Source organism: Kitasatospora sp. NPDC058190, assembly GCF_042883685.1.
GTDB lineage: Bacteria > Actinomycetota > Actinomycetes > Streptomycetales > Streptomycetaceae > Kitasatospora.
In genome coordinates this window covers 1-56,526 of record NZ_JBHVVI010000019.1, presented here as the reverse complement: position 1 = coordinate 56,526, position 56,526 = coordinate 1, and the positions used below count along the sequence as shown (strand labels likewise).

The 56,526-nt window shown below is 71.1% G+C and carries 49 protein-coding genes, 1 tRNA gene and 1 pseudogene (1 of these 51 only partly in view); 25 read left to right on the top strand and 26 right to left on the bottom strand.

Annotation, left to right across the window (positions count from 1 at the left end):
• Together ACFVWU_RS11990 and ACFVWU_RS11985 are read left to right on the top strand one after the other, a co-directional pair.
• Positions 1–1,646 carry the 3' portion of an immune inhibitor A domain-containing protein gene (locus ACFVWU_RS11990; RefSeq protein WP_387618508.1) on the top strand. Its footprint begins 709 nt before the window's first position, so 1,646 of the gene's 2,355 nt are visible here — the last part of the coding sequence; its start codon lies beyond the left edge, outside the window; its stop codon occupies positions 1,644–1,646.
• Positions 1,647–2,024: 378 nt separating this feature from the next.
• Entirely contained in the window at positions 2,025–2,825 is an 801-nt protein-coding gene (locus ACFVWU_RS11985; RefSeq protein WP_387618505.1) for a M23 family metallopeptidase, read from the top strand.
• A gap of 7 nt (positions 2,826–2,832) precedes the next feature.
• Here the strand turns inward: ACFVWU_RS11985 and ACFVWU_RS11980 are convergent, their stop codons facing one another.
• Entirely contained in the window at positions 2,833–3,474 is a 642-nt protein-coding gene (locus ACFVWU_RS11980) for a TetR/AcrR family transcriptional regulator (protein ID WP_387618502.1), read from the bottom strand.
• Between the two features lie 222 nt (positions 3,475–3,696).
• Here ACFVWU_RS11980 and ACFVWU_RS11975 point away from each other — a divergent pair, with 222 nt between their 5' ends.
• Complete coding sequence (locus tag ACFVWU_RS11975; RefSeq protein WP_387618499.1) at positions 3,697–5,292, top strand: MDR family MFS transporter; 1,596 nt, start codon at positions 3,697–3,699, stop codon at positions 5,290–5,292.
• Positions 5,293–5,391: 99 nt separating this feature from the next.
• On the opposite strand, the gene ACFVWU_RS11970 is transcribed toward ACFVWU_RS11975, so the two are convergent.
• Positions 5,392–6,312, bottom strand: coding sequence for an A/G-specific adenine glycosylase (locus tag ACFVWU_RS11970; RefSeq protein WP_387618497.1), 921 nt, complete (start codon positions 6,310–6,312; stop codon positions 5,392–5,394).
• Positions 6,313–6,503: 191 nt separating this feature from the next.
• Between ACFVWU_RS11970 and ACFVWU_RS11965 the strand changes: the two genes are divergently transcribed.
• Positions 6,504–7,391 carry a hypothetical protein gene (locus ACFVWU_RS11965; protein ID WP_387618494.1) on the top strand — a complete coding sequence of 296 codons (888 nt, stop codon included), beginning with the start codon at positions 6,504–6,506 and terminating at the stop codon, positions 7,389–7,391.
• Positions 7,392–7,520: 129 nt separating this feature from the next.
• On the opposite strand, the gene disA is transcribed toward ACFVWU_RS11965, so the two are convergent.
• Complete coding sequence (disA, locus tag ACFVWU_RS11960) at positions 7,521–8,579, bottom strand: DNA integrity scanning diadenylate cyclase DisA (RefSeq protein ID WP_270151163.1); 1,059 nt, start codon at positions 8,577–8,579, stop codon at positions 7,521–7,523.
• Positions 8,580–8,781: 202 nt separating this feature from the next.
• Positions 8,782–10,293, bottom strand: a complete 1,512-nt coding sequence (gene radA, locus ACFVWU_RS11955; protein WP_387618492.1) for a DNA repair protein RadA — start codon at positions 10,291–10,293, stop codon at positions 8,782–8,784.
• Between the two features lie 141 nt (positions 10,294–10,434).
• On the opposite strand from radA, the gene ACFVWU_RS11950 reads away from it, so the two are divergent.
• Positions 10,435–12,345, top strand: a complete 1,911-nt coding sequence (locus ACFVWU_RS11950; RefSeq protein ID WP_387618489.1) for a sigma-70 family RNA polymerase sigma factor — start codon at positions 10,435–10,437, stop codon at positions 12,343–12,345.
• Between the two features lie 319 nt (positions 12,346–12,664).
• Here the strand turns inward: ACFVWU_RS11950 and ACFVWU_RS11945 are convergent, their stop codons facing one another.
• Both ACFVWU_RS11945 and ACFVWU_RS11940 read right to left on the bottom strand, forming a co-directional pair.
• A complete protein-coding gene (locus ACFVWU_RS11945; protein WP_387618487.1) occupies positions 12,665–13,999 on the bottom strand; it encodes a DUF1254 domain-containing protein in 1,335 nt (444 codons plus the stop codon).
• Positions 14,000–14,048: 49 nt separating this feature from the next.
• Complete coding sequence (locus ACFVWU_RS11940; RefSeq protein ID WP_387618484.1) at positions 14,049–15,404, bottom strand: DUF1254 domain-containing protein; 1,356 nt, start codon at positions 15,402–15,404, stop codon at positions 14,049–14,051.
• Positions 15,405–15,605: 201 nt separating this feature from the next.
• Here ACFVWU_RS11940 and ACFVWU_RS11935 point away from each other — a divergent pair, with 201 nt between their 5' ends.
• Positions 15,606–16,646 carry an NAD-dependent epimerase/dehydratase family protein gene (locus tag ACFVWU_RS11935; RefSeq protein ID WP_387618481.1) on the top strand — a complete coding sequence of 347 codons (1,041 nt, stop codon included), beginning with the start codon at positions 15,606–15,608 and terminating at the stop codon, positions 16,644–16,646.
• Positions 16,647–16,694: 48 nt separating this feature from the next.
• On the opposite strand, the gene ACFVWU_RS11930 is transcribed toward ACFVWU_RS11935, so the two are convergent.
• The 5 genes from ACFVWU_RS11930 to ACFVWU_RS11910 form a co-directional block, all read right to left on the bottom strand.
• Positions 16,695–17,744, bottom strand: a complete 1,050-nt coding sequence (locus ACFVWU_RS11930; RefSeq protein WP_387618478.1) for a family 2 encapsulin nanocompartment cargo protein polyprenyl transferase — start codon at positions 17,742–17,744, stop codon at positions 16,695–16,697.
• Between the two features lie 205 nt (positions 17,745–17,949).
• Entirely contained in the window at positions 17,950–19,371 is a 1,422-nt protein-coding gene (locus ACFVWU_RS11925) for a family 2B encapsulin nanocompartment shell protein (RefSeq protein WP_387618476.1), read from the bottom strand.
• Between the two features lie 273 nt (positions 19,372–19,644).
• Positions 19,645–20,190, bottom strand: coding sequence for a methylated-DNA--[protein]-cysteine S-methyltransferase (locus ACFVWU_RS11920; RefSeq protein WP_387618473.1), 546 nt, complete (start codon positions 20,188–20,190; stop codon positions 19,645–19,647).
• Positions 20,191–20,303: 113 nt separating this feature from the next.
• Complete coding sequence (locus ACFVWU_RS11915) at positions 20,304–20,537, bottom strand: hypothetical protein (RefSeq protein WP_387618471.1); 234 nt, start codon at positions 20,535–20,537, stop codon at positions 20,304–20,306.
• Positions 20,538–20,716: 179 nt separating this feature from the next.
• Positions 20,717–21,985: an MFS transporter gene (locus ACFVWU_RS11910; RefSeq protein ID WP_387618468.1), complete on the bottom strand. Its 1,269-nt coding sequence runs from the start codon at positions 21,983–21,985 to the stop codon at positions 20,717–20,719.
• A 202-nt stretch (positions 21,986–22,187) separates the two neighbouring features.
• On the opposite strand from ACFVWU_RS11910, the gene ACFVWU_RS11905 reads away from it, so the two are divergent.
• Complete coding sequence (locus ACFVWU_RS11905; protein WP_387618465.1) at positions 22,188–23,003, top strand: hypothetical protein; 816 nt, start codon at positions 22,188–22,190, stop codon at positions 23,001–23,003.
• A 23-nt stretch (positions 23,004–23,026) separates the two neighbouring features.
• On the opposite strand, the gene ACFVWU_RS11900 is transcribed toward ACFVWU_RS11905, so the two are convergent.
• The 3 genes from ACFVWU_RS11900 to ACFVWU_RS11890 are packed head-to-tail and all read right to left on the bottom strand — an operon-like array spanning position 23,027 to position 25,214.
• Complete coding sequence (locus tag ACFVWU_RS11900) at positions 23,027–23,194, bottom strand: hypothetical protein (RefSeq protein ID WP_387618462.1); 168 nt, start codon at positions 23,192–23,194, stop codon at positions 23,027–23,029.
• Positions 23,191–25,044 (bottom strand): ABC transporter ATP-binding protein, encoded by a 1,854-nt coding sequence (locus ACFVWU_RS11895; protein WP_387618459.1) that lies wholly within the window; start codon positions 25,042–25,044, stop codon positions 23,191–23,193. The genes ACFVWU_RS11900 and ACFVWU_RS11895 overlap by 4 nt, the downstream gene beginning before the upstream one ends.
• Positions 25,045–25,061: 17 nt before the next feature.
• Positions 25,062–25,214 carry a hypothetical protein gene (locus ACFVWU_RS11890; RefSeq protein WP_387618456.1) on the bottom strand — a complete coding sequence of 51 codons (153 nt, stop codon included), beginning with the start codon at positions 25,212–25,214 and terminating at the stop codon, positions 25,062–25,064.
• 365 nt (positions 25,215–25,579) lie between these two features.
• On the opposite strand from ACFVWU_RS11890, the gene ACFVWU_RS11885 reads away from it, so the two are divergent.
• From ACFVWU_RS11885 to ACFVWU_RS11855, 7 genes are all read left to right on the top strand, one after another.
• Complete coding sequence (locus tag ACFVWU_RS11885) at positions 25,580–26,107, top strand: hypothetical protein (protein WP_387618454.1); 528 nt, start codon at positions 25,580–25,582, stop codon at positions 26,105–26,107.
• The gene (locus tag ACFVWU_RS11880; RefSeq protein ID WP_387618451.1) at positions 26,094–26,888 is read left to right on the top strand and encodes a class F sortase; all 795 of its coding nucleotides are present in this window, start codon (positions 26,094–26,096) and stop codon (positions 26,886–26,888) included. The genes ACFVWU_RS11885 and ACFVWU_RS11880 overlap by 14 nt, the downstream gene beginning before the upstream one ends.
• Positions 26,889–27,070: 182 nt before the next feature.
• Positions 27,071–27,931: a hypothetical protein gene (locus ACFVWU_RS11875; RefSeq protein WP_387618448.1), complete on the top strand. Its 861-nt coding sequence runs from the start codon at positions 27,071–27,073 to the stop codon at positions 27,929–27,931.
• Positions 27,928–28,716 carry a response regulator gene (locus tag ACFVWU_RS11870; protein WP_387618445.1) on the top strand — a complete coding sequence of 263 codons (789 nt, stop codon included), beginning with the start codon at positions 27,928–27,930 and terminating at the stop codon, positions 28,714–28,716. The genes ACFVWU_RS11875 and ACFVWU_RS11870 overlap by 4 nt, the downstream gene beginning before the upstream one ends.
• On the top strand, positions 28,713–29,918 hold the full coding sequence (locus ACFVWU_RS11865) for a sensor histidine kinase (RefSeq protein ID WP_387618443.1): 1,206 nt from the start codon (positions 28,713–28,715) through the stop codon (positions 29,916–29,918). Before ACFVWU_RS11870 ends, ACFVWU_RS11865 begins: the two co-directional genes overlap by 4 nt.
• Before the next feature lie 573 nt (positions 29,919–30,491).
• Complete coding sequence (locus tag ACFVWU_RS11860) at positions 30,492–33,458, top strand: ATP-binding protein (protein ID WP_387618440.1); 2,967 nt, start codon at positions 30,492–30,494, stop codon at positions 33,456–33,458.
• A 26-nt stretch (positions 33,459–33,484) separates the two neighbouring features.
• Entirely contained in the window at positions 33,485–34,111 is a 627-nt protein-coding gene (locus ACFVWU_RS11855) for a DUF4231 domain-containing protein (RefSeq protein ID WP_387618436.1), read from the top strand.
• Positions 34,112–34,485: 374 nt separating this feature from the next.
• On the opposite strand, the gene ACFVWU_RS11850 is transcribed toward ACFVWU_RS11855, so the two are convergent.
• On the bottom strand, positions 34,486–35,304 hold the full coding sequence (locus ACFVWU_RS11850; RefSeq protein ID WP_387618434.1) for a class I SAM-dependent methyltransferase: 819 nt from the start codon (positions 35,302–35,304) through the stop codon (positions 34,486–34,488).
• Entirely contained in the window at positions 35,301–36,614 is a 1,314-nt protein-coding gene (locus tag ACFVWU_RS11845) for a helix-turn-helix domain-containing protein (RefSeq protein ID WP_387618432.1), read from the bottom strand. Before ACFVWU_RS11845 ends, ACFVWU_RS11850 begins: the two co-directional genes overlap by 4 nt.
• Positions 36,615–36,817: 203 nt before the next feature.
• Here ACFVWU_RS11845 and ACFVWU_RS11840 point away from each other — a divergent pair, with 203 nt between their 5' ends.
• From ACFVWU_RS11840 to ACFVWU_RS11820, 5 genes are all read left to right on the top strand, one after another.
• Positions 36,818–37,312 (top strand): ATP-binding protein, encoded by a 495-nt coding sequence (locus tag ACFVWU_RS11840; protein WP_387618429.1) that lies wholly within the window; start codon positions 36,818–36,820, stop codon positions 37,310–37,312.
• A gap of 180 nt (positions 37,313–37,492) precedes the next feature.
• The gene (locus ACFVWU_RS11835) at positions 37,493–37,633 is read left to right on the top strand and encodes a hypothetical protein (protein WP_387618427.1); all 141 of its coding nucleotides are present in this window, start codon (positions 37,493–37,495) and stop codon (positions 37,631–37,633) included.
• A 13-nt stretch (positions 37,634–37,646) separates the two neighbouring features.
• On the top strand, positions 37,647–38,834 hold the full coding sequence (locus ACFVWU_RS11830) for a cupin domain-containing protein (RefSeq protein ID WP_387618424.1): 1,188 nt from the start codon (positions 37,647–37,649) through the stop codon (positions 38,832–38,834).
• A complete protein-coding gene (locus tag ACFVWU_RS11825; protein WP_387618422.1) occupies positions 38,831–39,727 on the top strand; it encodes an aldo/keto reductase in 897 nt (298 codons plus the stop codon). The genes ACFVWU_RS11830 and ACFVWU_RS11825 overlap by 4 nt, the downstream gene beginning before the upstream one ends.
• Before the next feature lie 28 nt (positions 39,728–39,755).
• Positions 39,756–40,544, top strand: a complete 789-nt coding sequence (locus ACFVWU_RS11820) for a hypothetical protein (protein WP_387618419.1) — start codon at positions 39,756–39,758, stop codon at positions 40,542–40,544.
• Positions 40,545–40,937: 393 nt separating this feature from the next.
• Here the strand turns inward: ACFVWU_RS11820 and ACFVWU_RS11815 are convergent, their stop codons facing one another.
• Both ACFVWU_RS11815 and ACFVWU_RS11810 read right to left on the bottom strand, forming a co-directional pair.
• The gene (locus tag ACFVWU_RS11815) at positions 40,938–42,230 is read right to left on the bottom strand and encodes a DUF3631 domain-containing protein (protein WP_387618416.1); all 1,293 of its coding nucleotides are present in this window, start codon (positions 42,228–42,230) and stop codon (positions 40,938–40,940) included.
• 307 nt (positions 42,231–42,537) lie between these two features.
• Positions 42,538–42,753: a hypothetical protein gene (locus ACFVWU_RS11810; RefSeq protein ID WP_238863802.1), complete on the bottom strand. Its 216-nt coding sequence runs from the start codon at positions 42,751–42,753 to the stop codon at positions 42,538–42,540.
• Between the two features lie 127 nt (positions 42,754–42,880).
• On the opposite strand from ACFVWU_RS11810, the gene ACFVWU_RS11805 reads away from it, so the two are divergent.
• Together ACFVWU_RS11805 and xerC are read left to right on the top strand one after the other, a co-directional pair.
• The gene (locus ACFVWU_RS11805; protein ID WP_387618413.1) at positions 42,881–43,504 is read left to right on the top strand and encodes a helix-turn-helix domain-containing protein; all 624 of its coding nucleotides are present in this window, start codon (positions 42,881–42,883) and stop codon (positions 43,502–43,504) included.
• Positions 43,501–45,096: pseudogene (xerC, locus tag ACFVWU_RS11800) on the top strand (tyrosine recombinase XerC); the annotation flags it as partial. The gene ACFVWU_RS11805 and the pseudogene xerC, both read left to right, overlap by 4 nt.
• Positions 45,097–45,150: 54 nt before the next feature.
• Here the strand turns inward: xerC and ACFVWU_RS11795 are convergent.
• A tRNA-Thr gene (locus tag ACFVWU_RS11795) sits at positions 45,151–45,224 on the bottom strand.
• Positions 45,225–45,505: 281 nt separating this feature from the next.
• Here ACFVWU_RS11795 and ACFVWU_RS11790 point away from each other — a divergent pair.
• From ACFVWU_RS11790 to ACFVWU_RS11780, 3 genes are all read left to right on the top strand, one after another.
• A complete protein-coding gene (locus tag ACFVWU_RS11790) occupies positions 45,506–46,603 on the top strand; it encodes an ABC transporter ATP-binding protein (protein ID WP_387618409.1) in 1,098 nt (365 codons plus the stop codon).
• Between the two features lie 190 nt (positions 46,604–46,793).
• Positions 46,794–47,237, top strand: coding sequence for a hypothetical protein (locus ACFVWU_RS11785; RefSeq protein WP_387618406.1), 444 nt, complete (start codon positions 46,794–46,796; stop codon positions 47,235–47,237).
• Between the two features lie 54 nt (positions 47,238–47,291).
• Positions 47,292–48,092 carry an NDP-sugar synthase gene (locus ACFVWU_RS11780; RefSeq protein WP_387618404.1) on the top strand — a complete coding sequence of 267 codons (801 nt, stop codon included), beginning with the start codon at positions 47,292–47,294 and terminating at the stop codon, positions 48,090–48,092.
• A gap of 161 nt (positions 48,093–48,253) precedes the next feature.
• Here ACFVWU_RS11780 and ACFVWU_RS11775 read toward each other — a convergent pair whose 3' ends face one another.
• The 7 genes from ACFVWU_RS11775 to ACFVWU_RS11745 form a co-directional block, all read right to left on the bottom strand.
• On the bottom strand, positions 48,254–49,921 hold the full coding sequence (locus tag ACFVWU_RS11775; protein WP_387618402.1) for a DoxX family membrane protein: 1,668 nt from the start codon (positions 49,919–49,921) through the stop codon (positions 48,254–48,256).
• 168 nt (positions 49,922–50,089) lie between these two features.
• The gene (rlmB, locus tag ACFVWU_RS11770; RefSeq protein WP_387618400.1) at positions 50,090–51,082 is read right to left on the bottom strand and encodes a 23S rRNA (guanosine(2251)-2'-O)-methyltransferase RlmB; all 993 of its coding nucleotides are present in this window, start codon (positions 51,080–51,082) and stop codon (positions 50,090–50,092) included.
• Positions 51,083–51,218: 136 nt separating this feature from the next.
• Positions 51,219–52,613, bottom strand: a complete 1,395-nt coding sequence (gene cysS / locus ACFVWU_RS11765; RefSeq protein ID WP_387618397.1) for a cysteine--tRNA ligase — start codon at positions 52,611–52,613, stop codon at positions 51,219–51,221.
• A 94-nt stretch (positions 52,614–52,707) separates the two neighbouring features.
• Positions 52,708–53,103 (bottom strand): PPOX class F420-dependent oxidoreductase, encoded by a 396-nt coding sequence (locus ACFVWU_RS11760; protein ID WP_387618394.1) that lies wholly within the window; start codon positions 53,101–53,103, stop codon positions 52,708–52,710.
• Between the two features lie 147 nt (positions 53,104–53,250).
• Complete coding sequence (gene ispF / locus ACFVWU_RS11755) at positions 53,251–53,742, bottom strand: 2-C-methyl-D-erythritol 2,4-cyclodiphosphate synthase (protein WP_387618391.1); 492 nt, start codon at positions 53,740–53,742, stop codon at positions 53,251–53,253.
• The gene (ispD, locus tag ACFVWU_RS11750) at positions 53,732–54,487 is read right to left on the bottom strand and encodes a 2-C-methyl-D-erythritol 4-phosphate cytidylyltransferase (RefSeq protein WP_387618617.1); all 756 of its coding nucleotides are present in this window, start codon (positions 54,485–54,487) and stop codon (positions 53,732–53,734) included. The genes ispF and ispD overlap by 11 nt, the downstream gene beginning before the upstream one ends.
• A gap of 258 nt (positions 54,488–54,745) precedes the next feature.
• Complete coding sequence (locus ACFVWU_RS11745; RefSeq protein WP_030244332.1) at positions 54,746–55,228, bottom strand: CarD family transcriptional regulator; 483 nt, start codon at positions 55,226–55,228, stop codon at positions 54,746–54,748.
• Between the two features lie 438 nt (positions 55,229–55,666).
• Here ACFVWU_RS11745 and ACFVWU_RS11740 point away from each other — a divergent pair, with 438 nt between their 5' ends.
• A complete protein-coding gene (locus ACFVWU_RS11740) occupies positions 55,667–56,344 on the top strand; it encodes a DUF461 domain-containing protein (protein WP_387618388.1) in 678 nt (225 codons plus the stop codon).
• Positions 56,345–56,526: the final 182 nt, after the last annotated feature.

Sequence of the window (56,526 nt, the reverse complement as noted above, 5' to 3'; positions counted from 1 at the left end):
CGAAGGGTCAGACCAAGGAGCAGATCAAGGCGACGCTGGCCTCCTACGACCAGTGGGACCGCTACGGCTCGCACCACGACGGGAACTTCAACCAGCCCGACGGGTACATCGACCACTTCCAGATCGTGCACGCCGGTGAGGACAAGTCGGCCGGTGGCGGCAAGCAGGGCAACAAGGCCCTGTGGGCGCACCGTTCGTACGTCTACGGCAACCTCAACGGCCAGGCCGGCCCCGACGGCAACAAGCTCGGCGGCGTCCAGGTCGGTGACTCCGGCTTCTGGATCGGCGACTACACGATGCAGCCGGAGAACGGCGGCCTCGGCGTCTTCGCCCACGAGTACGGCCACGACCTCGGTCTGCCGGACCTCTACGACACCGCGGGCAAGGGCATCGACAACTCGGTCGGCTTCTGGTCGCTGATGTCCTCCGGCTCCTGGCTCGGCGAGGGCAAGGACAGCATCGGCGACATGCCGGACGACCTGGACGCCTGGAGCAAGTACAAGCTCGGCTGGCTGAAGGCGGACCACGCCAAGGCCGGCACCGAGTCGACCCACCACATCGGCCCGGTCGAGTACAACAGCAAGCTCCCGCAGGCGCTGATCGTCGACCTGCCGAAGAAGAGCATCACCACCGACATCAACAAGCCGTTCGGCGGCAACACCGAGTGGTGGAGCGGCAGCGCCGACAACCTCAACGTCACGCTGACCCGGGACATCGACCTGACCGGCAAGACCAAGGCCAGCATCAACGCCAAGGCCTGGTACGAGCTGGAGCCGGACTTCGACTACGCCTTCGGCGAGGTCTCCGCCGACGGCGGCAAGACCTGGACCGTGGTGGACGGCACCTGGAACGGCGCCGCGCTGCCCAAGGAGAACGGCCGCCCGGCCCTCAGCGGCCTGACCGCCGCCTGGGGCGACCTGTCCTTCCCGCTGGACGCCTACGCCGGCAAGCAGATCAAGTTCCGCTACCACAACACCACCGACGGCGGCCTGCACTACCGCGGTCTGGCGGTGGACGACATCTCGGTGACCGCCGACGGCGCCACCGTCTTCAGCGACGACGTCGAGAAGGGTGACAACGGCTGGACCGCCGCCGGCTTCACCCGCTTCGGCGGCTCGTACACCAAGGACTACGCGCAGTACTACATCGCGGAGAACCGGCAGTACGTGTCGTTCGACCAGACCCTGAAGACCGGCCCGTACAACTTCGGCTTCGGCACCGACAAGCCGAGCTGGGTCGAGCACTACGCGTACCAGCCCGGTCTGCTGATCTGGTACTGGGACGAGTCGCAGACCGACAACAACGTCAGCGCCCACCCGGGCCAGGGTCTGATCCTCCCGGTCGACTCGCACCCGGCCCCGCTGAAGTGGGCCGACGGCACCCTGATGCGTCCGCGCATGCAGGGCTTCGACTCCACCTTCGGCTCGCGTCGTGTCCCGGCGCTGACGCTGCACAAGAACGGCGTCGAGACGGTCATCCCGAAGTCCAAGGGCGTCGACGAGTTCAACGACCTGAAGTCCTGGTGGTCGAAGGACAACCAGTACAGCGGTGTCGACGTCCCGAAGACCGGCACCAGCATCGAGGTCGAGAACGAGTCCGCGAACTACCTGGAGACCTGGATCCGGGTCCGCCCGGTCGACAACTGATCGCCCTGACGGTCAGGCCGTGATCGCACGGCGCTGAAGTCTCCATGTCCGGCCCGTCCCCGCAAGCGCGCGGGGGCGGGCCGGATCTCCTTTGCGCCACCCTTCCGGCGCCTCCGGCGTTCCTTCGGACCCCGGGGCCGGGCGGCGCGGTCCGTCGGGGCGGATCCGGGTGGATCGGGCCGGCCGTCGACGATCCGATCTCATGATCGTTACTCCGTCGGCTTGAATCTCCGGCGCCGTACTGACTACACGCCGTAGTACATCACCGCGTTTGGGACTCCGCTCGGTGACGGTTGAAGCTGAGTGCTCCCCCGCTCAGCACGCGCCCGACCGGGCGCTTCGTGCTGCCCTCCGCACGACCGTGAGGTATGTCAGGCGATGTCCACCCTCCCGCCCGTGGGGCCGGCCCTGCCCCGGCACGTCACCCTGTCCGGCAGCCGGCAGCGGGCCGAGCGCGACCACGCGGTGCTCTCCACCACGACGGCCGCGGCCCTGCTGGCGAGCACGGTGCTGCTGGCCGCGCCGGGCAGCGCCTCGGCGCAGACCGTGCAGCCGACCACGCCGGGCAGTTCGGCCTTCACGGCTCGGCAGGCGGCGGTACCCAACCCGGGCCTGGTCCAGGTGGCCGGCCCCAGCCCGTACAAGCTGCCCGACGACGCCGCCTCCGCGCAGGCGTTCGTGGCGGTGGCGCCCAACCTGCTGCCGGCCGCGGCACCCGCCGCCACCCCGGAGCCGGAGCCGGAGCCCACACCGGCCCCCGCTGCCGCGCCCGGCTGGTCGGCCCCGGTGCCGGACGCGCCGACCAGCAATCCGTACGGGGTGGCCGATTCCGAGTACGCCGCCGGGTACCACACCGGGGTGGACTTCGCGGTCGACCCGGGCACCCCGGTGCTGGCGGTCGGCGACGCGACCGTGGTCTCGGCACGCTGGGACGGCGCGTACGGCAAGGAGGTCGTGCTGCGGCTCACCGACGGGCACTTCGCGCAGTACGCCCACCTGTCGGCGCTGTCGGTCTCACGGGGCGACCACGTGCCGGCGGGCGAGCGGGTCGGGCTGTCCGGGAACACCGGCAACTCGACCGGGCCGCACCTGCACTTCGAGATCCGCACCAGCAACCGCTACGGTGCGGTGATCAACCCGGTCGCCTATCTCTCCGAGCGCGGCGTCACGGCGTTCTGACCCGGGGTCAGCCGCCGGTCGGGGTGGGGTGGCTGATCCGGGAGCCGATCTCCAGCGCGACCGTGCGGGCGGCCTCCAGCGCCTCGTCCAGGTCGGCCACCGGCACCTTCTCGCCCCACACGTTCTCGGCGTGGCCGCAGTCCTTGCTGTCCCTGCTGTCCTGCTGGAGCAGGAACATCGACGAGTGGATGGTGAACAGCGTCATCGCGGCGCGCAGCCGGTCCTGGAAGTTCGCCTCCGGCCCATGCACCAGCTGCATCATGGTGATGATCCGCTCCCGGAAGGCCAGCCCGGCCGGGGACTCGCGCAGCGCGGGCTGGTTCTCGTGGAAGAAGCGCAGCAGCGGGGCCCGCTCGGCCATCCCGTCCGCGAAGCGGCGGATCAGCTCGTCGCGCATCTCCGGGCTCCAGGTCTGCTTCCGGCCCCACTCGATGGTCTCGTCGATCGGCGCGGCCATCCGCTCGACGATGCCCAGGACGATGTCGTCCTTGGTCTTGAAGTGGTAGTAGAGCGCGGCCTTGGTGACGCCCAGGCGGTCGGCGATCTCACGCAGTGAGGTCTGCTCGTAGCCCTGCTCGGAGAAGAGCTCCAGCGACACCTCGATGATGCGAGCCCGGGTGTCGCTGCGGGGGCTGTGCGGAGTGCCCATGGCCTGCCTCATGACTGCGTCGGTGACTGCTGCGGACCCCAGGATGGCGTCCGCCCCGGGCTCATTCTCCCTGCCCAGATGGCCGCTCGGAAAACTGGCTTGACGACCGGCTAGGAAACAACTTACCGTACCGACGATCGATAAACTAGCCGGGCGACAAGTAAGTGAGCCGCCGCACGGCGCGGCGAACGTCCGAAACACCCCTCCGGGAGACCCCACCCCATGTCACAGTCCAAGACCGCCGGCCCGGTACCGGAGGACAAGACGGCCGAGGAGGAGCAGCCGCGGTCACCCCGCGAGATCCGCCTCGTGATGGTCGGCTTGGTCGTCACGATGCTGCTGGCCATGCTCGACAACCTGATCGTCGGCACCGCGATGCCGACCATCGTCGGTGACCTCGGCGGCGCCGAGCACCTGTCCTGGGTGGTCACCGCCTACACCCTGGCCACCGCCGCCTCCACGCCGATCTGGGGCAAGCTCGGCGACCTCTACGGCCGCAAGGGCACCTTCCTCACCTCGATCGTGATCTTCCTGGTGGGCTCGGCACTGTCCGGCCTGTCGCAGAACATGAACGAGCTGATCGGCTTCCGCGCCCTGCAGGGCCTCGGCGCCGGCGGTCTGATGGTCGGCGTCATGTCGATCATGGGCGCGCTCGTCCCGCCGCGCGACCGCGGCAAGTACCAGGGCATGTTCGCCGCGGTGATGGCGCTGGCCACCATCGGCGGCCCGCTGGTCGGCGGCTTCATCACCGACCACCTGAGCTGGCACTGGACCTTCTACATCAACCTGCCGCTCGGCGTGATAGCCCTCGCCGTCGTCATCGTCACCCTGAAGCTGCCGAAGGTCCGCAACAACGCCCGGATCGACTACCTCGGCGCGATCCTGCTCACCGTCGGCATCACCTCGCTCGTGCTGATCACCACCTGGGGCGGCCAGCAGTACGCCTGGGGCTCCAAGGAGATCCTCGGCCTGGCCGCGCTCTCCGCCGCCTCGCTGATCGCCTTCTGCTACGTCGAGCAGCGGGTCGACGAGCCGATGCTGCCGCTGAGCCTGTTCAAGAACCTGAACTTCACCCTGGTCTCGATCATCGGCTTCATCGTCGGCTTCGTGATGTTCGGCTCGACCGTCTTCCTGCCGCTCTACCAGCAGATCGTCCAGGGCGCCTCGGCGACCAACTCCGGCCTGCTGCTGATGCCGATGATGTTCGGCATGCTGGTCGTCTCGCTGGTGGTCGGTCAGGCCGTCACCAAGACCGGCAAGTACCGGATCTTCCCGATCATCGGCACCATCGTGATGACCGGCGGCCTGATCCTGCTCTCCACCATGGGCACCGAGACCAGCAGCTTCACCTCGGCCTGCTGGATGATCGTGCTCGGCGCCGGCATGGGCTTCCTGATGCAGATCACCATGCTGGTCGCGCAGAACAGCGTCGAGCTCAAGGACATGGGCGTGGCCAGCTCCACCGCCACCCTGTTCCGCACCATCGGCGGTTCCTTCGGTGTCGCGCTGTTCGGCGCGCTGTTCAACAACCGGGTGACCGACACCATGAAGGAGCGGCTCGGCGAGCACGCCTCGGCGGGCGGCGGCGTGAAGGACCCGGGCCAGATGAGCCCGGCCGCGCTGCGCAAGCTGCCCGAGGCCGTCCAGGACGCCTACCACCACGCGGTGTCCAACGGCATGCACACCGTCTTCCTGTGGGGCGCCGGGGTGGCCGTGATCGCCATCGCCGCCGCGGTGTTCCTGCGCGAGGTGCCGCTGCGCGGTGCCGGCAAGGGCGAGAAGCCGGCCGAGTCCTCGCTGGAGGCGGCGGCCGTCTGACGGTCCCGCTTCGAACGGCGCCCCCGGGAGGTTCTCCTTCCGGGGGCGCCGTTCTGTTGCCTGCCGCTGTTCCCTGCTGCTGTCGCCTACCGCTGTTCGCTACTGCGGGAGCCGGTAGACGCCCTGTTCGACCGGCTCGACCAGGCCGTCCGCGACCAGGCCGTCCAGGGCCCGGGCCCGCTGCACGGCGTCCGGCCAGACGGCGTCCAGGCGGGCCTGGGGGACCGAGCCGTGCGCGTCGCGCAGCACCGCGAGCAGCTTGCCGCGCACCTGGCGGTCCGTCCCCTCGTAGGACTGGCCGCGCCGGGCCGGGCCCTCGTACGCGGGGCGGCCGGCCCGCTGCCAGGCGCAGCCGGTGAACAGCGGGCAGTCCCCGCACTCCGGGCCGCGGGCGGTGCAGACCAGCGCGCCCAGCTCCATCACGCCGACCGCCCAGGTGGCGGCGGTCTCGGCGTCGTCGGGCAACAGGGCGGTCGCGGTACGGCGCTCGGCGGCGGTGGTGGCCTGGGCCGGGTACTCGACGCCGGTCACCGCGCGGGCGAAGACCCGGCGGACGTTGGTGTCCAGCACCACGTGCCGCTGGCGGAAGGCGAAGGAGGCGACCGCGGCGGCGGTGTACTCCCCCACCCCGGGCAGCGAGAGCAGGGTGGCGTGGTCGTCCGGGACCTCGCCGCCGTGCTCCTCGGTGATCGCCACGGCGGCCGCGTGCAGCCGCAGCGCGCGGCGGGGGTAGCCCAGCCGGCCCCACATCCGGACCGCCTCGCCGGACGCCTCGGCGGCGAGGTCGGCCGGGGTGGGCCAGCGGGTCATCCAGGCCTGCCAGGCGGGCAGCACCCGCTTCACCGGGGTCTGCTGGAGCATGAACTCGCTCACCATGACCGCCCAGGGCGTCGCGTCCGGGGTCCGCCAGGGCAGGTCGCGCTTGCTGGCCTCGTACCAGTCGAGGACGGTCGAGTGCAGCAGCGGCAGGGGCATCGGCAGCCGGGGAGCGGGGACGGCGGCGGTGGTGTTGGCAGTCATGGCCCTTCGATCCTCCCATGCCGGGGGACACGACCGAAGTGGAGGATTAAGCTCCGGATGGGCCGGAAATCGCCGGGAAAGCCGGTCCGGGGGCTCCCTCGAACGGCTCAAACGGCGGATCATGTGAAGGAAGGGGCGACTGTGCGGTGTTGGTGGAGCACTAGCCACACACAGTCTCGTAGAGTTTGATCGTGCCCTCTCTGCGTCAACCCGTGGGACCGCTGCCGGCCTCGATCTACTGGCGTCGGCGCATCGTCGTGCTCGCCGCCGTCGCGGCGGTCATCGCCCTGATCGCCTGGCTGATGACCGATCAGGGCGGGGGCGGTGACGGCGGCTCACCGAGCAAGGCCGCACAGGCCGTACCGCCCCAGCCCCAGAGCCAGACCCCCGCACAGGCGATCACGCCCGGCGCCTCCCCGAGCGGCCCCGCGGCGCGCCCGGGCGGCAGCACCGGGGGAACCGGCGGCCCGGTCAGCGGCGGCGGCAGCGAGGTCGGCCTCAGCGGCGGCTCCGGCGGCGGCGCCAACCCGGCTCCGGCGGGCGGCTCCGGTGCCGCGGGTGGCTCCGGCGGGGCCAGTGGGTCCGGCGGTTCCGGAACCGCCGGGGCGTCCGGCGGGCAGGGCGGATCGGGCGGTGGGGCGCCGGCGGTGAACACGCCCGAGGTGGTGGCACTCCCGATCTGCACCTCTTCGCAGGTGGCCCTCGAACTGAGCCCCAGCCAGAACCCGTACCAGCCCAAGGACAAGCCGAAGCTGGCCCTGACGGTCAAGAACTCCGGCGCCAACTGCCGGGTGGACCTGGGCCGCACCACCTCCGTCATCACGGTCAGCGGCAACAACAACGACCGGGTCTGGTCATCCGGGGACTGCCCGCCCGACAAGGGCAGCATCTGGGTGCAGATCCCGGCGAACAGCAACCAGACCGAGACCTTCACCTGGGATCGCAGCCGCAGCAAGCCGCAGTGCGCGACCGCCGACCAGACGGCGCCGCCGAACGGGACCTACGTGGTGCTCGCGGAGCTCACCGGGCTCTCGGGGGACAAGGTGTCGGCGCGGACGTCGATCCGACTGGACGGCTGAGGACCAGTCACCTCGGTTCGGAGCCCCGGTCGCAGGCGCGACCGGGGCTCCGGCGTTCCCGGGCCCCGGAAACGCGGAACGGCCCCAGGGGAAGCGTTTCTCCGGGGCCGTTCGCCGATTGCGCGCCGGTCAGACGTAGCGCTCCAGGATGGACGATTCGGCAAGGCGGGACAGACCCTCGCGGACCGAGCGGGCGCGGGTCTCGCCGACGCCCTCGACCGTCTGCAGGTCGTCGATGCTGGCGGCGAGCAGCTTCTGCAGGCCGCCGAAGTGCTCGACCAGGCGCTCTATCACCGTGTTCGGCAGGCGCGGGATCTTCGCCAGCAGGCGGTAGCCGCGCGGGGAGACGGCGGCGTCCAGGGACTCCGGCGAGCCGGAGTAGCCGAGCGCCTTGGCGACCGTCTGCAGATCCAGCAGCTCGGCGTGGGTGAGCGCCTCCAGGTCGGCCAGCACCTCGGTGACCGTCCGGCCCTTCTTGGCGGCCCGCTCCGGGAAGTAGTCCCGGGCGACCAGTTCGCGCTCCGGCTCCACGCCCGCGATCAGCTCGTCCAGCTGGAGCGAGAGCAGCCGGCCGTCGATGCCGAGCTCCAGCACGTAGCCGGCGATCTCGGTGGCGATCAGCCGGACCATCTCCAGTCGCTGGGCCACGGCCGTGACGTCCCGGACCGTCACCAGGTCCTCGATCTCCAGCGCGGAGAGCGTGCCGGCCACCTCGTCCAGGCGCAGCTTGTAGCGCTCCAGGGTGGCCAGCGCCTGGTTGGCGCGGGACAGGACCGTGGTCGAGTCCTCCAGCACCCGGCGGGTGCCGTTGACGTACATCGCGATCAGCCGCATCGAGTGCGAGACCGCGACCACCGGGTAGCCGGTCTGCCGGTTGACCCGCTCGGCGGTGCGGTGGCGGGTGCCGGTCTCGTCGGTGGGGATGGTCGAGTCCGGCATCAGGTGCACGCCGGCCCGGACGATCTTGGTGATGTCCTTGTCGAGCACCACGGCGCCGTCGAGCTTGCACAGCTCGCGCAGCCGGGTGGCGCTGAACTCGACGTCCAGGACGAACCCGCCGGTGCACAGCGACTCGACGGTCTTGTCGAAACCCAGCACGATCAGGCCACCGGTGTTGGCCCGCAGGACCCGTTCCAGGCCGTCACGAAGCGCGGTACCGGGCGCGATGGCGGTGAGGGAGGCCCGCAGCAGGGCCTCCTCACGGGAGGCCTTGTCCGCCCCCCGGTCGCTGGCTGCCACGTGACTCCTCCGGTCGACCCCGTGCCGCGCGCCTCGCGCCGTGCGCCGGTCCGCGGTCTGTTGCTCTGTCGCTCAGTACCGCTCCGGTACTGCCTTCTGGCCAATGAGACTGGGGAGAGTCTAACTGCGTGCGGCTTCGGCAGGGCTTGGGTCAGCGCAGTTCGTCGGAGTCGAGCGGCTCCCAGCCGTCCATCAGCTCCTCCGGGTAGGCCGGGACCTTCGCCGCGCGGGGCGCCGGCGGCGCCGACGGGGCCTCACCGCGCCCCTCGCCGCGCGGCTTGGCGGCGGCCCGGCGGCGGCCCGGGATGGCCCGCAGCGCCTCACCGATGTCGGCCACCTCGACCACCTTCATGCCCGGCGGCACCTTGCCCGGGTCCGGCGGGACCAGGGCGTGGGTGAAGCCCAGCCGGTGCGCCTCGGCGAGCCGCCGCTGCACACCCGTCACCCGCCGCACCTCGCCCGCCAGGCCGACCTCGCCGATCGCCACCAGGTTGCTGGGCAGCGGGGTGTCCGTGGAGGAGCTGGCCACCGCGAGCGCGACCGCGAGGTCCGCGGACGGCTCGGTCAGCTTCACCCCGCCGACCGTCGCGGTGTAGATGTCCTGCTTGCCGAGCTTCACCCCGCCGTGCCGCTCGACCACGGCCAGGATCATCGCGATCCGGGGCGACTCCAGGCCCGAGGTCGTCCGGCGCGGGGAGGGGATCTGCGAATCCACCATCAGCGCCTGCACCTCGGCCACCAGCGGGCGCTTGCCCTCCAGGGTGACGGTGAGGCAGGTGCCGGGGACGGGCTTGTCACGCCTGGTCAGGAAGAGGCCGGAGGGGTCGGCCAGGCCGACGATGCCCTCGTCGTGCAGCTCGAAGCAGCCCACCTCGTCGGTGGCACCGTAGCGGTTCTTGATCCCGCGGATCAGTCGCAGCCGGGCGTGCCGGTCGCCCTCGAAGCTCAGCACCACGTCCACCAGGTGCTCCAGCAGGCGCGGGCCGGCGATCTGGCCGTCCTTGGTGACGTGGCCGACCAGCAGGGTCGCCATGCCGCGCTCCTTGGACGCCCGGATCAGCGCGTTCGCCACCTCACGGACCTGGGCCGGGCCGCCGGGGGCGCCGTCCAGCTCGGCCGAGGCGATGGTCTGCACCGAGTCCAGGATCAGCAGGCCGGGGTTGACCGCCTCGATGTGCCCGAGCACCGCGCCGAGGTCGGACTCGGCGGCGAGGTAGAGGTGCTCGGAGAGGGCGTTGATCCGGTCCGCCCGCAGCCGCACCTGGCCGGCCGACTCCTCGCCGGTGACGTAGAGCGTGCGGTGCTGGGCGGTGGCCGCCTTGGCCGCGACGTCCAGCAGCAGGGTGGACTTGCCGACGCCGGGCTCGCCGGCCAGCAGGACCACCGCACCGGGGACCAGGCCGCCGCCGAGCACCCGGTCCAGCTCCGGCACACCCGTCGAGCGGGCCGTCGCGACCTGGCCGTCCACCTGGGCGATCGGACGGGCGGGCGCGCTGACCGGGCCCGCCGCCGTGGTGCGGATCGGCACCGCGCCGTACTCCTCGACCGTGCCCCAGGCGTTGCACTCCGGGCAGCGGCCGACCCACTTGGGCAGCTGGTTGCCGCACTCGGTGCAGCGGTAGGCCGGGCGCGGCTTGGCGGTGGTCTTGGAACGCGGAGGCATGCGGCCCACCGTAGCGCCTGGGTACGACAACGCCGGTCCTCGCTGCGGGACCCACACAGATGGGCGATGCTGTTACCCGAAAGAAGTACATGCCCGGCGAATGGCGGGGCCGGGCGGTCCGGTGTCCCTACCGTCGGACGGGTGACAACGCGAACTGTTGGGGCCGGACCCGGGTCGCAGGCCGCCGCCGTCCTCGCGGCGTACGAGCGGCAGACGGACGGCCTGTTCACCTACTGCCTCTCGGTGCTGTGCGAGCACGACGCGGCCGCCGACGCCCTGCGCGAGGTCGGCGAACTGGCCCGGCGGCACGGCGGCCGGCTGGCCGAACCCGGGCTGGTCCGGGCCTGGCTGTTCTCGCTCGCCCGCTACTGCTGCCTGCGGCGGCTCGCCGACGGGGCCGCCCGGGAGCCCGAGGCGGAGCCCGGCGAGGCCGAGGCCGCCCGGCGGCGCCGCGAGCTGGCCTCGCTCGCCTGGCCGGAGGCGGCCGGAACGAACCCGGAGCAGCGCGAGGCGCTGGAACTGTCCGTCCGCCACCGGCTCACCCCGCTGGAGGTGGCGGCGGTGCTGGGCCTGCCGTTCGACCGGACCCGGGAGCTGCTCGCCGCCGCCGAGACCGAGGTCGCCCGGACCCGGGCGGCGCTGCTGGTGCTCGGGGTGGGCAGCTGCCCGGAACTGGACCGGCTCGGCGGGGCCGGGGCGGAGTCCTGGCGGGACTGGGTGCTCGGGCCGGCGCTGCGGCGGGAGCTGGTGCAGCACGTGGTGGACTGCCCGACCTGCCGGGGGACGGCGGAGCGGGTGGCGGCCGGGGAGGCGGCGGCGGGGGCGGCGGGGCTGTCGGGGCTGCCGCTGCTGAGTGCGCCTGCTCCGGGTTCGTCGGTGTCCTCGGGGTCCTCGGTGTCCTCGGTGTCCTCGGCGGACGGGGTGGGGTATCTGCCGTCGGCGGGTGCGGCCGGCGCGGCGGGGCGGCGGGGCCCGGCGGTCGCCGAGCCCGGGCTGCGGTTCGACCACGGCGGCTTCCCCCGGCACCGGGCGCCCGACGCGGGCCGCGGCCTGGCGGTCCGGCGGCGGGTGGTGACCACCGGGGTGCTGGCGGCGGTGCTGGCGGCGCCGGTGGTCGCGCTCTGGGCCGGGCACCGGGGCGGCGGGTCGGGGTCGGCGGCCTCGGTCTCGGCGGTACGGGTGGACGAGGCCGGACGGGAGGCCGGGCAGCGGCCGCAGCCGTGGTCGGCGGGGGCCGCCGGTGGGGCCGGGGGAGCGGGGATGCCGGGGCTGGAGCTCGCGGGCGCGGGGGTGGGGGCCGGTGGTTCGGCCGGTTCGGGTGGTGCAGGTTCGGGTGGTGCAGGTTCGGGTGGTGCAGAAACGTTGCTGCCGGGTTTTCCGCAGCTCAGCTTCCAGGGCCCGCTGGTCCCGGTCCCGGGCCGGGGCTCCACCCCCCTCAGCAACCCGGCCCTGGTCGCCGCCCCGGCCCCCTCGGTCGAACAGGCCGCCGCCCCGGGGACGGGCCCGGGCGGCCGGGCCCCCGCCGGACTGCTCACCGTCGAGGCCGGCGAGTACGGCAGTCGCACGGTGCTCACCCTCACCAACTCCGGTACCACGGAGATCCGTTGGCACGCCGTAACGGACGCCGCCTGGCTCCGGCTCAGCCGCGACGCGGGGACGCTGGCGCCGGGGCAGCGGATCACCGTGATCGTCACCGTGGACGAGGACCTCGCGCCCACCACCCACTGGACCGCCCGGATCGCCCTACCGCCCTCCCAGGCGGTGGTCACCCTGGAAGGCGGCCCGCAGAACCGGGGCGGGTCGGCGTCCCCCTCGGCGGAGCCGTCGTCGACACCGAGCGGTACGGCGTCGCCCACGGGCACCGCAACGGCCACGGCCACGGCGTCGCCGAGCCGGACGGGGGCACCCTCACCGTCGGGCTCCAGCTCTCCGACGACGCGGCCCTCGCCCTCGGGGCCGCCGACCGGCACGCCGACGCCCTCGGCGACCCCGACGGGCAGCGCCTCCCCGCACCCGACCGGCACGGCGACGGCTTCGCCGTCAGGGCGCTGACGGAGGCCGGCTCCGACGGTCGGCGAGGCGGTCGAGCGGGCTCGCGGGCGGAGGCGGGCCGGGCGCGAAGGCGGCCACCCCGCGCCCGGCCCGGCGAGGTCGGAGCTGTCCCCGTCCGAAGGCGCGGGGCCGGCTTGAGACGGGCCCGACACCACCCGACCGACTCCGTGGGCATGAGCACGAAGCAACCACCCGCCGGACCGGAAGACGGCCGGCCGGCCTCGCCGCACAGGCCGGAAGGCCCGGCGCGAACGGCGACCCGGGCCGGGCCCGGTGAATCCGGGAGAGGTCCCGTCCACCTGCGGCCGGGGGGCACGGGTCAGGTGCGGTGGATCGGGGGGACCTGGTAGGTGCCGTCCAGGACGGTCGGCTTGGGTTGGTAGAGGCGGATGATCGGGCGGAACTCGCCGTGGGGGGTGGGGAGCCAGTTGGCGGCGGTCGTGGGGTCCTCGGGCTGGTCGTGCTGGAGGGTGAGGGTGAGGGAGCCGTCGTCGCCGTAGACCAGGCCAGGGGTTCGGTCGCCGATGGAGTAGCGGTCGATGGGGTTCTCGACCAGGTAGTAGTCGGGGACGGAGTACATGGTGACGGACCAGAAGGCCTCGGCGGGCGGGGGCTGGTCGAAGCGGAGGGTGTAGCTGTTGGCGCCGGTGAGCGGGCGACCGTCGGAGTCGTCGTAGGTCGTCGCGTACGAGGCCTCGTAGGCGTGGTTGCCCCAGAGGCCGGCACGGGCGGCGGCCGCCCGGCTGAGGTAGGCGGCGCGGCGGTCGGGGATGCGCCACTCGGGGTCGTGGAGGGTGCCGGGGCCCAGGTGGTCGAGGTTGTAGTCGAAGAGGTGGAGCGCGGAGCGCCATTCGCCGGGCGGGTGGTCCTCGGGCGGGCGGGTGGCGTCCTCGACCCGTTCGCGGCCGGCGGCCAGGCCCTTGGCGAGTGCGAGGGTCCAATCGGCGGCGGCCGCGCGGTAGGGCGAGGCGCCGTCGTCCAGCAGGCCGAGCGGGGCGAAGCGGCGCTGGTACTCGATGTCGGGGGTGGCGGGCGGGAAGGCCTGCATCCACACCCGCAGGCGTTCGAAGAAGGCCAGCCGCTCGGGGACCTCCGGGTCGGGCTCGGGCAGTCCGGCGACCAGGCCGCCGGGCTCCAGCGGTTCCAGGACCAACCCGGCCTGCAGGGCCTTGACCCGGGGCAGGTCGCCCGGTCCGGCGCAGGCGAAGCGGCCGACGGCGGTGCCGACGGTGGTCGGCAGCTCGATCACCCGGCTCGGGTCGGGCGGGGTGCCGTGCCAGTCGGGCGGGACGATCAGCCAGGTCTGGGCGTCGGTGCCGGTGGCGCGGCGTCCGAGGTAGGCGACGTTGTCCGTCCAGGCGTCGATGAACTGGAGCACGTAGTAGGCGCCGGCGGTGTCCGGGACGTGCAGGACCAACGGGCCCTCGGAGAGGTCGAGTTGGGCGATCGAGTAGATCGTGTCGTTGTTGACCGAGACGAACTGGTCGCCCGGGCGGGCCAGCCGGGTCGCGTGGCTGAAGTGGTTGAACTGCTCCGCCGGGAGGGTGCCCAGCCCGCCCTTGGCGAAGCGCTCGACCATGGTGAGGGCGGCGACGAGCGGGTAGCCGTAGACGTAGGCGTCGGCGGCCAGGGCCTCCAGCTCGGGCTGGTTCATCGGTGGTCCTTCGTGCGGTCGGTCGGGGGCGGTCCGGGGAGCGGGGTGGTCAGCGCGGGTCGAGCGGCGGGAGCCGCCAGCGGCCGTCCAGGACGGACGGGTCGGGGCCGTAGAGCCGGATCACCACGGTGAACGGGCCGTCGGGGGCGGGCAGCCAGTTGGCGGAGTGCTGGGCGTCGGCGGGGCGCTTGTGCTGGACGTAGAGGGTGAGTCCGCCGTCCGGGTCACGGACCAGGTCCGGGGTGCGGTCGCCGATCGAGTAGCGGTCCAGGGTGTTGTCGACCAGGTGACGCCCGGGCAGGGCGTACATCGTGGCGGTCCAGAGGAAGCGGGCCGGGGGCAGGCCGTGCGGGCCGAAGTGGATCACGTGGTCGCGGTCGCTGGCGTTGGGCGGGCGGTGGCCGGCGGCGTCGGCGGTCCAGCTGCCGGACCAGACCTCTTCGGCGGGCAGTCCGTAGAGGCCGAGCTTCGCACCGAGCGCCTGGCGCAGGAAGTCGGCGCCGATCCGCTCGCGGGTGCCGAACAGAGCGGTCGTGTCGTGGAGTTCGGCGGCGGCACGCTCCAGCCGGGCCCTGCCGTCGGCGATGCCTCGTTCGATCTCGGCTCGGACGTCCAGGGGGAGGGTGGCGGGCTCGAACTCGCCTCGGCCGTCGACGCCGAGGTCGGCGAGGCGGCCGCGCAGGTCGACCTCGGCGGGCGGGAGCGGGACGGCGCCCGGCTGCGGGTCGGTCAGCGGGAAGAAGCCGAGCAGGAAGTCGAGGAAGCAGAGGAACTCGACGGTGTCCATCACCTCGTCGCGCCAGACCGGCCAGACCGGCTCCGGGGCGGGGGCGGGCGCGGGGGTGTCGGCGTAGCGGTGCAGCGGGCGCAGCCGGTACTGCTCCTGGACGGCCTTCAGTCCGGCGATGTCGGCGGGGGTGGTCCCGGCGAGGTGGGTGCGGCCGACGATGCCGACCAGTTGGGTCGCGGTGCGGATGACGCCCTTGATGCCGGGCGGGGGCTCGCCCTGCCAGTCGGGGCCGGCCACCAGGTAGTCGCCGGCCTGCCGGCCGGTGGTCCGGGCGCCGACGGACCCGGCGTGGACGGTGTCGAGTTCGTGCACCGGGAGGACGTAGTAGCGGTCCTCGGCCGGGACGGAGACCACCCAGGGTTCGGCGCGCAGGTCGAGCCAGGCCCAGGAGTGCGGGGTGTCGTTGTCGGGGGAGGCGACGTCGGTGTCGACGGGGGTGAAGGGCTGCGCGTGGTGGCGGAAGACGCCGAAGCCGCCGACGTACCCCGGGTCCGCCTCGTCCAGGGCCTGGGAGTAGAGGGTGCGGTAGTTCCGCAGGATCGGGTAGCCGCGGATCCAGGCCTCGGCGGCGGTGGCGCGGACGGTGGCCGGGTCCACGAGTGCCGGGTTGACCATGCTGTCGAGCTCCCAGTGCCGTATCCAGTGCCGAATCAGGACATATCGGCACACCTGGGATGCTAAGTGGGGTGGGGCGGGGCGGCATGTCGGCTGCTCCGCCGCTCCGGCGGGGCCTACGGGACCGACGGGATTCGCTCGGCGCTCTGCCCAGCGCGAATCCGGGCGTACGGGCGGGGCGGCCGGGAGAGGCTGGCCGGCATGAAGATCCTGCTACTCGGGGGCTCGTCCTTTCTCGGACGCGCCTATGCCGCCGAGGCCCTCGCCCGCGGCCACCAGGTCACCACCTTCAACCGCGGCCGCAGCGCCGCCGACCTGCCCGGGGTCGAGGCCGTCCGGGGCGACCGCGACAGCGCGGAGGACGTCGCCGGGCTGGTCGAGGGCCGCGGCTGGGACGCCGTCGTCGACACCTCGGCCCGGCAGCCCGCCCAGGCCGCGCTCACGGCGCGGCTGCTGCGCGAGCGGGCCGACCACTACACCGTCGTCTCCTCGGTGCACGCCTACGCCGACTGGGCCACCCGGGTGATCGACGAGGACTCCGCCCTCCTCCCCTGCCCCGCCGACGCCCCGCCCGACCAGCCCTTCGGCCGCGAGCTGAAGGCGGGCTGCGAGCGCGCGGTGCTGGAGGGCTTCGGCGCCGAGCGCTCGCTGGTCCTCAGCAGCGGCCTGCTGATCGGGCCGCACGAGCTCGGCGGCCGACTGCCCTGGTGGCTGGAGCGGATGGCGCGCGGCGGGCGGGTGCTCGCCCCGGGCGATCCCGGGCGGACCATGCAGGTGATCGACGTCCGGGACTTCGCCGCCTTCGGACTCGACCGGCTGGAGGCCGGGACGGCGGGCCGTTTCCTCACCACGGCGCCGCCCGGGCAGCTCACCTTCGGGCAGTGGCTGGAGACCTGCCGGGAGGTCGCGGGCGCGGCTGACACCGAGCTGGTCTGGGTCACGGACGAGCGGCTGCTCGCCGAGGGGCCGGACAAGGTCGAGCCCTGGCTCGAACTCCCCTTCTGGGCGCCGGATCTACCGGAGTGGAAGTACATCTGGCAGGTCGACAGCGGTCGCGCCCGGGCGGCCGGGCTGAACTGCCGCCCGTTCGCCGAGACCGCGCGGGACACCTGGGCGTGGCTGCGCGGGCGCGGGCCGGCGGCCGACACCGACGCCGAGGGGCGCAAGCGGGTGCCGGGGACGGCGTTCCGGCAGGGCATCGAACCGGCCAAGGAGCAGCGGCTGTTGGCCGCCTTCGGATGACGCGACGGAGTGGGAGGTCGGACCGGCCGACTTCCCACTCCGTGCCGGTCAATGGGTGCGGCGGGTCACCAGCTCGGCGAGCGCCAGCAGTTCGTCAGCCGCGGACGGCTCCGGTACGGCCACGGCCAGTTGCGCCATCGCCGCGGCCATCCGCTCGCAGGACTCGCCCTGCGCCCAACCACGCCCGCCGGCCTCGTCGACGGCGGCCGCGCACTGGGCCAACTCCTCGGGGGTCAGCGGGCGTTCGAGCGTGTACAGCTCGGCGAGCCGGGCGCCTTCGGGAGTTCCGGAGCCCAGTGCCCTGACCACCGGCAGCGACTTCTTGCGGGCGACCAGGTCCGCGCCGACCGGCTTGCCGGTGACCGCAGGGTCCCCCCAGATGCCGATCAGGTCGTCGATCAGCTGGAAGGCCAGACCGATCTCGCGGCCGAAGCCGTCCATCGCCTGCGCGGCCTCCTCGGACCCGCCGCCGTACAGCACGCCCATCGCGCAGGCGGCGCCGAGCAGGGCGCCGGTCTTGGCCTCGGCCATCGCCAGGCACTCGGTGAGCGAGACGTCGTTGCGCTGCTCGAAGGCGCAGTCGATCTGCTGGCCCTCGCAGAGCTCGACCACGCAGTCGGCGAGCCGGCGGATCGAGCCCCGGGCGGCCGGGTGGGCGTCCTCGGCGAGCAGGCGCAGCGCGAGGGAGTGCATGGCGTCGCCGGCCAGGATGGCCTCGGTGGTGCCGAACACTCGCCAGGCGGTGGGCCGGTGGCGGCGGGTGCCGTCACGGTCGATGACGTCGTCGTGGAGCAGGGTGAAGTTGTGGACCAGCTCCACCGCGGCGGCCGCGGCGACGGCCGTGCCGGGGGTGCCGCCGAGGGCCTGGGTGGCGGCGAGGACCAGGGCCGGGCGGATCGCCTTGCCGGAGGAGGCCTCGGCAGGCGTGCCGTCCGCCTCCCACCAGCCGAAGTGGTAGCCGGCGACCTTGCGCATCGTGCCGGGCAGCGAGTCGACGGCGGCCCGCAGGACCGGGTCGACCAGCCCACGGGCCCGGGCGAGGATGCCAGCCGCCTCGTGGCCCTCTTTGTGGTCCCGCTCCAGCGTGGAGCTCGTCATGGGTTTCTCTCCCTGTAGGGCGCCTGTCCTGGGATGGCCTGCTGTGCCGTACGCGCCGCGGCGCGCCGCCCGGCCGGGGTGGACATCCCTGGTCGGGCGGCGCGGTCGGCACGGATACCGGACTCGGATATCAGGCCCGGATATCCGACTCGGATGTCGGACTCGCATGTCGGACTCGTATGTCGGACTCGGGTGAGAGTCGGCGTCAGCGCTGGGCGATGTCCACGTTCTCCAGCACGCCGATCGCGTCCGGCACCAGGATCGCGGCCGAATAGTAGGCGCTCACCAGGTAGGAAATGATGGCCTTCTCGTCGATTCCCATGAACCGCACCGAAAGGCTCGGCTGGTATTCGTCCGGAATTCCGGTCTGGTGCAGGCCGATGACACCCTGGTTGTCCTCACCGACACGCATCGCGATGATCGAGCTGGTGCTACCGCCGACGATCGGGATCTTGTTGCACGGGAAGATCGGCACCCCGCGCCAGGCGTTGACGTGCTTGCCCTCGACCTCGACGGTGCCCGGGTTGAGGCCGCGCTTGCTGCACTCCCGGCCGAAGGCGGCGATGGCCTTGGGGTGGGCCAGGAACATCTTGGTGCTGCGGCGGCGGCTGAGCAGCTCGTCCATGTCGTCCGGGGTGGGCGGGCCGGAGTGGGTCTGGATCCGCTGGTCGTACTCGGCGTTCTCCAGCAGGCCGAACTCGGGGTTGTTGATGAGCTCGTGCTCCTGGCGCTCACGCAGGGCCTCGATGGTCAGCCGGAGCTGGTGCTCGGTCTGGTTCATCGGCTGGTTGTAGAGGTCGGCGACGCGGCTGTGCACCTTGAGGATGGTCTGCGCGACGCTGAGCTCGTACTCGCGGGGCTTGAGCTCGTAGTCCACGAAGGCGTCGGGCAGGTCGTACTCGCCCTGGCGGCCGGCCGCGAGGTCGATCGCGGCCTCACCGTGCTTGTTCTGCGCCTGCTGGAAGCCGTTCAGGTACTCCATGATCTGCAGCTGGAGCGACTCGGAGCGGTCGTGCAGCTCCTGGAAGGACGGCCAGGAGAGCACCATCACCGTGCCGGAGGTCGCGGCGCGGACGGTGTACGGCCAGGTGCCGTCCTCCTCCTGGAGCGCTTCGTCACCCAGGTGGTCACCGTCGGCGAGGGTGCCGACCACCGTCTCCTCGCCGTACTTGCCGGTGCCGAGCCGGTCCAGCTTGCCGTGCGCGATCAGGAAGACCTCGCTGATCGGCGAACCGGCGGCGACCAGGACGTCGCCCGCGTCGAACCGGCGCTGGGTGAAGCGCCCGGCCAGCTCCTCCAGCACGGCCTCGTCCTGGTAACCGCGCAGCACCGGCACCTCGGCCAGGCTCTGCGGGATGACCCGGACCTCGGAACCGGTCTTGGCGAAACTCACCCGGCCGCGGCCGACCTTGTAGCGCAGGCGGCGGTTGACCCGGTAGGTACCGCCGGACACCTGCACCCAGGGCAGCGTCCTGAGCAGCCAGCGCGGGCTGATGCCCTGCATCTGCGGCGCGGACTTGGTGGTGGTGGCGAGGTTCCGCGCGCCCGCCGTGCTCAGTGACTGCTGCTGCCGGATCTCCGGCTGCGCGCCGGGCGCAGGAATACCGGCATTGGTTTCGGTCGACATATGGGGAGCCCTTCACGAACCCGATGAAGTGTCGCCTTGCACATGCATGTTGCAACTTCATGGTGGGCCCGTTCGGAGGCATACCGCAATCACTCATTCGAGTGGTTCGGAATAACCGAACAAATAGTACGACTCGATCACCTGATCGATATACGTTCGACTGTCTATTCGAACCGTCGACCGGCCGCGCCCCATCTTCCCCCATCGACCGCCCCGCCCGCGCCGGAATGCGACACCTCCCGCACACGGCTGCCCAGGGCGCCGATCGGCGGGCTACAGCGGGCCGTTCCAGTCCAACGTCGGCTCCAGCACCCCCTCCAGGGTGAGCAGCCAGCGCTTCACCTCGATCCCGACCCGGCCGCCGCCGAAGCCCCCGATCCCGTCCGCCGCCACCACCCGGTGGCAGGGCACCAGCAGGGCGACGGGGTTGGCGGCCATCATCTGCCCGACCGTCCGGGCGGCCAGGCCCGGCTCGGCGACGTCCTCGAACACCCCGCTGCGGGCGGCCAGTTCGCCGTAGGTGATGGTCCGGCCGTACGGCACCTCGCGCCAGAGCGTCCGGAGCACCGCACGGTGCGGCCCGGAGCTGAGGCTCCAGTCGATCGGCAGGCCCAACTCGCGGGTGCGGCCGGCCAGGTAGGCGCCGATCCGCTCGGTGACGGCGGCGGTCTTCGCCGGGTCGGTGCAGGGCGGCGTCCCGCCGTCCCGCCCGCCGTAGCCGGCCGCCGCCACGCCGTGCGGCGTCACCGCGATGTGCATCGGGCCGCTGGGCAGCGGAGTCGGCACGGTCAGCCAGGACAACGACCGGGACTGCGGCACGCTCGGGCCCCCACCCTCCACCGGGCCGGCGGCCGGCCGTCCCGGCAACCGGAGGGCGGGCTCGCCCCGTTCGCCATCGTACGACGGGCGGGGCGGGCCTTCGGCGAGTCCGGTCAGCTCTGCCCCCGCAGTCCGGTGGACAGCGTCCGCGCCCAGTGCGACAGTTCGGCGCGGTCCGGGGCACGGCCCTCGCACAGCACGGTGAGCTGCGCCTCGTTGATCCGGTTCGGCCCCGGGATCTCCAGCAGGTACGCCAGCTCGGCCAGTACGGTGGCCAGCCGCTGCGCGTCCGCGTGGTCCAGGGTGGCCGCGGCGTGGTGGTGGCTGATGGTGAGCGAACCGGGCATGGTCATCCTCCTCCGTACCCCCACGGTCCACGGTACGGCCGGCCCGGCCACCCCGCCCGCCGCGGAGGCACACACGCGTGGGCGGAGCGACCGGCTGCGCTCCGGGGCCGGCCGGATACGGTGCGCGGTGGGCCGCACCGGTGGCCGGGGGTGCGCCCCGGAGCCGTCCGAGGGGTGAGTCAGTTGTCCGGGCCCTCCTCCCAGCGACGATTCCGTACGGCCGGTACGCCCAACACTACGACCCCGGCCGCAACTTGCCAGACCGCCCCGAGCAGCAGCACCTCCCCGGTGCCGAGCCGGGCGGCCAGCGGGCCGGCCGCCGCCAGCCCGAGCGGGCCGAGGACGAAGGCGCCGAGCGAGCCGAAGGAGGTCAGCCGGCCGAGCAGCTCCACCGGGACCCAGCGCTGCGTCGTGGTGGAGAACAGCGTCCCGCAGACCGCCGAACCCACCCCCGCCACCAGCGCTCCCGCGACCACCCAGACCAACGACGCCCCGGCCGCCAGCGCGGCGGAGGGCAGCGCCCAGGCCAGACCGGCCACGGTGGCCACCGCGAGCGGGCGCCCGGGGCGCCGGCCGAGCATCCAGAGACCGCCCAGCACCGCGCCGGCGCCGTACACGCCCATCACCAGGCCCCAGGCCCGGGCGCCGCCGAGCTCCCGCTGCGCGGTGAGCGGGCCGAGCACCAGGAACGGCGCCCAGACCAGCAGGTTGAACAGCCCCATCTGGGCCGTGGTGATCCACAGCCACGGGCGGGCGGCGAACTCCGACCAGCCGGCTCGCAGCTCCCGGAGCATCGAGGTCCCGTCGTCCGTCCCCGGACGCTCGGGCAGGCGGAGGCCGGCCAGCGCGAGGGCGCCGACACCGTACGTCACCGCGTCGATCAGCAGCACCGCCGCCGGGCCCCGGGCCGCCGTGACCAGGCCGGCCAGCGCGGGGCCGGCCACCGTGGACACCGAACGCGACAGGCCCAGCAGGGTGTTGCCGTCCGCCAGCAGTTCCTTGCGGCGCACCAGGTCGGGCAGGATCGCGCCGAAGGCGGGCATGAACAGCCCCTCGCCGATCCCCCACACCGCCACCAGGGCGACCATCACCCAGACCGGCGCGTGCCCGGCCGCCAGCAGCCCGGCGAACAGCGCCTGCACGAGGCCGCGCAGGACGTCCGAGCCCAGCATCAGGCGGCGGCTGCCGAACCGGTCGGCGATCACCCCGCCGGCCAGCAGCACCAGCACCACCGGCAGGATCCGGGCGGCCATCACCCAGCCGAGGTCGGTGCCGGTGCCACCGCTGTCGAGCACCGAGAAGGCGACCGCGACCGGCGCCATCGAGGAGCCGAGGAGAGAGGTCGTGTACCCGATGAAGAAGCGGGTGAATTCGCGCTCGCCCAGCACGGCGAGACGGTCTCCCAGGCGCCGCGGGCGGGCCGGGATCCGTTCTGTGTCCACTGCCATGGGCAGCAGTCTGCGAGCGGCCGGGAGCGTGGATCAAGGGTTTTCCGGGAAAAACTTGAGCCTTTTTGCATCAATTTTGGCGACGCGCTTCATTGCCGCAGTAAATTGCTTGGCAAATGGCCTCTCACCTGCCGTTTACTGCGCTTTCCAGATATCCTGCGGGGGCATCGGATTCAGTGATTTACTGCGAAAGAAGGCGATCGTGACAGAGCTTCCCCCGGTCGAGTACGGCCTCGCCGTCGAGCGCTACCTGGCCGCCTCCGGACTCGCCGAGGGATCCCGGCGGATCTACCGGATCGCGCTGCACACCTGGGCCTGGGCGCTCGCCGACCGGCCCGCCCCCACCGGCCCCGGTCGGCGGCGCGCCCGGCCGCCCGTGCTCCCGCTCGCACTGCTCGACCACCCGGACGCCGCCGAGCGGCTGCGCGCCGCGGCGGCCGGGCGCGGTGCCGACACCGACCCGCGCACGCTCAACCGCGAGCTCTCCACCCTGCGCGCGGCAGTGGCCTGGTGGCGCGCCCGGGGCTGGATCGACGGCGACCCGACCACCGACCTGCGCCCCGCGCCGCTGCCCGCACCGGCCGAGGCCGCCGCCCCGTTGGCCGAGGAGCAGCTGCGCGCCCTCTTCGCCCTGCGCGCGCCGCTGCGCGAGCAGGCGCTCTGGCACCTGCTGCACGAGTCCGGCGCCGCGATCGAGACCGTGCTGGCCCTGAACGCCGACCAGCTCGACCTGCCCCGGCGCCGCAGCCGTCCCCGACCGGGCCAAGCCCCCGTCCGGTGGCAGTCCGGCGGCGCCCGGCTGCTCCCGCTGCTGACCGTCGGCCGCGCCGGCGGCCCGCTCTTCCTCACCGACCGCCGGGCCCCGGCCGACACCCCCGCCGCCGACCGCTGCCCGCACACCGGCCGCGCCCGCCTCTCCTACCGTCGCGCCGCCGAGCTCTTCACCGCCCACACCCGGACGCTCACCGAGCCGCCGGGCACGGGTTGGACGCTCCGGCAGCTGCGGCCGGGGCGGTAGGGGCAGTAGGGGGCCGGCTCCGCTCACTCCCCGGACGACGGCGGCACGGCCCGGCGACCCCGCGGGAGCAAGTCGTCCAGCACGACCGCCAGTCGGTCCGGCGGCGGCCGGGCGGCCGGGTCGAGGCGCAGGCCGGCGTCGATCGCCTCGGCGAGCAGAGGTGCGGGCCGCGCAGGGCCTCTGGTGTTCATCGGGTGGCCTTGGTCAGGGTCGCGGCCCGGTCGAGCCGGGCGTAGCCGTCGTCGTGGGCGAGCAGGTCCGCGTGGCTGCCGCAGGCGGCGACGCGGCCCTCGCGCAGCAGGACGATCCGATCGGCGTTCCGTACGGTGCGCAGGTCGTGCGAGATGATGATCGTGGTCCGCCCGTTCATCAGCCGCCCCAGCGGCTCCAGGATCCGCCGCCCGGACTCCGGGTCCAGCCCGGTGGTCGGCTCGTCGAGCAGCAGCACCGGCGCGTCCCGGATCACCGCCCGGGCGATCGCGATCCGCCGGCGCTGCCCGCCGGACAGCAGCCGTCCGTGCTGGCCCACCACGGTGTCGTAGCCCTCCGGCAGCCGGCTGATGAACCCGTCCGCGTCGGCTGCCCGGGCGGCGGCCGTGATCTGCGCGTCGGTCGCCCCGGGCCGGCCGTAGGCGATGTTCTCCCGGACGGTGCCGTGGATGACCGGGGTCTCCTGCAGCAGCACCGCGATGTGCTCGCGCAGATCGGTCAGCGCCAGTTCGCGCAGGTCGATGCCGTCCAGCCGGAGGGCGCCGCGCTCCGGGTCGTAGAAGCGCAGCAGCAGCTTGGCGACCGTCGTCTTGCCCGCCCCGCTCTCCCCGACCAGCGCCACCGTCTCGCCCGGCTCGGCGCGGAAGGAGACGTCGTACAGCGCCACCCGGGTGGTGCCCGGGTAGCGGAACCACACCCCGTCGAAGGCCACCGCGCCGCGCACCCGGGCGGGGCGCAGCGGTGTCGGCGGATCGGCCACCTGCGGCTGCTGGTCGAGCAGTTCGATGATCCGCTCGGCGGCGGCCGTGGCCGAGTAGACGCCGTTGCCGAGCCGGCCGATCCCCTGGATCGGGCTGTAGAGGCGGCTCAACAGGGCGACGAAGACGAGGAGTTCGCCGAGGGTGAGGCGGCCGCGGACCAACTCCCAGGCGCCCAGCCCGAGCACGATCAGCGCGCCGACCAGCTCCAGCAGATCCCCGATCGGCTCGAACAGGGCGCGCAGCCGGGTCGCCGCCATGGTCGCCCGGAACCGCGCGAGGTTCTCCCGGCGGAACCGTTCCTGCTCCCAGTCCTGCCGGTTGTACGCCTGCACCAGCGCGATGTTGCCCAGGGTCTCCTCGGCGAGGGCGCTGACCGAGCCGCTGCGGCGGCGCCGTTCCCGGGACGCCGCCCTCACCCGCGTCGAGAGGCGCCGCACGGTGATCCAGAACAGCGGCGCGACCACCAGCGCGGTCAGCGCGAGGTCCCAGCGCAGGTAGAACAGCACACCCAGGAAGACGGCCAGTTCGGTGACGTACGCGACCGCGTCGAGGACGCCCGAGAGCAGGAAGGTCTCGACCGCCTCGACATCCGCGGTCAGCCGCGACAGTACGTCGCCGAGCCGCCGCCGCTCGAAGAAGCCCAGCGGCAGGCCCTGCAGATGGCGGAACACGTCCGCGCGCAGGGCGAGGAGGAAGCGCTCGCCGACCCAGGCCGAGGTCGTCTCGTCGGCGAAGCCCAAGCCGCCTGCCAGCAGGGTCAGCCCGGCGTACCCGAGCGCGACCGGCGGGAACAGCCCGAGCCTGCGCGGCACCAGCACCTCGTCGACGACGACCTTGAAGAGCCAGATCGCGGCCGCGTCGACCACCGGGCCGAGCAGGACGAACCCCAGCAGCAGGGCCAGCCAGCGCCGTCCCCCGCGGGTGTAGGGCCAGAACCGGACGAAGATCCGCCGCAGCGACACGGCCGGGGCCGGGGCGACGACCGGATCGGTCCGGCCGTCGCCGTCACCCGTGTCCACAGCCATCAGCCGCCACAGCGACCACACGTGCTCGTCCTGACCCGGGGTCATGACCGGCCCATCAGCCGTCAGTACCGCCCGTGCCTGGTGTTGCGGCGCCGACGACGGCGGTGGCCGGTCCTGTCGTGGAAGTCCCTGTCCTCCCTGTCGTTCCCGCGGTCGTCCCCGCGCTCGTGGCGCGAACCCCGCATCGCCGGCAGGAGGTTGGCGAGGATGCTCATCGCCGCCACCTCTCTCTCGATTGCTCCTGCACCGGGAGATACGGACGGGCGGGCGGGGGTGCTCAGGGCGAGTCGGGTACGTCGGTTCCGCGGTGCCTCCCGGGTGGTCCATCCCGTGCTCCACCCCGTGTTCCACCCTGTGTTCCAGGGCGGGTCCAGGGCGGTCACCAGCGCGTGTCAGCGCGTGTATCAGCCCGTGTGCCGGGTGTCGCGGAGACCGTTACCCAGCCGATGGACGGCCGTGACGTGGCCGGGCGGGGACCGCGACACGGCACTCCTACCGTCACTGGCGACGCACCGGCCGCACCGGCCGGGGGCGTCCGCGCGACACCGCGCCCGCGAGAGAGACGAAGGAGAACCACCGTATGAGCAGGACCCGCACCGACCGCTCGCCCGCCCGTCGCATGCTGGCGGTCTGCGCCCTCACCGGGGCCGCGCTGATGACCGCCGTCACCGGCGGGCAGGCCTGGGCCGACGGGACCCCGCAGCCGACCCCCACCGCCGCCGCCCCCGCCAACGGGGCACCGGCGGGCGCGGCGGCGGGTGGGGCCCCGGTCAGCGCCGCCCCGGCCAGGCCCGCCCAGCCGGCCCCGCAGGGCGCCGCACCGGTCGGCGGCCCCGCCGAGCCCGCCCACCCGACCACGAAGGCGCCGGGCGCCGAGGCCGCCGCCGCGCCCGCCCCGCAGCGCTCCCCCGGCGCCGCCCCGGTCGGAGCCGTCCCCGCCAAGCCGCAGGTCCGCGAGGTGCCGAAGGGCGCCGCCCAGGCCGGGGACGGCTCCGCCGCGACCGACGGCAGCGGCCTGATGCTGGCGGGCGGCGGCGGCGTGGCCGCCGTCGGCGCCGGTGCCCTGGGCTTCGCCCTCCTGCGCCGCCGCTCCGGTGCGCGCGGCTGACACCGGTCCCGAGTCCGCCGGGCACCCCGGCGCCCTTCCTCCGCACCCGGCCGGGCGGGGAAGCGGCGCCGGGGCGCCCCCGGCGGCGGGGACCAGCAGGACGGGGGGCCGGGCCGAGCGCCGTCGCGCCGCCCGGCCCGGCCCGAGCTTCCTGAGCCGGACTGTCTTCGGCACGGCCGGCCTGCTCTGCCTGGCGCTCGGCACCTCGATCGCGCTGTCCGGCCGGGACACCCCGGTGGTACGGATCGAGTCCTCCGGCCACGACCCGGCGGCCACCGCGACCACTACTCCCACCGCACCCGCCGGCGCGCCGACCGCCGGTGATCAGCCCCTCGCCGCCTCACCGCCGACCCGCCTGGTGATCCCCTCGCTCAGCGTGGACGCCCAGGTGACCGACCTCGGCCTGAACGCCGACGGCACGGTCCAGGTGCCGTCGGCCGACCGGGCCGACGAGGTCGGCTGGTACCGCAACGGCCCCACCCCCGGCGAGACCGGCCCCGCCGTCCTGATCGGGCACCTCGACACCAAGCACGGCCCGGCGGTCTTCCAACGGCTGCCGGAACTGCGCCCGGGCGCACTGATCCGCGTCCGGCGCGCCGACGGCGGCACCGTGGACTTCAAGGTCCGCACCCTGCTCCAGGCCGCCAAGGACCACTTCCCCACCGAGACCGTCTACGGCGACACCCCCGCGCCCACGCTCCGGCTGATCACCTGCGGCGGGCGGATCGGCTCGGACGGTCATTGGACGGACAACATCATCGTCCTGGCGGACCCGGCCTGACCCGGTCCCCCGTACCGGCCCGGCCCGGCCCCCCGTCCCGGGGCGGAACCGTCGATCACCGTCCGCGCGACCTACCACCGGAACCAGAACCTGAACCGCAGCCAGAACCGCAACGAGGGCAGGACGGCCAGAAGGGCGACGACCCGGCACCGCACCGCGAACCAGGAGGACGAGCACCGACCGTGGCACCACCGACTCCGCTCCGCCGCCGCCCCGGCGCCGTCCCCGCGGTCGCCCTCGTCGCCCTGGCCGTCCTGACCGCCCTCGCCGCCCTGGCCTTCGGCCGACCCGACCCCGGCGGCCTCCGGGACGAGGGCCCGCACCCGGCCGTCACCCCGTCGGCGTCGGCCAGGCCGCTCTGGCCCGGACTGGCCACCGCACCGCCGCCGGCCACAACCGCGAGCGGGTCCGCCACCCAGGCACCGCCCCAGCCCGTACCCGACCTGGCCGTCCCCGGGCACGACCTCACCGCGGTCGACGTCCGCACCCTCCTGGCCAAGGACCCGGCGGTGGGCGGGGAGGAGCGGCACGCGCTCGACTCCTGCGCCGAATGCGCGGTGCGGGCCCCCGAGTTCCGCGACCTCACCGGCGACGGGCTGCCCGAGCTGATCGCCGCCGTCACCACACCCGGACCGGTCGTGCTGCACGTCTACACCCTCGCCGGCGGCCGCGTCCTGCCGATCCTGCGGGTACAGGTCCAGCAGGAGTTCAGCGCCGCGACGATCGGCTCCGACCTGTGGCTGTACGAGCCGACCACCGTCACCACCCGGACCACCAGCCACTACCAGTGGGACGGGGTCAGGCTCGCCCTGGTCGAGAAGCGGGTGGACGGCATCGGCCTGCTCCAGCCCACCGACCCGGGCACCGACCCGCCGGCCGCCACCGGGGCCGGCGGCAGCACCGAACGCGTGCCCGTTCCGAAGCACCCCTCCACCGGGCCGCAACCGGTCCCCGGTGCGGGCGCGGTCGCCCCGTCCGCACGCCCCGTCCGACCGACCCCCCAGCCCTCCGTCCCCGCCGTGCTCCCGGAAGCGAAGCGATGACCCCCGCAGCCACCCCCGCCCAGCCGCACATCCTGCTCGTCGAGGACGACGAGGTGATCCGGGAGGCCACCCGGATGGCCCTGGAGCGCTACGGCTTCCCGGTCACCACCGCCGCCGACGGCCTGGAGGGGCTGGAGGCCTTCCACGCCGTCCGACCCGACCTGCTGCTGCTGGACGTCATGCTCCCGCTGCTCGACGGGGTCGGCCTCTGCCGCCGGATCCGCGAGGAGAGCCAGCTGCCGATCCTGATGATGTCGGCGCGCACCGACCCGGTGGACGTGGTGTCCGGGCTGGAGGCGGGCGCGGACGACTACGTGGTCAAGCCCTTCGAGAGCGCCGTCCTGGTCGCCCGGATCCGTACGGTGCTGCGCCGGATCCGGGTGGCGCCGACGGCCGCCGCCGCTGAGGACGCCCCCGCTCCGGTCGGCTCCTCCGTCCCGGTCGACGGCCCCGCCGTCGGCTCCCCCGCCGTCGAGGTCCCCGTCACCCCCACCGCGCTCCGCAGCTTCGACGGCCTGCAGGTGGACACCGACAGCATGGAGGTGCGGGTGGACGGCCGGCTCGTCCCGCTCACCCCCACCGAGCTGCGGCTGCTACTGGAGTTCACCGCCGCGCCCGGCATCGTCCTGGAGCGCTCCACCCTGCTCGAACGCGTCTGGGACTACGAGTGGGGCGCCGACACCCGGGTGGTGGACGTCCATGTGCAGCGGCTGCGCGCCAAGATCGGCTCGGGCCGGATCGAGACCGTCCGCGGGTTCGGCTACAAGCTGCGGCGCCCGGCATGACCCTGCGTCGCCAGATCGCCACCGCCGTCGCCGCCATCTCCGTCCTGGTCGCGGTGGCCGTCGGCCTGCTGGTCCACCAGGCGATGATCCGTCAGCACGTCGACCAGGCCCGCTCCTCCGCCCTCACCGCGCTCGACTCGGCCCTGACCGGCTACGGCCGCAGCGGCGAGGTGGCCGGCCCCGGCGTCACCCTGGACGACCCGGCCCTGCCCACCCGGCTACGCGACCTCGCCGCCGGCGGCCGACAGGGCTCGCTGCTCGCCACCGGCGGCCAGGGCGAGTCGATGTGGGCGGCCGCCCCGGTCCAGAGCGGGGTGCTCTCCGCCCGGGTCGACTTCACCCAGGACCGCCGGTCGATCGCCGACCTCGACCGGATCATCCTGATCACCGTCGTCGCCGCGGTCTTCACGACCGTGCTGGCCGGCGTCCTGGTCGCGGACCGGATCAGCCGCCGGCTGCGCACCGCGGCCACCGCCGCCCGGGGCATCGCGGCCGGCGGCACGGACACCCGGATCGGCGAACTCGTCGACGGCCGGGACGAGGTGGCCGACCTCGCCGCCGCCGTGGACCTGATGTCCCGCACCCTGCACCGTCGGTTGGAGGACGAGCAGCGCTTCACCGCCGACGTCGCCCACGAACTGCGCACCCCGCTCACCGGCCTGGTCACCGCCGCCGAACTGCTGCCGCCCGGCCGCCCCACCCAGCTGGTGCAGAACCGGGTCCAGGCCCTGCGCGGCCTGGTCGAGGACCTCCTGGAGGTCTCCCGCCTGGACGCCGACGCCGAGTCCCCCGACCTCTCCGCCGTCCCGCTGGAACGCGCGGTGCGCCGCACCGTCAACCTCACCGGCCTCGACGTCTCCGTCGGGATCACCGCCGACCGCGAGGTCCGCACCGACCTGCGCCGCCTGGACCGCATCCTCGGCAACCTGATCCTCAACGCCCACCGCCACGGCGCCGGCCCGGTCGAGCTCCACGTAGACGGCCGCCGCATCACCGTCCGCGACCACGGCCCCGGCTACCCCGACGACCTCCTCCACCACGGGCCCCAGCGCTTCCGCACCAACGCGCCGGAACGCGGACGCGGCCACGGCCTCGGCCTCACCATCGCCACCGGCCACGCCCGCGTCATCGGCGCCACCCTCACCTTCACCAACCACCCCGCCGGCGGCGCCCTCGCCACCCTCACCCTCCCGCCGGACTGACCGCCCCACCTCCACCGACGACGAAGGGCCGGCTCGATCGGAATCGAGCCGGCCCTTCGCGCGCGGAGCCCCCTGTCGGGTTCGAACCGACGACCCCCGCTTTACAAGACGAACCCGGATCATGACGGGACGTGACGTCTGACGCCGCGTGGCGCTGAACCTGCAGGTCAGCGCCACGCGGAAGGTTGAGTGATCCAGCTCGGAGCAGTGCCGGCCACCCCATCCGCTCACGCATCGCTCACGCATTTGAACCCGGCTATGGCCGCACCGACGTGTGCACCGCCAGGATCACAACGATCGTGGCCCGCTTCCAGCCGATCACCCAGCACTTACTGCCGTACGTCTCGACGTCAATCAACCATCGATGCAAGCTCCTTGATCAGGTATCAGTATCGGAAAGGTACCAACGCCAACAGCAACGTTGGGCTAGCATCACGGCTGTCCGCCTCGGCTCACATCGCCTCCGGAGATCCAGTGCCCGAGCCTCTACCGTCACTTGCTGAGCGAAAGGCGCAAAGCGCCAGCCAGTACCAGGCATTTGGCGGCATAAGCCTTATCGCCACACGTCGAGACTTGCAAGAGCTCCTGAGTCGGATTGGATCCTACGGCTTCTTCGACGAATACACCAAGCACGATATCAGCCATATCGATGCAATGCTAGAGAAGCTTGACTGGCTAATCCCGCCACACTGTCGGGAATTGATGACATCGGCAGACTGGCTGCTTATCGTCCTAGCAACCTATTTCCATGACCTCGGAATGCTCGTCACAAAGGACGAATATGCACGCAGAAGTGAGTCGGGGTTTGAGCGATTCCGTGACGAGGTTCTCCTAACACAGGACGACAGCGGAAAAGATTATGCAGCCAGGTTGACCCATCTAGGCGCAGACGATCGCGAACGATTTCTGTATCAAGAGTTTGTTCGCCACCACCATGCCACTCGCGTGAAGAACTGGATCGAGGGGGAGGAGAATCGCCAGGTCGGAGTTACCGATGGCATGCGGGAGGAAGTACAGCGCATCCTATCCCCGGTAACCGATATCTTCCGCGATGACCTAGCCAAAGTATGTGAGAGTCACCACCTGGATGACCTCTATGATGAACACAAGTATCCGGTAGCTCAGTTTTACGGACAAAACGAGCAAGAGTCTGCAAATGTCCAGTACTCGGCAGTACTGCTGCGGACCATCGACTTGTTGCACATCACTCAGGATCGAGTCCCCTCCATCGCTTTCCGCGTTCTCAATCCGACTGACCCGATCAGTCAGGATGAGTGGGCCAAGCAATCCGCGGTTCGAGCAGTGAAGCCGAAATGGGGCACGGATAGCGAAGGCAACCTCAGTGAAGCTGCACATCGGGACACTATCTCGGTTCACGCTCGATTCACAGAGGGAAATGGATTCTTCGGGCTCACCTCTTACCTATCTTACGCAGAAGCCCAGCTCAGGAAAAGCAACGAGTGGATCTCTCGATCTAATCAGACCCTTGGCACAAAACTCACCTTTCCTTGGAAGCATGTAGATACCGCAAAGGTCGAAGCAAAGGGGTTCTTGACCGAGACCTTTGGCTTCAAACTCGACCAAGCTAAGGTGCTCGACCTTCTCACCGGTCACACGCTCTACAATGACCCAAGTGTGGTCGTCCGAGAACTTCTCCAGAATTCCATCGACGCGATTCGATTGCAGCATGGAGACCGCTCCGAGCTTGATGGGAAGGTGCAAATTTCCTGGGATTCAGAGGCCCGGACCCTTGAGGTTTTGGATAATGGATCTGGCATGACTCAGGAAATTATTGAAAATAATCTCCTTCGCGCGGGGTCTAGTCGCTACCAAGATCCCCAATTTCGAAAGAGCCACCCGAACTTCCATCCAATCAGTCGATTTGGTATTGGCGTCCTGTCTACCTTCATGGTCGCCGATAACGTCGAAATTATCACCTGTCATCCGGATGAAAAAGATGCAAGGCAACTCTCTCTGCGCTCTGTCCATGGAAAGTACCTGGTCCGACTTCTCAACAAGTCCCAAGATGTTCCACGGGAGATTCTCCCGCATGGAACCCTCGTACGGCTAACCGTTCGCCCCAGCGCTAAAGTCGATGATGTGCTGAGGATCGCGAAGGGCTGGATCGTAGTTCCTCGTTGCAACGTTGATGTTGTAATTGACCGGAAAGAACCGGAAAATATCGGCTTTAAATCTGTTGGCGATGCACTTCGATCATCGCTCTTGGAGTCTGGATATCTGTCGGAAGACCTTAATGGGCAAAAGGTTCGCATTGTCGAAAGAGATTCCGATGGGCTCTCGATAGCCTATGCAGTGGGATGGAATAACTACTTCAAGGAATGGGGATTTCTTCTCCGCCCTCAACGCGACCCCTACGTTCAACGGCGCGGGGGCCAGGCAGGCACCTGCGTCGAAGGGATTCGAGTCGAAGCAACAGCGCCAGGATTTCAGTCCTCGGGTGGCATCTGGGCTTTTGTCAATGCCTACGGACCCAGTGCGCCTCGAACGAACGTTGCTCGCTCGGCACTGGACTCAAGCCACGAGTATAAAGTCCTGCTAGAGCGCATTTACAGCGCCTATTGCGGGCACATCACCGAAGAAGTAAATCTGCTGCAGACGGAGCGCTCATATTCTCTCACATGGGCAACCGGCGAAGCTGCTTTTTTGGCCACGCCGCTCATGCGTGATAATGCGCCACCGAAATCAGCTGCTGCTTTGCGTGAAAGCATGAAGGATATTCCACTGTTTGTTTTGGAAGAATCGGACGAGCGGCGCCAAGCTTCCGCCAAGCATCTAGATCAATTTGAGACCATCTATACGATGGAAAGCGCAGCGGCTGAACACATCGAGTATCTGCTTCGCGAACTTCCGAGCACAGCTTCACGCACATCCCTCTTGAAGGAGCTTGGCGGTCATGATTCAGGAATTCCGGAAAATATCCCTCTGCTGTGCACCAGGCTCGGCAGCCGCGGCGTGGTGGACGACTTCTTTTACTCTTCGTGGCAAATAGCCGAGGTTCACGGCTCGGTAAGTCATCGGCGCTGTGACTTTAAGTGGATCAAGACTACCCAAGATCCGCGATGGTCCGGCAGCGATTTGACGGAGACCAATCTTCGGTTTCTACTGACAAACGATGCTAGATCATACCGGTCTAGCGCGAAGAGCAATCTGGTCAGAATTCCGATCGGAGATGTGACCATCAGCGGACTTTCCGACTACTTTGGAGTGGTGGCTGGGAACATTCGATACCTCCTGCCCAATCATCCTTGGGCGCCTATGGTTGACAGGATTCTGGATGGCGAAGAAGATATCTCTCCATATGACGACCGGCTGATGGCTTTGTCCTGGTTGATCGCATCTGCAACGCATTCGCGCAGTCGCAACCATGAGATAGGCGAACTGAAGTCTACAGCCCGCCGATCTGGGCTGGCCGAACTTGTTGATATTGACGAATTCTCCTCCATTGCGGAGTCGTCAGATATTGCATACTTTGATACTCGCAGATGGAATAGGAATGCAGTTGACGACTCCTACCTTTAGATGCGGTTATTCCAATGGATAGGCGCATGGATGAATCTATAGGGCGCATCGTCGAGGATGGTAACCTCCATTCGCTGTCGATACCTCAAATCTCATGGGAGGATGATCCAAGAATTGCACTTAGGGCGCTTTTCAAGTGGGTGGAGGGTGCTGCGATCGAGACAATTAGTTGGTATATATCTGAAAAGACCTCTAAGGCCAAGTGGTCACGCTCACTGCGTTTTCTCGCTGTTATTCTTGCCGTTTTGGGGACGGTCATGCCTGTTGTGTCTGTTGGACTAGGATGGACGCTGACGGCTATCTGGGGATACGCCCTGCTCGGCCTAGGGGCAGGTTGTGTGGCTCTTGATAAGGCCTTTGGATTCTCCTCCGCTTGGACCAGATACCTCTCTGTAGCTACGGCATTGAGTAGGCAATTGATGAATTTTCAGGTATCGTGGGTGCGCGTGGAGCGGGAATTTTCAATTAAAGGGCAATCGGACGAGATCTTCGAGCAGGCGTTCAGCGAGATTCTCAGGTTCGTTGACATATTCAATCTAATGATTGAGCAGGAAACCTTGTCTTGGGTTTCTGAATTTCAGGCAAACCTGGTGAAGCTTGAGTCAAATTTGATCCCCTCGCCAGCAGGAGGAACCTCGCGAGCGCATAGCTGAGCGCATCGCCATTGCCCTATTCGACCGCGCGTTCCTAGCCGTCCAGGAATACGGGAAAGGAATGGGGGGCTAGATACGCCCGAGCTCGTTGACCTCACGCCGGTCGAGGTTCGCTGTCTGCTGGCAGCTAGCCCCGGTCGCGGTCCTGCGTCCACGCACCCCCATCCTGACGTGGTCAACGCTCCGCTGTTACAGTAGACATGCGGCGTGGGAACTCGTTCGTATGACATCTGCGCCGACCGCCATACCCCCGCTGAAGCCCTCACTGCACCCCGCTACCAGGCCATTGGCCAGGGCATACGGGGAACTCTCGCTGGAATACTAGCCGCCGTGACTGGCTACCTGACCGGCGATAAAGGTGAAACTCTGCAGCCCTATATTCGGCACACCAGAATGCCGCCCAGGCATGTGATCTTGAATGACCCCTCGGCCTCGATGATGGCAGCAGCGCTCGCGGCTGCCCGGCTGACGGTCTCGTGGAATGGGACGCCGCACTGGTCGGCCCACGCCTCGTAGGAGGCTAGGTGGGCAACGATTGGCGCGGGGTCGGTGATCTCGATGGTGCCGGGCAGTTCCCGGACCCGAAGGTCCTTGAACGCCGTCCCGAGGTAGCTGCGGGCCTTCTCTAGGGAGAAGCGGGAGCTGAGGGAGACCCGTGCCGGCCCCTCCGGAATCCCGAGGATGTCTCCTGCAGCCTTGGCCCAGAGCTGGTCCAGCTCCCGCTTGTCGGTGTCGCTGTTGGTCGAGGCGAGGAGCACGCCGCCAGGCCGGAGGACGCGGGCCAACCCCTCGATCGTGGCCGCGATGTCGCCGACGTGGTACAGCATGTGCAGGGCCAGCACGGCGTCGACGCTGTTGTCGGCGAAGGGCAGGGCCTGGGCATCGGCCACCAGGACCGGCTTCGGGACATCGGCGAGGATGCCCCCTGAGATGTCCATCCCGACGACCTGGAGATCCGGGCGATCCGTGTGCAGGCGCCTGACGAACTTGCCGTTGCCGCAGCCGACATCGAGGACGATCCCGCTTGTGCCAGCCAGCTCTTCGACGACGATCCCGGGCAGGTCGTACCGCGGCTGCTGCCACCGGTAGATCGACTGGCGGGCGGCCAGGTGGCGTCCGTCGGCGTAGGCGCTGTTCGCGAGGATGGACTTGTCGGCGACTGCGGCGTCCTGCTGTGCGGTGTTGCTCGTCACTGTGGCAGCTCCGGAGGGTTCGTGAGTGCGGGTCGAGAGCAGGCTTCCCTGACATTCTCACGGAGACTCAGGACCATTGGGGAGCCTGCATAGGCGGGCTCGGCGAGACGAGTGCTCAGCGCCCGAAGGCGGCTGGAGATGCTCGCTGTTCGCCGGTCCGGTGCGGCGTCCAGCACCACCGAGAGCTTCTCCTGCACGCCGTCGAGGTCGCCGTGGGCGAGGTGGGCGTTGGCGAGGTCAAGGCGGGCGGCCAGCAGGTCGCCGGAGGACTGTTCCTGCTGCGGCGCGCACTCGTACATGGCGATGGCCCTGGAGGACGCCTCGATGGCGCGGTTCACGTGACGCTGGCTGCCCAGGGCGAGGAGGGCGGTGCCGGCGTAGGTCCACTGCTTGGCCTCGGGAAACGTGAACACGCCGGGTAGATCCACGGCGGCTACGGCGCTCCGCGCCGCCGCGGCCGCTTCCACGGCTCGTAGCGCGCTCGCGCTGTCGCCGAGCGCGGCGGTGGCCCGTGCTTCAAGGCTGAGCAGACGAGCGGCGATCGTTCCGCTGTCCGCGTACGGCAGTCCGGCTCTGGCCAGCTCGGCGGCTTGGCGATGGTCCTGCTGCCAGTAGGCGATCAGGGACTGGACAGATCGGATCCAGGCCCGGAGACCGTTGTGGCCAGCTGACTCCGCGCAACGCCAGGCCGTCCGCGAATGCGTAGCCGCAGCTGCGTACTGGCCGAGGTCGAGGGCGACATGGGTGGCCAGGCCGCAGAGGCGTCCGGCTTGCAGGTAGAGATGGCTTGTCTGGTAGGGGTGTTGGCGGCCTCGGAGTAAGTCGAACACTCCTCGCCGGCGGGTTCCGATGTCGTGGAAGAGCTGGGACACCGGCTTGCTCACGTAGTCCCCTGCCAGCCTCGCAATGTCCGCATCGATCTGTTCGAGCAGAGTGTCGTCCACGTTGGACGCGCTCGCGAAGCGAAGGAAGAGCGCGGACTCTGCCGAGTCGGCTGCCACGGCCACTACGAGATCGTTGTCGTGGTCCGTGCGCTGGGCAGGCACAGGAGGCAAGGCGTCGCCGACGCTGCTGGGCGGTGGAACTGCTTCGGCGGCTGCAGAGGGTGCTGCCAGCAGGTCGGCCAACTGGTCGACCGAGAGTTCCAGGGCCCGGGCGAGCTTCGGCCGCATCCAGGGCTGCGGGGCACCCCTACCGCTCTCCCATCGCCCCACGGTCGTGCGGTCCACATCGAGGGCTTCAGCCAGGGATTCCTGGGTGTGGCCGACAGCCTCCCTGCGCTGGACCAGCCGGGACCTCCTGGATGCCATCCCGCGTCCTCCAGAGGTACGTCAGTTCGTCTGTAGCCGTAACAGGCCAGGTCATGCCCGGGTTTGCAGCACGGATGCCTCGTTTCCGCCTCAATTCTGCTCTGGTTCACCGGCGTTGGAGGCGGTTCTGTAGATACCTGCCGGGTGAATCCCGGCGCGAATCGGCCCGCTGCCGACCTCGTCCCGGTGAAAGGTCCGCGCTCATGTCCGTCGCCACTCGCCAAGCCACTGCCCCCGCCCCGTTCGGCTTTCGCGTGCTGCCCAGCGCCGAGGCCGTGCCGGACGCCCGGCGGCGGGTGATACGGGCCGTGCGCGGTTGGGGCTTGCCTCTGGCGGAGGACGCGCTCCGCGATGTCGAGTTGCTGTCCAGCGAGCTGATCACCAACGCCGTGTCCCACACCGACGCCCCGTGCGTCGTGTGCGTGTCCTGGGACGGTGACCGGCTGCGCGTCGAGGTGACGGACGTCGGCCACGAACTGCCGACTGCCGGCGGGATCGATCTCGACGCCACCGACGGGCGAGGGCTGTTCCTGGTGGCAGCGCTCGCAACGAACTGGGGTGCCGAGCCGGACCCTGCTGGCAAACGGATCTGGTTCGAGGTCGGCACCACCGCCGCCGTCTCGGGCGACGAGCGACTCACCGCGCTGGTGAGGGCCGCTGCCCCGAAGGCACGGAATGTCGTGCCGACCAGCGCCTGACAAGACTTCCTCCCGCCCCAATGCGGGCTTGGGGGATGCAGGTGGCCGCGCTGGTCAACAGCCACGCGGCACAAGCACCTGAGGTTCCTTGCCAGCGGCTTGCCCTGGCAACGGACCCATCGCTGCACCCACGACGGGGCTGGGCAGTCGGCCCACCCCGTGATTCCGAAGGAGGACTTCATGCCCGAGAACCTGACGAGCAGCACCGAGCTGGAGGGCGACGGCCTGCTGGTCGCCCGCGCGAAGGTCGCCGCGGCTCGCTCGCGCGGCGAGCAGCCGTCGGACGGCGGCTCCACCGGCCGAACCGACACCAACGACTGACGGCTGCATCACGATGACCGCCGAGCACTTCTCGGTGGTTGAGCGTCTGGGCGGGGATGACTTCCTCGCCCAGACGCTCGGCCGCAGCTTCAAGGTCGCACGCGGCGAAGCCGCGTCGCTCGCCGGGCTGATGAGCTGGGATGGCCTCAACGCCATCCTGACCCACCACCGGTTCGAACCCCCTCGCTTCCGCCTCGCCGCCAACGGGGAGCAGGTGCCCGCGCACACCTACTCCCGGCCGATCACCACCCGGCGGAGCACCGTCTGGCACCAGCTCCAGCCCTCCGAGTTGCACAAGCGTCTCGCTGAGGGTGCCACGTTGGTCCTGGACGCCGTCGACGACCTACACCCCGGAATCGGGTCCCTGGCCGGCCAGCTGGAGCGCTGGCTGCGAACCGGCGTGCAGGTCAACCTGTACGCCTCGTGGACCAGCATCGAGGGCTTCGGCGTCCACTGGGATGACCACGACGTGGTGGTCATCCAGCTCGACGGCGCGAAGCGCTGGCGCATCTACGGACCGACCCGCACGGTTCCCATGCATCGCGACGTCGAAATGCCCGAGCCACCACCGGACGAACCCATCGCCGACCTGGTGCTCAACGCTGGTGACATGCTCTACCTGCCCCGGGGCTGGTGGCACGCCGTCGCTGCTTCCGAGGGCCAGCACTCGCTACACGTCACGTGCGGGCTGCAGAGCACGACGGGCGCTGACCTGGTCACCTGGTTGTCGGAGGTCCTGCGAGCCCACGAGGCCATCCGGGCGGACATTCCGCGCTTCGGAACTGCCGAGGAGCAGCGCGTCTTCCTCGAAACGATCGGCAAGCTCGTCGCGGCCGAACTGGAGAGTGCCGATCTGATCACTCGCTTCTCCGCCGCTCGCGATGCCACCGAGCGTGCCAGGTTGGTCCCGTCGCTGCCGTACATCACGACGGCTCCGCCAAACGCGGATCTGCGGGTGCGTCTCATCACCGCGCGACCCGCGCTCGCCGCCGGGCCGGAGGGCACGGTGCGGCTGACCACGGGCGGCGAGGAGTGGACGTTCGCGGCCCAGGCCCAGCCGATGCTCACGCTCCTCGCCGACGGGGAGAGTCACCGACTGGCCGATCTCGCGCAGGCCGCCGGCATCACGCTCGCGCAGGCGGCCGGTGTCGTGACGGAGCTGGTCGACGGCCAGGTCGCCGCCATCGGGGGCGAGCGATGACCGCACGGCTGGGCCTGGGCACCTACCGCTGTCTCGATGTGGCCGAGGCCGCCTTGATGGCCGCCTCCCGGGGTGCTGGCTGGGTGGACACCGCGCCCAACTACGAGAACGGCCAGGCGGAGACATCGTTGGCCCTGGCCCTGGCTGCTTACCCTGACCTGCGGGTCTCCACGAAGGTGGGCTTCCTCCCGCCAAGCGCCAGGCGCCTCGGCGTGCGTGCGGGCGCGCTGTCCGCCGAGGATGCCGAGCACGGGCATTGCCTCGCGCCCGACTACATCGCCTGGCAGGTCGCCCGCAGCAAACGCATGCTTGGCCGAGTCCCCGACCTGGTGTTCCTGCACAACCCCGAACACGGCTGCCAGGACGGCGAGATCGCCGACCGGCTGTACGCCGCCTTCCTCACCCTGGAGGAGGCGTGCAGCCAACGCGCGATCGGCGCCTACGGGGTCGCGACCTGGTGTGGCTTCAGCAGCGGACTCTTCGACGTGCCCACCCTGCTCGAACTCGCGACCAAGGCCGGCGGCCCGAACCACCACCTACGGGCCATCCAACTCCCGGTCTCCCTCGTTCATCTCACGCCTGTCGCCCAGGCTCTCGACGGGCAAGGCCCGTTGGCCGAAGCCCTGGATGCAGGTCTGGAAGTCTTCGCCTCCGCGCCGCTCCACGGCGGCGAGATCCCCGACATCGTGACCCGCGAGCTGGCCGAGTTGATCAGCCCCGATAGCACGCCTGCGGAGGCCGCCCTCACCGTCGTTGCTTCAGCCCCGGGGGTGAAGCGCGTGCTCCTGTCGACGGGAAACCCGGAACACTGGATGGGGGCGGCCGAAGCCGTCGGCCAACTGCCGTTGTCTCCGGACGTACTCCGAAGGGTCGTTGATGTACTCGGAACCTGAGCCGGACACCGCCAGGCGGATGCGCGGGATGCACGCCACAGCAGCAGCGGCGCTCGACGCGACGCCGATCGGCTCCCGCGAAGCGTGGGGCTGGCGCGGGCGTACCCTCAGCCGCCCGGTTGCCACGGCGTCCGGCGAGGGCTGGCTCCGCCTGGTTTCCGCTCCTGTCGACAAGGCCGGCGGGAAACTCTGGGAGGGACCGCAGGAGGCGGAACGGCTCATGCCTCCTGCGGTACCGAGGCCGCGCCTGCGGGAGCGGCGCACCTGGACCGAGGGCGAGCACGGCTACCTGGCGGAGCTGTACGACAAGATCACCGCCTCCACCATCACCACCCACGAGCCCATCCTTCGGGAAGCGCCTGACCTGGACGACGCCTGGTGGGACGGGCTCAGCACCGCCCTCGAAGCCATTGCCACCGTTCCCAGCGACCGGGTGGCGGTCCGGCAGGAATACCTGGATCGTGCCATGCCCCAGTACCTGGGCATCCCGATCGACACCAAGGTGGCCGCCTGGACGACGGCCCACGGTGACCTGCACTGGGCCAACCTCACAAGTCCGGCCCTCACGGTGCTCGACTGGGAAGGCTGGGGCGTCGCGCCTGCCGGGTACGACGCGGCGCTGTTGTACTCGTACAGCCTCCTCGTGCCGGACACCGCCACGCAGGTCCGTCACCGACTCGCCCATATCCTCGACACGCCAGCCGGGCAGTTCGCCGAACTGGTCGTCATCACTGAACTGCTACAGACCACCACACGAGGCGACAACCTCGACCTTGAGGAGCCCCTGCGACGGCGGCTCTCCGCGATCACCAGATGACCGGCCCTCGACCCCCTGGTCGAGGGCGCGTTGGGTAGCCCTTGGGATATCCAACGCTCCAACGTGCTCCGCCCCCGGGGCGCGGGCCGGGGTAAGGACTCCTTACCCCATAACTTGCTCCGGCTGGCCGGGGCTCGGGGTAAGCAATGCTTATCCCACAACTTGCTCCGCCTGCGGCTCTACCTCGGATCTCCGTTGTGGCCTGCACTGGGTGCCTGCCAACTCGGCCATGAGTCCTTCTAGCCGCCGGGATGGCGATGCAGTCGTCCCACTCGTTGCATGGCTGGTCAGGGTGGTACGGGTGGTGATCCAGGGACGGTAGGACTCGTTGCGGGGAAGCGACCCGTCCCCGCCCTGAGCTGGGCGGGGACGGGTGGTACGGGTGGTAGTGGGTCAGGTGCCGGTAGCGGGTTGCTCGACGGGCTCCGGGCAGTAGCGGCGCCAGGGGTCGACGAAGCTGTTGCGGGTGAAGCCCTTGCGCTGGGTGTCGCGGTCGAAGCGGATGTTCGCCGAGCTGATGCCGTAGTCCTTGAGCAGGAGCTGCAGGCCGCGCGCGGTCAGGCCGTTGATGCCGTGCTCGGCCCAGGGTGCCTCGCTGTCGGCGTTGAGGGCGGTCAGGAGGTGCTCGGTGGACAGGGCGTCCGGGTTGCCGCCTGCGGTGAAGACGCGCCTGATGTCGGCCAGGATCCTGGTCTTCAGGCCGCCGTCCTCGTCCTGGCCGGACTCGTGCGCGGTCATGGCGCGGCAGGCCGCTCGGGCGCGGGCGGGCCAGTCGCCACCGGCGAGGTCGGCGACCGACACCAGGGGCTCCCAGGTGTCGGCTGCGCGGTCCTCGACCGGCATCGGTGGCTCCATGTCGGCTGCTGTGTCGGTCAGGGGCGCCAACCAGGCTCGGAGGCCGTTGCGGGTGCGGTGCAGGGCCGGAGTGTCCCGCTTGGAGCGGAACGCGGCGACCTGCTCGCCCGGTGCGCGGCGGCGCATGCGGATGACCACCGACCGATCCATGATCGTGTCCGGTAGATCGCCGATGCCGGCCAGGGCCGCCATGGCGAAGGTGGGGAACTTCATCGGCTTGTGGTCGGGTCCGGACACTCGCAGGGTGGGCCGGTTGCGCTGGTGACCGGCGTTGAGCAGACCGCGCAGGTCCTCGTTCTTCTCTGCGGCCTTGATGCTGCCGAACAGGGTGTCCGCCTCGTCCACCAACAGGGTCGGCGGCTTGTCGGTGATCGAGCGGAAGATCGCGGCCGGGGTGGCGTTGACCGTGATCAGTGGGTCGTGGACAGTCTCGGTGATCACGTCGAGCAGCCGGGACTTTCCGCACCGCTTGGCCGGGCCGATCACCGCGAGGCGCGGGGCGTGCTGCCACGCGGGCTGCAAGTGCGTAGCGGCCACCCACAGGGTCACCGCGTCCAGCGCGTGGGCGGACGGCAGGATGACGAACCGGGCGATGGATGACCGTAGTTCGGACAGCAGTTCCGCGCCCGGGGTGGGCGGGCTGACCGGGTCAGTGACCGGCTCGGTGGTGACCCGGTCGGTCAGGGCACCGGGCTCCCGGTCAGTCCGGTCGGTCAGTACGTCGTTCTGACCGACCGCCGGTCGGTAGTGACCGGGTTGACCGGGGATGGCAACGGCGGGCCAGCCCTCCGCCGGGTCTCCCGACGCAGGCTGGCGGGAAGTAGAGTTCACGGTGAAGCTCCTCGCTGGTGCGCACGACCTCGACCGTCGCGCTGCCACCGGTTGAACTGATTCGCTGATCTGGGGACTTCGCCCGGCCCTCGGTGTTCGTAACACCGAGGGCCATCGCGTTCCCGGCCTGCCGAGCCGACGAGCCGACGAGCCGCCTTGGCTCAACTCGCAGGCGGGTGGAGTGCGTTGCGCCGGTTTGCGACCGGCGGGCGACGCGACGATACGACCGCCCTGACGGAAGATCCATTGCTCCGGCGGCAGTCCTCTCACGGCAGACAAGCTCATGGCCCGACCTGCGGCCTTGTGGTCACGCAGCCGCACCGTCCGGCGCGACGTCGATGCCCAGCAGCCGCAGGAGGTCTGCGGTGATCACCCGGTACTTCTTGCCCAACCGCAGCACGCGGCACGGGTAGGCGTCCCGCCTCGCCAGCTCGTAGCCCTTGCTGCGGCCAAGGCCGATGGCGCGGTTGGCGGTGTCCAGGTCGATCGCAGCAGGCAACGCGAGCAGCTCCGCCCGGCTCATGCCCGTGAGCTCCTGGTTGCTCGTCTCAGTTCGCACAGCTGTCTCCATTCACAGGGGGCGAGCCCCGGTCGGCGGCCCCGGCAAGTCCGGGATCGAGGAGCAGCTTGCACCGCAATAAAGTGTCGATATGACACACGACGAAGTGGAATCTTGGTCGGCGCAGGTCACGAGAACCGTGATCGCCGAGGTTCGTAGGTGCCGGAAGGAGCTGGGTATGACCGCACAGGACCTGGCCGACGCCTGTGACGAGCTGGGCCACCCCATCCCGCGCAACGTCATCGCGAACTGGGAGTCCGGGCGCCGGCTGACCCTCACCGTCCCGGAGCTGCTCGTGCTCGCCAAGGCAGTCGACACGCCGCCGGCCGCCCTGGTCTTCCCCCTCGGCGGGAGCACCAACGTGGACTGCCTCCCGCACGAGAGCCGAGACCCGTGGACGGCGTTCAGCTGGTTCACCGGCGAGGACCTGGACTTCGGCGACGCGGCCGTGTTTCGCAAGTACGCGGACGTCGAGCACCGCATCCGGACCGGGCACCACGACGCCTGGCAGCTCCAGTTCTCCGGCGCGAGGGAGGACTGGCCGCACAGCGCCGAAACCAAGTTCGGCCGCCTTGTGAAGGCCGTTCGCTCGGAGCTCGTGCCGATCCGACACCGCATGCGCGAGCTGGGGCTGACTCCCCCTCCGCTCCCCAGCCACCTCGCGTTCCTCGACACCGACCACAAGGACGACCAGATGAAGGAGGGAACCCCGTGAAGGGCTCCACCTACCACCGCTGCTACTGCCGGGACGCCGACACCGGTAAGCCGCTAGGCAAGGCCTGCCCGAAGCTCAGCAGCCGCAAGCACGGCTCCTACGCGGTCCGCCAGGAGCTGCCCAACCGCGAGGACGGCTCACGCCAGTCCTTCAACCGCTCCGGCTATGAGTCCCGGAAGACCGCCCAGGCCGATCTCGACCAGGTCCGCGAGCTGCTGCACATCCCGGACGCGGACGATCCCGAGGGCCTCGCGCAGATAGCCGACCTGTTGGAGAAGGTCGCCCACGAGAAGGCGCCGCTGCCCGACGTCGAGGAGACCCGCCGCCGACTCGCCTCCGGCCAGGACCTCCAGAACCGGCTGACGGTCGGCGAGTGGCTCGACCAGTGGCTGGCGGGCAAGCGCGGCCGACAGACCGCGATCAGCCGGGACGAGAGCAGCATCCGGCTCTACCTCAAGCCGCGGATCGGCCACATCCGGCTCGACCGCCTCCGGGTCCGGCACCTGGAGGAGATGTTCGCGGCCATCGAGGAGGAGAACGTCGAGATCGCCGAGGCGAACGCCCAGCGGCGAGCCGCCATCGACGAACTGGCGCAGATCCCCTGGAAGGGGCGGGAGTTCCGCGCGCAGCGCAAGGCCCTCAAGGCCGCCATCGCCGAGATGGAGCCGTTCCGCCGGACTGTCAGTGCCGCGACCTGCCAGCGGATCCGCTCCACGCTCCGGGCCGGCCTCAACGCCGCAATCCGGCGGCAGATCATCACCTTCAACCCGGCGTCCCACGTCGAGCTGGAGGCCGCCAAGCGCCCGAAGCCGCTCGTGTGGACGGAGGAGCGGATCGAGCACTGGGAGCTCACCGGCGAACGGCCCTCCCCGGTGATGGTCTGGACGCCGGAGCAGACGGGCCTGTTCCTCGACCAGGCCGCCGAGGACCGCCTCTACGCGCTGTTCCACCTGATCACCTTCCGGGGGCTCCGGCGTGGCGAGGCGTGCGGCCAGCGGTGGGCCGACACCAACCTGAAGGCCGGGCTCCTCACGGTGGCCAAGCAACTCGTCGTGGACGGCTGGGCGGTCTACGAGGACGATCCCAAGACCGACGCGGGCGCCCGCACGATCGCCCTCGACTCCGAGACGATGGCCGTCCTGGCGGCGCACCGCGAGCGGCAGCGGGCCGATCGCGAGCAGTGGTGCGACGCCTGGGTCGAGACCGGCCGGGTCTTCACCAAGGAGAACGGCGAGTGGCTGCACCCGACCGCCGTGACCGACCGGTTCCGCGAGCTGGCCGAGGGGGCCGGCCTGCCGCCGATCCGGCTGCACGACCTCCGGCACGGCGCGGCGAGCCTCGCTCACGCGGCGGGCGCGGACCTGCACTCGATCAAGGAGATGCTCGGCCACTCCTCGATCGGCATCACCTCGGACACCTACACGACCCTGCTCCCCCAGGTCGACCGGGCGATCGCCGAAGCCGCAGCGCAGCTCGTCCCCCGGGCCAACAGGCCGCGCAAGGCTGTCCAGTCCACGACAAACCCCCAGCCCACCGGGTCATCCGCTCACGCATCGCTCACGCAAACGGCCTCGGACGAGAAGTCCGAGGCCGGCGATGAAGCCCCCAGAAGGCCAAACCTGCAGCTCATCCGGGGTGGCGCACTGAGCCCCCTGTCGGGTTCGAACCGACGACCCCCGCTTTACAAGAGCGGTGCTCTGGCCAGCTGAGCTAAGGAGGCACGGTGGCCGTCCGCGATGGATCACGGCGGCACCGGGGGCAGTCTACCGGGCCGGGGTGGCGGGGTGGGGGGATATCCGGGGGTTGGCGGGGTGGACGGGCGTGATGGAACCGATGCCGAAAACGGGCCGAGGGGGGCTGACAAGCGGCGGAAGCGCAGGTAGCGTCGCCGGGAGTCGGTTCGCACAGTGGTTCAGACCACTGACGGACCGACGGAGACGAACCAACCCCCCTTTACTCGGATCGTCCGGCACGTTCCTGCCGGTGAAGGAGAGCACAACCATGGCTTCTGTCACGTACGACCAGGCGACCCGCATCTACCCCGGGGCCACCAAGCCCTCGGTGGACGCGCTGGACCTGGAGATCGCGGACGGCGAGTTCCTCGTCCTGGTCGGCCCGTCGGGCTGCGGCAAGTCGACCAGCCTGCGCATGCTGGCCGGCCTGGAGGACGTCAACAGCGGCGCCATCCGGATCGGCGACCGGGACGTCACCCACCTGCCGCCGAAGGACCGGGACATCGCGATGGTGTTCCAGAACTACGCGCTCTACCCGCACATGACCGTCGCCGAGAACATGGGCTTCGCGCTCAAGATCGCCGGCGTGAACAAGGCGGACATCCGCACCAAGGTCGAGGAGGCGGCGAAGATCCTCGACCTCACCGACTACCTGGACCGCAAGCCGAAGGCGCTCTCCGGCGGTCAGCGCCAGCGCGTCGCGATGGGCCGCGCGATCGTCCGCCAGCCGCAGGTCTTCCTGATGGACGAGCCGCTGTCGAACCTGGACGCCAAGCTCCGCGTCTCGACCCGTACCCAGATCGCCGGCCTGCAGCGCCGCCTGGGCATCACCACGGTGTACGTCACCCACGACCAGACCGAGGCGCTCACCATGGGCGACCGGGTCGCGGTGCTCAAGGACGGTCTGCTGCAGCAGGTCGACACCCCGCGCAACATGTACGACAAGCCCGCCAACCTCTTCGTGGCCGGCTTCATCGGCTCGCCGGCCATGAACCTGGTCGAGGTGCCGCTGGTGGACGGCGGCGTGAAGTTCGGCGGCTCGGTCGTCAACATCTCGCGCGAGAACCTGGCCGGCGCCGGCACCGACAAGACGGTGATCGTCGGCATCCGCCCCGAGCACTTCCAGATCGTCCCGGCCGGCGGCATCGAGGGCGTCGCGGTGACCGTGAACGTGGTCGAGGAGCTCGGCTCGGACGGCTTCGTCTACGGCACCACCCAGATCGGCGGCGTGGACAAGGACCTGGTCGTCCGCGTCCCCGGGCGGCAGATCCCGACCCGCGGCGAGACCATCCACGTCGTGCCGATCGCGCAGGAGATCCACGTCTTTGCCACCGGCAGCGGCGTGCGCCTGAGCGTCTGCGACTGACACGACCGACGCCACCGACGCCACCGACGCGACAGCTGACGTCAAGGAGCCCTTCGGACCCTCCCCGGTCCGGCGGGCTCCGTCCGTGCACCCCCACGTCAACACGGTGCAGGGACGAACCCGGACACCGCGTCACTCGATGGTGTAACGGAGGGCGATTCGGCCCGTACCCACCGCTACTCTCCTGAGGGTGAAGCAGCTTGTGCGCCGTATCGGCCAGACCGTCGCCCTGACCCTGCCGGTCGTCCTGGTGACCACCGGCACCCTCGCCGTGACCCGGGTCCCGTGGGCCCCGCCGACCGGGCTCGACCAGCAGGTGGTGGCGGCGTCCAGCGGCGACGGCGCCGGGATCGGGCGCTCCGCCACCACCACCACCAAGACGGACGGGCTCGCCCCGCAGGAGGCGCTGCGGGTGGCGCTGCTGGACGAGCTGCGCGCCGAGAACCCGTCCGCCGCGCTGGACCTGCTGGAGCGCTCGATGCGCGAGCAGCCCTCGCTCGCGCCGTACTGCACCTCGCTGGCGACCGAGCTGGGCAAGGCCGCGGTGCGCAAGTACCAGGGCGACGTCCAGCGGGCCCGTTCCTTCGCCCGCCCGGTCTGCGACGGCTCCTTCGCGGCGGGCGTCGTCGGCTGACGGTCCACGACGATGAGCTGACGAAGCCCGCCGCGGGCGCCTTATCGTTCAGCCATGACCGCTGACTCCGGCCCGACCGCCGACCTCGCGTCCCCGCAGTCCCAGTCCCAGTCCCACCAGCCCCGGCCGACCACGACGCCCGTCACCCAGGCCGTCATCCTGGCCGGCGGCCAGGGCTCCCGGCTGCGCCCCTACACCGACGACCGACCCAAGCCGCTGGTCGAGATCCCGGGGACGGGCACGCCGATCCTCGGCCACCAGCTGGCCTGGCTGGCCGCCGAGGGCGTCACCGACGTCGTGGTGTCCTGCGGGCACCTCGCCGATGTGCTGGAGGAGTGGCTCAGCACCGCGGACCTGCCGCTGCGGGTCCGTACGGTGGTCGAGGCCGAGCCGCTCGGGCGCGGCGGCGGCCTCAAGCACGCGGCCAAGGCGCTGCCCCGCCCCGACGAGCCCTGGTACGCCACCAACGGCGACATCTGGACCCGCTTCAGCCTGCGCGACATGGCCGCCTTCCACCACGAGCGGGACGCCGTCGCGACGCTCGCGCTGGCCCGGCCGCGGATCCCCTGGGGCGCCGTGGAGACCGACCAGTTCGGCAACGTGCTGGACTTCATCGAGGCCCCGCCCTCGCCGTTCCTGATCAACGCCGGCCTGTACGTGTTCAGCCCGGAGTTCGCCGAGCTGCTGCCGGACGTGGGCGACCACGAGCGCACCACCTTCCCCCAACTCGCGCGCAGCAAGCGACTGGCGGGCTACCAGCTGCCGCAGGGCGTGTACTGGCGGGCCATCGACACGGCCAAGGACCTCACCGAGGCGGCCAAGGAGCTCGCCGCGCACCGCGACAACTCCCGCTGAGGGCGACACGGCGGCAGCGCGGCACCGGCGGCAGCACACCGGCGCTGACGGCCGTGCGGCGGCCCCGGCAGCAACGCGGCGGCCCCGACGGCAACGCAACGGCCGGGTGCTCCCCCACGGAGCACCCGGCCGAAGACGTGCCGGGGGACGGGGACGGGACGTCAGGTCGCCGTCGGCGTCCCCGGGCGGGAGGAGCGCTCGCCGCCGGACAGGTCGGCCAGCGGGCCGCTGCCCAGCACTCCGCCGAGCAGCCCGGAGCCGTTGCTCGGGCTGGACTTGGGCGCGGTACCCGAGCCGCCGGGGGCCGGGGTGCCGCGCTGGGCCGGTGCGGAGCCGCCCGCGGCGGCGGACGGGGCCGCCGCCGGGGAGGCGCCGGCGGCCCCGGTCTCCGTCCTGCCGGAGTGCTTGCCGCTCGGCGCGGCACCGGTGGGCTTGGCGGCGGGGGCGCTGGGCGAGGAGGTCGCACTCGGCGTCGGGGTGGCCGGGCGCGGGGCGGCGGGCGAGGGCGAGGTGGACGTGCCCTGGCCGCCCGGGGCGCCGGACGGGCTGCCCGACGGCCAGACCGGGGTGCCGTAGTCGGTGGCCGGGCGGGCCGGCGCCTGGTGCGGCCGGGCGCCGGTCCGGACGGCCGCGCCCAGCATCGAGCCGAGCAGCAGGGTCAGGCCGACCACGACGGTGGTGACCACCGCGCCCCGGCGCAGCACCCGGCGGCGCAGCGTGCCCGGCGCGCCCGCGCCGACCCGGCGCCAGGCCTCCAGGTTGAGCCGCCCGTCCAGCGAGGCGAACGGCGCCCCGGCGATCAGCAGCGGGCTCCACGCCGCGAGGAAGATCAGGTCCGGGGTGTCGTAGACCGGCACGGCCCGCCAGCTGACGGTGAACAGCAGCGCCGCCGAGAGCAGCATCGCCGCCCCGGCCGCGAGCCGCTGCCAGAGGCCGAGGATGGTCAGCACGCCGACCACGATCTCGGTGAAGGACACCACCAGACCGGAGCCCACCGGGTGCGCCATCGCGAAGGCGAGCAGCGGCTCGGCGACCTTCCACGGGTGCAGCGAGGAGAGCCAGCGCATCCTCGAGCCGCGCTCGCCGCCGTCGAAGTACACCGGGTCGCAGAGCTTGCTGAACCCGGCGTAGACCGAGAGCGAGCCGAGCACCGCGCGCAGCGGCAGCAGCACCAGGCCGAGGTCGACCCGGCGGCCCGGGTACCAGGGCTGCTTGCCCTCGGCGTCGGCGGCGGAGACCTCGGGCAGCTCACCGCTCGGGGTCCAGCCGTGCGGCGCGCCGACCGGGCCGACTCCCGCGTCGGTGGCGCTGCCGGTGCCCTCGCGCGGCTGGCGCGGGACGCTCCGGGCGCCCGCGTAGGCCGGGAGCGCCTGGGTGTCCGCCTCGGCCAGGCCGACGCCGCCGGCCGGGGATCCGTTCTGGCGCACCGCCTCCAGCAGCCGGGTGGCCGCGAGGTCCCCGGGGGCCGTCCGGCCGGTCCAGGTGACGGCGGTGACCCGGCCCTTGCGGCGCGGCTCACCGCCGGCCCCGGCCCCGGCCAGCGCCGGGACGGCGGAGGCGGGCACGACGACCTGCGGGGTGACCAGCGGACGGCGGATCAGGCCCTGGTTGGCGTAGGGGTCGCCGAACGCGGCACCGGAGGACAGCAGTCCGGCCGGGGCCTCGATCAGCGGCGCCATCGGGGCGCCGAGCCGGAGCCGGAAGCTCGCCTGGGTGCTGCTGAGGCGCGCCGGGTCCGACGGCACCTTGACGGTGTCGAGCCCGGGGCCCGCGTCTATCCCGGTGCTGCCACCGCCGAACAGGGGGCGCCGAGGTGTTCTGGTGTCCACGCCCGTCTAACCGGGTGACGGCCGCTTAGGACACTCTCCCGGGTGGTTGTCCGGCGCATACTTGAAGTGATCATGAAAAAGGCGATCGGACCCGGTCGGGCCCGATCGCTTTTCACTCGGATCGCGGGGAATTCAGAAAATCGCCTGCGGCAGGAGCAGCGGGTGTGCTCAGCGCTTGGCGCGCAGCCGCGCGGCCTCGTACAGCACGATGCCCGCCGCGACACCGGCGTTCAGCGACTCCGTCAGCCCCGACATCGGGATCCGCACCCGCATGTCGCAGGTCTCGGAGACCAGGCGGGACAGGCCCTTGCCCTCGCTGCCCGCGACGATCACGACCGGGCCGGTCAGCAGCTCCAGGTCGCCCAGCTCGGCCTCGCCGTCGGCGGCCAGGCCGACCACCATCAGGCCGGCCTTCTGGTAGGCCTCCAGCGTGCGGGTCAGGTTGGTGGCGCGGGCCACGGGCAGCCGGGCCGCGGCACCGGAGGAGGTCTTCCAGGCACCGGCGGTCATGCCGGCCGCGCGGCGCTCGGGGATGACCACGCCGTGCGCGCCGAAGGCGGCGGCGGAGCGGACCACGGCGCCGAGGTTGCGCGAGTCGGTGACCCCGTCCAGGGCGATGATCAGCGCGTCCTGGCCGGCGTCGGCGGCCTCCTCGAGCAGGTCCTCGGGGTGGGCGTACTCGTACGGCGGGACCTGCAGCACCAGGCCCTGGTGGTTGAGGCCGCCGGTCATCTGGTCCAGCTGCGGGCGCGGGGCCTCCATCAGCGGGATGCCGCGGTCGTTGGCGGCCTGGAAGGCCTCGCGCACGCGGTCGTCGGTGTCGATGAACTGCTGGACGTACAGCGCGTTGGCCGGGACGCCGCCCTGCAGGGCCTCGACCACCGAGTTGCGGCCGAAGACCAGCTCGGCGCTGCCCGCGCCGCCGCGACCGCCGCGACCGCCGGCGCCGGCCCGGCGCATGCCGGCCCGGGCCTTGGCGTCCCGCTCGCGCTTGAGCGCGGCGTTGGCGGCCCGCTGCTTGGGGTGACCCTTGCGCTCCTCACCGGGCGGGGTCGGGCCCTTGCCCTGCAGCGCCTTCCGGCTGTGCCCGCCGGTACCGACAGACGCACCCTTCTTCGATCCGGGGTTGCGGCGGTTCCTGCGCTGGCTGTTGCCGGCCATGGCTGTACTTCCTGTCTGTCCGGCATGCCCGGCCGCTCCGCTCGGTGCGGCGGCGGCCGACGGCATGCGCTACGTCATGCGGGAGGGCCGCACCGGTCCGGTACGGCCCACCCATCACCCCGATCGTCAGATGGGGTTACTGGCTGTTGATCGTCCAGCGCGGGCCGGACGGGGTGTCCTCGATGGCCAGCCCGGCCAGGCCGAGCTGGTCGCGGATGGCATCCGCGGTGGCGAAGTCCTTGCGCTCGCGCGCCGCCTGCCGCTGGTCCAGGACCAGACGGACCAGCGAGTCGACCACGCCGTGGAGGTCCTCGCCGCGCTCCGTCCCGGCCCAGTGCCGGTCGAGCGGGTCGAGGCCCAGTACACCGAGCATCGCACGGACCTCGGCCAGTCGCGCCACCACGGTCTCCTTGTCGTCCGCGTTCAGGGCGCTGTTGCCCTGGCGGACGGCGGTGTGCACGACGGCGAGCGCCTGCGGCACACCGAAGTCGTCGTCCATCGCCTCGGCGAAGGCCGGCGGCACCTCGGGCGCCGCGTCGACCGTGCCGCAGCGCTCGACGGCGCGCTGGACGAAGCCCTCGATCCGGCCGAAGCCGGCCTCGGCCTCGCGCAACGACTCCTCGCTGTACTCGATCATCGAGCGGTAGTGCGGGGAGCCCAGGTAGTAGCGGAGCACGATCGGCCGCCAGCGCTGGACCATCTCGGAGACCAGCACCGAGTTGCCCAGCGACTTGCTCATCTTCTCGCCGGCCATGGTGACCCAGGCGTTGTGCGCCCAGACGTTGGCGAAGTCGTCGCCGTAGGCCTTGGACTGGGCGATCTCGTTCTCGTGGTGCGGGAAGATCAGGTCCAACCCGCCGCCGTGGATGTCGAAGGCCGGGCCCAGGTACTTGTGGGCCATCGCCGAGCACTCCAGGTGCCAGCCCGGCCGGCCGCGGCCCCACGGGGTCTCCCAGCTCGGCTCGCCCGGCTTGGCGGCCTTCCACATCGCGAAGTCGCGCTGGTCGCGCTTGCCGGTCTCGCCCTCGCCCTCGGGCTGGCGCAGGTCCTCCAGCTTCTGGTTGGAGAGCGCGAGGTAGTCGGGGTACGACTTCACGTCGAAGTAGACGTTCCCGTCGACCGCGTAGGCGTGGCCCTTCGCGATGAGGCCCTGCATCATCTCGACCATCTCGGGGATGTGCCCGGTGGCCCGCGGCTCGACGGTCGGCGGCAGGCAGCCGAGCGCGTTGTAGCCGTCGTTGAAGGCGCGCTCGTTCTCGTAGCCGATCTGCCACCACGGCGTGCCGAGCTCGCGCTCCTTGGCGATGATCTTGTCGTCGATGTCGGTGACGTTGCGGGCGAAGGTCACCTGGTAGCCGCGGTAGGCGAACCACCGCTGCATGATGTCGAAGTTGAGGTAGGACCGGACGTGCCCGATGTGTGGCGCCGACTGGACGGTAGCGCCGCACAGGTAGATCGAGACACAACCCGGTACGAGCGGGACGAAGTCGCGTACCTGGCGGGTGCTGGTGTCGTACAGACGAATGCTCACAGCGTCAAGCGTAGTGGGCGGCGGGGGGTGCCCCGCGACATTCCCCGGGAATGACAGGCCGCACCCCCGGGGAAACGCCCGTCCCGTACGCCGGTCAGATGTTGCCGACCACCTTGCGCGGGGAGAGCCGGATGACCACCCGGACGTCGTCCGGGCCGTCCCAGGTGTAGGTGTCCACCCCGCGGTACTTGGCGGCCAGCTCGTTGATCAGCTCCCGGCCGCCCTCGGTGGTCATCGTCACCGAGCCGCGTGCCTCCAGGTACTCGTACGGGCTCTCCGGCGGGTTGATCACCAGCGAGACGCGCGCGTCCTTCACCAGGTTGAGGTGCTTGCGGCGGCCCTCGACGGTGGAGAACAGGATGTCGTCGCCGTCCCGCTTGACCCAGACCACGGAGGACTGGGGACTGCCGTCGGGCTGGATCGTGGAGACCACGGCGAAGCTCTTGCCGTCGATCAACGCCTTGGCCTTGTCGGAGAGTTCAACGCCCATCGGAAACCTCTTCTCGTCGGCGGCGGTACGGACCCGAGGCGAGCTCCGCGCGGGCCCGTACCGCACACTATCGATTCGGGCCCCCGCGGCACCTGGTGAACACCCGTCAGCGGCGGTCTATTTCCGTTCCCGCGACCGGCACCCCGCTCAACGCCGTTCGTACACCAGGGCGGTGGCGATCGCGGCCAGCCCCTCGGCCCGGCCGGTCAGACCCAGGCCGTCGGTGGTGGTGCCGGAGACCGAGACCGGCGCGCCGGCCGCCTCGGACAGCGCGGCCTGCGCCTCGGCGCGCCGCTTGCCGATCTTCGGCCGGACGCCGATCACCTGGACCGCGATGTTGCCGATCTCGAAGCCCGCCTCGCGGACCAGCCGGGCCGCCTCCCCGAGCAGCTTGACCCCGGGGGCACCGGCCCACTCGGGGCGGTCGGTGCCGAAGTGGGCGCCCAGGTCGCCGATTCCGGCGGCCGAGAACAGCGCGTCGCAGGCGGCGTGCGCGGCGACGTCCGCGTCCGAGTGCCCGGAGAGCCCGAACTCGGCGTCCGGCCACTCCAGTCCGGCCACCCAGAGCGGCCGGCCGGCCTCGAAGGCGTGCACATCGGTACCGATCCCCACCCGGGGGATCAACGGCTCAGTAGGCATCGGCGGCCCTCCGGCGGGCGAGTACGGCCTCGGCGAGCACGAGGTCCAACGGGCGGGTGACCTTGAACGCCTCCTCGTGGCCGGGCACCACGACGACCCGGCCGCCGTAGCGCTCCACCAGGCCGGCGTCGTCGGTGACCGCCGGCGCGTCGGCGCCGCCCGCGGCCTCCTCGGCCAGCGCCTTGGCGTGCACCTCGACCAGGGCGGCCCGGTCGAAGCCCTGCGGGGTCTGCACGGCGCGCAGGGTGGCCCGCTCGGGTGTGTCGACGACCGGCTCGGGGTGACCCGGGTTCGGCTCGACCCGCTTCACGGTGTCGGCCAGCGGCACCGCGGGCACCACCGCCTCGGCCCCGGCCCGGACGGCGGCCGCGACGGCGTCCACCACCTCGACCGGGACGAGCGGGCGGGCCGCGTCGTGCACCAGGACGATCCCGACGTCCTCCGGGATCGCGGCCAGGCCGAGCCGGACCGACTCCTGGCGGGTCGCGCCGCCGGCCACCACCCGGATGTCCTTGCCGTCCAGCCCGTGACTGTCCAGCAGGGCGACCACCTCGGCCACCCCGTCGGCGGGCGCGGCGACCACGACCAGCCCGACCGCCCGGCTGCGCGCCAGGGCCCGTACGGCGTGCACCAGGAGCGGCACGCCGCCCAGTTCCCGCAGGGCCTTCGGGGCGCCGGGCCCCAGCCGCTCACCGCGTCCGGCGGCGGGCACCACTGCTGCTGCGACTGCTGCTGAGGCGTTCAGGTTTCACTCCTTCGGCGAAGTGGGTATGGCAGTGGCGTGCCCGGCGGGCGCCCGGACCCCTTCCGAAGATCCACGGTCCACTGCCCGCCGCAGAACTACGCAGAAACGGTCTTGCAGGCCTGGATCGGCTCGGGTGGGGGGCGTCGTCCGGACACGCCTCAGCGCCCGAAGTGCCACTGCACCACCCCTGGACACTTTGTCCTGGGAGCGGCGCGCCGGCACCGGGCGCTGTGAGCGGTGGGCGGCAGCCCGACTGCGCTACGAGGCGAGGACCTCGTCGAGCAGCGTCTCCGCCTTGTCCTCGTTGGTGTTCTCCGCCAGCGCGAGTTCGCTGACGAGGATCTGGCGCGCCTTCGCGAGCATCCGCTTCTCGCCGGCCGAGAGGCCGCGCTCGCGCTCGCGACGCCAGAGGTCGCGCACAACCTCGGCGACCTTGATAACGTCGCCCGAGGCGAGCTTCTCCAGGTTCGCCTTGTAGCGACGGGACCAGTTGGTCGGCTCTTCGGTGTACGGTGCGCGCAGCACCTCGAAGACCCGGTCCAGACCCTCCTGGCCGACCACATCGCGAACGCCGACGAACTCCGCGTTCTCGGCGGGCACGCGGAGCGTCAGGTCTCCCTGCTGCACCTTGAGCACCAGGTAGGTCTTGTCCACACCTTTGATCTGGCGAATTTCGATGGCCTCGATCAGCGCGGCCCCGTGATGGGGGTAGACCACCGTGTCGCCAACCTTGAACGTCATGTGACAGGACCCCTTCCGTGGCTTTCCAGAATAACACGCCTCACGGCGCACCCGAAGGGCGTTTTCGCAGGTCAGGGCCGGTCTCGGGGCTTGACAAGCACCCCCATGACGTGCTGCGACCGGTGTTCGAGAGGGGCTTCCCGCAGGTCGGAGGCGGTTCCGGCACTCGACGAAACCCTTGCGCGACACCCCGGCAACCATGATTGGATCTTGAGCTTTCACCCCTTTCCCGGCCGTGACCCAATCGTTATTCGATCTTGGTCGAAGCTTGCCCCCCGCGTGACTCTGCGTGACTCGCCCGTGACAGCCGTACGCCCGGACGGCCCCGGGGCGGCCCCGGGAGTGCGACACGGGGACCACCCCGTGAGGAGCGCATAAGTGAGGTCGATAATCTGAGACCTGACCTGTCGACACGTGACCAAGGGAGAAGCCGCCGCCGTGAGCCGCAGCCTTCGACGCGGCAGCATCGCCGCCATCGCCGCCATCGCCATCGCCTCGCTGTCGTCCTGCGCGGCCGGCAACACGCCGGACACCCTGCAGATCAAGCCCGACAACGCGGCAGCGACCGTCGGGACGAACCTCCGGCTGAACAACATCGTGGTCGTCACCGGGGTGGGTACCTCGGGTGACTACACGGGCCCTGCCAACGTGGTCGTCAACATCTCCAACACGGCCGACACCGCGGCCGAGCTGCAGTCGATCACCGTCGGCACCAGCAGCGCCACGTTCGCGGACGCCGCGGGCGCCCCGCTGTCCAGCATCGTCGTCCCGGCCGGCGGCTCGGTGGTGATCGGCGGCCAGGGCAACCCGTCCGCCTCCCTCGCCGCGGCCTCCGTGCACATCGGCGGCTTCGCCCCCACCACCTTCGCCTTCAAGGACGGCCAGAAGGTCGACGCCCAGGCCGGCGTGAGCCCGGACTCGGGCGAGAACGGCCGCGGCCTGTACAAGGGCTTCGGCCCGACCCCGGCGGCCGTGCCCACCAAGAGCGCCACCCCGGCCTCCCCGGCCGCGACCGTCCCGGCGGCCACCCCGTCCGCGGGTGCCACCGCCCCGGGCGCTCCGACCACGCCGGTCGCCGGTGCCACCCCGTCGGCGACCGCTCCGGCCGCCCACTGACGCGGTAACCGCCTCCCGCGAGCCTCCTGCGGGCCCTTCCCGGGCCCGCCGGAGGCCCGCTACGCGGAAGGCCCCCTCCGGCTGGTGGGCGGTTTCTAGGGGTCGTTGCAACACGTGGTTGGTTTGATTAGGCCGCGAGCAGTTTATGCAGGCGCTCGGCTGGGGTTTCCCAGCCGAGCGTT

Excerpts from the sequence above, each read along its gene's own strand:
- ACFVWU_RS11985 (WP_387618505.1), top strand. The coding sequence starts at position 2,025 with ATGTCCACCCTCCCGCCCGTGGGGCCGGCCCTGCCCCGGCACGTCACC.
- ACFVWU_RS11980 (WP_387618502.1), bottom strand. The coding sequence starts at position 3,474 with ATGGGCACTCCGCACAGCCCCCGCAGCGACACCCGGGCTCGCATCATC.
- ACFVWU_RS11975 (WP_387618499.1), top strand. The coding sequence starts at position 3,697 with ATGTCACAGTCCAAGACCGCCGGCCCGGTACCGGAGGACAAGACGGCC.
- ACFVWU_RS11970 (WP_387618497.1), bottom strand. The coding sequence starts at position 6,312 with ATGACTGCCAACACCACCGCCGCCGTCCCCGCTCCCCGGCTGCCGATG.
- radA (WP_387618492.1), bottom strand. The coding sequence starts at position 10,293 with ATGCCTCCGCGTTCCAAGACCACCGCCAAGCCGCGCCCGGCCTACCGC.
- ACFVWU_RS11945 (WP_387618487.1), bottom strand. The coding sequence starts at position 13,999 with ATGAACCAGCCCGAGCTGGAGGCCCTGGCCGCCGACGCCTACGTCTAC.
- ACFVWU_RS11940 (WP_387618484.1), bottom strand. The coding sequence starts at position 15,404 with ATGGTCAACCCGGCACTCGTGGACCCGGCCACCGTCCGCGCCACCGCC.
- ACFVWU_RS11935 (WP_387618481.1), top strand. The coding sequence starts at position 15,606 with ATGAAGATCCTGCTACTCGGGGGCTCGTCCTTTCTCGGACGCGCCTAT.
- ACFVWU_RS11930 (WP_387618478.1), bottom strand. The coding sequence starts at position 17,744 with ATGACGAGCTCCACGCTGGAGCGGGACCACAAAGAGGGCCACGAGGCG.
- ACFVWU_RS11925 (WP_387618476.1), bottom strand. The coding sequence starts at position 19,371 with ATGTCGACCGAAACCAATGCCGGTATTCCTGCGCCCGGCGCGCAGCCG.
- ACFVWU_RS11915 (WP_387618471.1), bottom strand. The coding sequence starts at position 20,537 with ATGCCCGGTTCGCTCACCATCAGCCACCACCACGCCGCGGCCACCCTG.
- ACFVWU_RS11910 (WP_387618468.1), bottom strand. The coding sequence starts at position 21,985 with ATGGCAGTGGACACAGAACGGATCCCGGCCCGCCCGCGGCGCCTGGGA.
- ACFVWU_RS11900 (WP_387618462.1), bottom strand. The coding sequence starts at position 23,194 with ATGAACACCAGAGGCCCTGCGCGGCCCGCACCTCTGCTCGCCGAGGCG.
- ACFVWU_RS11895 (WP_387618459.1), bottom strand. The coding sequence starts at position 25,044 with ATGACCCCGGGTCAGGACGAGCACGTGTGGTCGCTGTGGCGGCTGATG.
- ACFVWU_RS11890 (WP_387618456.1), bottom strand. The coding sequence starts at position 25,214 with ATGAGCATCCTCGCCAACCTCCTGCCGGCGATGCGGGGTTCGCGCCAC.
- ACFVWU_RS11885 (WP_387618454.1), top strand. The coding sequence starts at position 25,580 with ATGAGCAGGACCCGCACCGACCGCTCGCCCGCCCGTCGCATGCTGGCG.
- ACFVWU_RS11870 (WP_387618445.1), top strand. The coding sequence starts at position 27,928 with ATGACCCCCGCAGCCACCCCCGCCCAGCCGCACATCCTGCTCGTCGAG.
- ACFVWU_RS11865 (WP_387618443.1), top strand. The coding sequence starts at position 28,713 with ATGACCCTGCGTCGCCAGATCGCCACCGCCGTCGCCGCCATCTCCGTC.
- ACFVWU_RS11855 (WP_387618436.1), top strand. The coding sequence starts at position 33,485 with ATGGATGAATCTATAGGGCGCATCGTCGAGGATGGTAACCTCCATTCG.
- ACFVWU_RS11845 (WP_387618432.1), bottom strand. The coding sequence starts at position 36,614 with ATGGCATCCAGGAGGTCCCGGCTGGTCCAGCGCAGGGAGGCTGTCGGC.
- ACFVWU_RS11840 (WP_387618429.1), top strand. The coding sequence starts at position 36,818 with ATGTCCGTCGCCACTCGCCAAGCCACTGCCCCCGCCCCGTTCGGCTTT.
- ACFVWU_RS11835 (WP_387618427.1), top strand. The coding sequence starts at position 37,493 with ATGCCCGAGAACCTGACGAGCAGCACCGAGCTGGAGGGCGACGGCCTG.
- ACFVWU_RS11830 (WP_387618424.1), top strand. The coding sequence starts at position 37,647 with ATGACCGCCGAGCACTTCTCGGTGGTTGAGCGTCTGGGCGGGGATGAC.
- ACFVWU_RS11825 (WP_387618422.1), top strand. The coding sequence starts at position 38,831 with ATGACCGCACGGCTGGGCCTGGGCACCTACCGCTGTCTCGATGTGGCC.
- ACFVWU_RS11820 (WP_387618419.1), top strand. The coding sequence starts at position 39,756 with ATGCACGCCACAGCAGCAGCGGCGCTCGACGCGACGCCGATCGGCTCC.
- ACFVWU_RS11810 (WP_238863802.1), bottom strand. The coding sequence starts at position 42,753 with ATGAGCCGGGCGGAGCTGCTCGCGTTGCCTGCTGCGATCGACCTGGAC.
- ACFVWU_RS11805 (WP_387618413.1), top strand. The coding sequence starts at position 42,881 with ATGACACACGACGAAGTGGAATCTTGGTCGGCGCAGGTCACGAGAACC.
- ACFVWU_RS11790 (WP_387618409.1), top strand. The coding sequence starts at position 45,506 with ATGGCTTCTGTCACGTACGACCAGGCGACCCGCATCTACCCCGGGGCC.
- ACFVWU_RS11780 (WP_387618404.1), top strand. The coding sequence starts at position 47,292 with ATGACCGCTGACTCCGGCCCGACCGCCGACCTCGCGTCCCCGCAGTCC.
- rlmB (WP_387618400.1), bottom strand. The coding sequence starts at position 51,082 with ATGGCCGGCAACAGCCAGCGCAGGAACCGCCGCAACCCCGGATCGAAG.
- ACFVWU_RS11760 (WP_387618394.1), bottom strand. The coding sequence starts at position 53,103 with ATGGGCGTTGAACTCTCCGACAAGGCCAAGGCGTTGATCGACGGCAAG.
- ispF (WP_387618391.1), bottom strand. The coding sequence starts at position 53,742 with ATGCCTACTGAGCCGTTGATCCCCCGGGTGGGGATCGGTACCGATGTG.
- ACFVWU_RS11745 (WP_030244332.1), bottom strand. The coding sequence starts at position 55,228 with ATGACGTTCAAGGTTGGCGACACGGTGGTCTACCCCCATCACGGGGCC.